Raw genomic sequence first — 56093 nt, forward strand, 5'->3', positions numbered from 1 at the left:
GAGGTTCGCAACCAATATAATGCGCAGCAACTGCGCACACTATCATGGGAATTCGCCGGTTACGCCGCGCTCCTCCGCATTACCGCTTCCTCGCGATAACAGGTCATCCACAACAATCTCGACGCCGCGATGGAGGCGGCCGGGGTCACCAGCTCGCTCCATGGGACGCTCAACCCACAGGCCAAGTCCGCCGCGCGCTCGGCCTTCGAGAGCACGAAGCAGCGCTTCTTCAATCACCTCATCACCGCGATGCAGACGCCGAGCACGATCGCGAGCATCGCGCGCGATCTCGAAGACGGTCATGCAGCGGTCGTGCAAATCGTCTCGACTGGCGAGGCGCTGCAGGAGCGTCGGCTCGCGGAAATTCCGACCGAGGAGTGGGACGATGTGTCGGTCGACATAACGCCGCGCGAATATGTCCTCGACTATCTGCAGCACAGCTTCCCGGTCCAGCTCTACGAGCCATGCGAAGACAGCGAGGGCAATCTTTCGTCGCGCCCGGTGTTCGACGACAATGGCAACCCGGTGATGAACCGCGAAGCGGCCCGCTACCGCGACGCCATGATCGAGAAGCTCGCCGCGCTGCCGCCGGTCCCGGGTGCGCTCGACCAGATCGTCCAGCATTTCGGGCCCGACGCGGTTGCCGAGGTCACGGGCCGGTCGCGTCGGATCGTCCCGAAGGCCGATGGCGAGGGCATCGTGCGCTTCGCGGTCCAGAACCGTCCCGGCAGCGCCAACCTAGGCGAGACCCACGCCTTCATGGACGATGCCAAGCGCATCCTGGTCTTCTCGGAGGCCGGCGGCACCGGGCGCTCCTATCATGCCGACCTCGGGGTCAGGAACCAGCGCCGCAGGGTCCACTATCTGCTCGAAGCGGGCTGGAAGGCCGACACCGCGATCCAGGGCTTCGGCCGGACGAACCGCACCAATCAGAAGCAGCCGCCGCTGTTCCGTCCGGTCTCGACCGACGTGAAGGCGCAAAAGCGCTTCATCTCGACGATCGCGCGTCGTCTCGACACGCTGGGCGCGATCACCCGCGGCCAGCGTCAGACGGGCGGCCAGAATATGTTTCGGCCCGAGGACAATCTCGAGAGCGCCTACGCCCGCGATGCGCTTCGCCGCCTCTACCAGCTGCTCGTCGACGGCAAGGTCGAGGGATGCTCGCTGCTGACCTTCGAGGCGGCGACCGGTCTGTCACTTCTCGACGAGGGCGGCGGGCTCAAGGAGGAACTGCCGCCGATCACCACCTTCCTCAACCGCATGCTCGCGCTCACCATCGATCTTCAGAACATCCTGTTCGAGGCCTTCGAGGGTCTGCTCGTTGCGCGGATCGAGGGGGCGATGGCATCCGGCACTTACGAGGTCGGGCTCGAAACCCTGCGGGCGATGAGCTTCATCGTCTCGTCGCGCCAGACCATCTACACGCATCCCGGGACGGGCGCGGCGACCGAGCTTTTGACCGTCGAGAGCAAGGACCGGATCATACCGTTCGATCTCGACGAGGCGATCGAGTTTGCGGCCGGTGGGCATGGCGAACTCGTCGTGAATGCGAGGTCCGGCCGGGCGGCGCTGCGCCAGCGTGCCCGCAGCGTCATAGACGACGACGGCAATGTGCATCGCCGCATCGGGCTGCAGCGACCGGTCGAGCGCACGCTCATGCATCTCGAGGATTATGAGGCGAGCCATTGGAAGCCTTCGTCTGCCAGCGAGTTCCGATCAGTTTGGGCGGCCGAACTCGAAGGGATCCCCGAGTATGAGACATCGACGCTCTACATGGTGTCGGGGCTCCTACTGCCGATCTGGAAGCGACTCCCGAAGGAGTCCTCGCGCGTGTACCGGCTTCAGACCGACGAGGGCGAGCGGCTGATCGGGCGCAAGGTATCGGCAGGCTGGGTGGCGTCGGTGGTCCGCGACGGGCCGTGCGACCTGCCCAAGGCCGAGGCATGGCGCTTACTCGGGGCGGGCGAGGTGGCGTTCCAGCTTACCGAAGGCCAGACGCTGCGGCGCGTCCGGTCGATGAACGATTGGCGCATCGAGCTCAGCGGGTTCAACGACCTCGGCGTCGAGCGGCTCAAAGCCATGGGCTTGATCTCCGAGATCGTTTCGTGGAAGCTCAAGCTCTACGTGCCGGCAGGGGCTGCTGGCGCCGATGTGTTCGATGCGCTCGTCGATCGGTTTCCGATCCAGCGGGTCATCGACCGCAAGGCCGCCTGAAGGAGCCCCGCATGAGCAGTCCAGCTTCCGACATATCGCGACGCCTCGGGGAGAATGCCGAGGCTGTGTGCCGCCGCTATCTCTCCAACGGCCGCCGAGAAGGCCATTACTGGATGGTTGGCGACATTCGAAACGCGCCCGGGCGAAGTCTTTATGTGCGGCTCGGCGCGAGCGGAGACGGTGGGTCTCCGGGAAAATGGACCGATGCCGCGACCGGCGATCATGGCGATCTCCTCGACATCATCGCCGCGAGCTGCGGCCATGCGGGGTTTCGCGAGACGCTGGATGAGGCGCGTCGATTCCTGAGCCTGCCTCCGCCTCCCGAGATGCCCCGAAATCCTCGACCGCCAAAGGCGCCGACCGGATCGCCGGAGTCGGCTCGGCGTTTGCTGGCAGCGACAAAGCCTCTCCTCGGCACGCTTGGAGCCGAATATCTGCGCGGACGGTCGATCACCGAGCTTTGTCCCGATGCTCCTCTCCGCTTTCACCCCCACTGCTATTACCGCTCTTCCACCCACGATGATCCGGTCGGGCGGCCGGCGTGGCCGGCGATGATCGCAGCGGTGACCAATCTCGCGGGTTCGGTCACGGGCGTCCACCGAACCTGGCTCGACCCGGAGACCAAAGACAAGGCACCGGTTGCCGATCCGCGCCGCGCAATGGGCCACCTTCTCGGAAATGGCGTCCGCTTCGGAATTGCGGGGGCCGTCATGGCAGCGGGTGAAGGGATCGAGACGATGCTCTCGATCCGCCAGGTCATGCCGACCCTGCCCATGATCGCGGGACTGTCAGGCGCGCATCTTGCCGCCATCGCGTTCCCCGATGCGCTGCGGCGGCTCTATGTCGCGCTTGACGACGATCCCGCCGGCATGGTCGCACTGTCCACGCTTCGCGAACGCGCAGGAGTGGCCGGCATCGAGCTCATTCCCCTTGAGCCGCTCAATGACGACTTTAACGCTGACCTCAGGAAGCTGGGTCGAAGCGCAATGGCGGCCTCGCTCCGCCGGCAATTGGCAACCGCGGATCGCCTGCAGCTTCTTTGATTGGTGGCGGATTGCCGGGAGGGTTAGCGAGCGGCGTGGGAGCCTTGCGGCTTCTCTGTTGCGGTGCGCGCCCGGCCTTCGCGAGAGGGCGACTGCGGCAGGCGGGGCGGGGCAACAATGGCGTGCGTGCGGCTATTTTCCGCCGGGGCCTCGCGGCCCCTTTGCATCGCGAAACAAAATAGCCGCGCGCTCGCCATCCTTCGCTGCGCTTCGGTCGCGGCGCGCCGCGATGCAGCCCCGCTCCGCATGCCGCCTTCCGTCGCCACGAAGGCCGCACGAGGCGCGGCTTGGACAGACGGAGACCCATGATGCAAGGCGACGCCACCCCGCACGACTGTCCCGCCGAACCCGGCACCACGGCCTATTTGCTACAGGAGATGCAGCTCTTCGGCCACCGTCCGTTCGAAGACGAACCTGACCCGAGACCGCTTCCCGACGCGCATCTTGCCGGCGGCGCGATCGCGGACATGTTCGATGCGCTGGCCGGATGTCTCGTCGAAACCCGGATCGAGCCCGATCTCGACGACCTCCTCTGGAACCTGGTCAACATCTTCCACCGGGCCGGCGAACGTGTCGAGCGCGCGCTCGACGACAATGAGCAGCTCCAGCGCCGCCTCCAGCGCGAGCAGGACGGCAGCGAGATCCGGTCGGTCGAACTCGAGCGGGCAACCCGAGAGGGCATCTCGCTCCTCGAACGGCGCGATACCATGGAGTTCTTCCGCGAGGCAGCCGCCGAGCAGTTCCGCATCCTGCTGCGCAAGGCCTGGGCGCCGCGAACCGGGTCGCGCGCGCATCGCCGCGCGATGACGGCATCGCTGATCGACAGCCGCGATTTCCTCGACGCAAGACTTCGCGAGAAAGCCGCGGCCCTGCTACCCGAAGGAACGCGGATCGCTTTCACCGGCGGAAGCGATACCGGCGATCACAACGCCGTCTGGACTGCGCTGGACAAGGTTCGGGCGCGGCATGTCGACATGATCCTGCTTCACGGGGCGGCGCCTACGGGGGCCGAACGTGCGGCTGCCTGCTGGGCCGATAGTCGGGGCGTGGCGCAGGTCGCCTTTCGGCCCGACTGGAACCGCCATGGCAAAGCGGCCCCATTCAAGCGCAACGACCGGATGCTCGAGGCGCTGCCCGTCGGCCTCATCGTCTTTCCGGGAAGCGGCATACAGGACAATCTCGCCGACAAGGCGGCGCGGATGGGTATCCCGCTCTGGGATTTCCGGCGCGCAACGCGCTGAGCCGCAGATTGCCCGTCGCGGCGTACCGCCCGTCGTTCATCGCCGGCATCCGATGCCGCATCGATCCGCCTGCACGCTATAACGCGGCACCGCTCGGGCCGGGGAGGCGCCGTGCTTCCGCAGGCAGAAGGGCCCGTCGGGGACATCCGAGGCTTCCAGCCTGCCGGCGCCCTCCTACCGATCGGCCCCGCTCGGATATCGGTGTGCAGCCTCTCGGCGCGGCCGCGCCGCAGCTAAAGGCCCTCGGTCAATATTGCTGCTCCGGGACGCGAAGCACAAGCCCGTCGAGCCGATCATCGAGCTTGATCTGGCAGGCAAGCCGACTTTCCGTCGTGGTTCCCTCAGCAAATTGGAGCAAGTCGGCCTCCATACTGTCATCCGCCAGGCGGCCGACCCGGTCGATCCACGCAGGATCGACATGGACGTGGCAAGTTGCACAGGCGCATTGGCCTCCGCAATCGCCGTCGATGCCCGGAACCTCGTTGAACAGAGCCGCCTCGCGCGCCGTCATGCCAGGTTCGATTTCAACCGGAAACCGCCGACCGTCATGGGCGACGAAGGTGACCTTCACCATAAGATTGTGACCTTCCCTTGGTGCATCGATCAATGCGCGTGAAGTTTGACCGGCAGGCGGGTGATGCCGCGAACGAGATTGGAGAGCAGGCGTTCGGGCTCACCCACCATCTCGACAAGGCGGAAGCGCTTGTGGATCTCTTCCCAGATGATCCGCAGCTGCAGTTCGGCAAGACGGTTGCCCATGCAGCGATGGATCCCGTAGCCGAATGACAGATGCTGGCGCGGGTTCTTTCGGTCGATGATGAATTCTTCGGGCCTCTCGATCACCGTTTCGTCCCGGTTGCCCGAGAGATACCACATGACGACCTTGTCGCCCTTGGCGATGCGCTTTCCGCCGATCTCGCTATCCGCCAGCGCGGTCCGGCGCATATGGGTCAACGGGGTCTGCCAGCGGATGATCTCGGGGACCATACTGCCGATCAGCGAGGGGTGCTGGCGCAGCTTCTCATATTGATCGGGGTTCTGGTTGAGCGCGATCACACCCCCGCTGATCGAGTTGCGCGTGGTGTCGTTCCCGCCGACGATCAGCAAGAGCAGGTTGCCCAGAAATTCGAGGAAGGGCATTTCACGCGTGGCCGGCGAATTCGCCATCATCGTGATCAGGTCGCTACCCTCGGAGCGGTCGATGCGTTGATCCCAAAGGCCCTTGAAATACATGGCGCACTCGATCAGCTCCTGGCGGCGCTGCTCGTTGCTCTCGACGATGCCGGATCCCGGAATCGCGGTGGTTACGTCCGACCAGCGCGTCAGCTTGGCCCGCTCGTCCCAAGGAAAATCGAACAGCGTCGCAAGCGTCATCGTCGTCAGTTCGACCGAAACGCTCTTCACCCAGTCGATTTCTTCGCCCACCGGCAGGGAATCGAGAATGGCCCCGGCCCGTTCGCGGATCACCGGTTCGAGCAACAGCAGGTTGGATGGTGCCACTGCCGGCGTAACCGCCTTGCGCTGCGCGTCATGCTTGGGCTGGTCCATCGCGATGAACATTTCGAGCTCGAGATTGGTCGCGTCGTTGTGCATGTCCTGGATGGCGATGCCGCCCAACTTGGCTTCGGACGAAAACAGCTTGTGATTGGTATCGACCGCCATGATGTCGTTGTACCTGGTGATCGACCAATAGGGTCCGAAGGCGCTCTCCGAACAATAATGCACCGGATCCTCGCGCCGCAACCGCTCGAAGAAGGCTCCGACCTTGTCGCTCTGGAACAGGCTCGGACGAGAGACGTCGATTTCCGCAAGCGGGATTTCGGCAATTGGGCGGTCCGGTTCTTCGCGATCCGGACCGGACTGCATCGATCGCGTAGCCATGACCGCGCCACTCCCTTTCCTGTGTCGGGTGCGGCATAGGAGAAACATGCCGATTCGTCAATAATAGTATAAGCTTTTACGGGTCACTCCCCCAAGTAACCCGGCATATGACCCATGTGTTGACAATATCTCGTCGAAATCTTATCAGAATTATATGCAATCAAGCCGCAATCCCGCCCGCACCGTGGCACTCGGCAGTGGCCAGGCTCCGGCCAAGGCCAAGCGTGCGCTGGTGCTGGCTCGCGAAATAGTCGATGATATCGAGAGCAGGGCGCAAGGACCCGGAGACCGGCTGCCCCCCGAAGACGTCATGCTGGCGCGCTACGATGTGGCGCGGGCAACGCTTCGCGAGGCGCTGCGCTTTCTTGAATTGCAGGGTGTCATCCACCTCGCCCAGGGCCGGGGGGGCGGGCCGGTCATCACGCGACCCCAGACCGCCGATTTCGCCAGTTCGATGGCGTTGATCCTCCAATTCATGGACACCGATCTTCGGGCGCTGCTCGAGTTGCGCGAGGCGGTCGCCCCGACGGTTGCGGCGCGGGCGGCCGAAATGGCAACCGTCGCGGATCTCGCCGCGCTCGAGGATTGCCTGGGACGACTCGAGCGCGAGCGAGACGGAGCGGAATTCGAGGAAACCAATCGCCGGTTTCACGATCTGCTGGGCTGGGCCAGCGGCAACCCCACATTTGGCCTGCTTGTCTCCGCACTGCACTTGTTGACCCGCAACATGTCGATAAGCCTGGGCTATTCGGCCCAGGAACGCGACACCCAGCTGCGGTGCCTTGGCCGCGTGCTGCACGCCGTCCGGATGCGCGATGCGGCGGGCGCGCGCCGCCAGATGGAGCGGCTGATCGCTGGTTCGACAACCTACCTGGCCGAGCGCAGTCCCGATCTGCTCGCGCAAAAGGTGCGCTGGGGGAACGCAAGCAGGCTAGCTTGAAGGGAGAGAGGCAATGGCCTTGAACAGCCGCATTTGTGAGTTGCTGAAGATCGATTACCCGATCGTGCTTGCGGGAATGGGCGGGGCAAGCGTTCCGGCGCTGGCGGCTGCGGTTTCCAATGCCGGCGGGCTGGGCGTGCTTGGCGCCGCGGCCTGCGCGCCCGAGCGGCTGCGGGCATGGATTCGCCAGATCCGCGAACTGACAGACAAACCGTTCGGGGTCGATACGCTGCTCCCTGCCTCGGTACGCCGCGGCAAGCCCGCCCCAGATGGCGCGGCGCCCGTCGATCCGATGGAGCTTGCTGCCGAATATCGCCAGTTCGCTGAGGAATTCATGGCCCGCGAGGGGTTGGCCAAGGCCGATAGCGAGGCGGCGCGACGCGCGATCGGCGGACGGGATGCAGAAGGCGGCCCGCCGCTCTTCTCGAAGGAGTTCTTCGAGGCGCAGATGGAAGTCGTGATCGAGGAAAAGGTGCCGGTCTACGCCGCCGGGCTCGGTAACCCCGGCCCGTGGATGGACCGGCTCCACGCAAACGGGACCATCGTCATGGCGGTTGTCGGCAAGGTCCAGCACGCGCGCCAGGTGGTCGAGAGCGGTATCGACGTGATCGTCGCCCAGGGCCATGACGGCGGGGGGCATAATTCGCCGATCGGGACGATCTCGCTGATCCCGCAGGTGGTCGATGCCGTCGGCGACAGGGTGCCGGTGCTCGGCGCGGGCGGCATATCCGATGGCCGGGGGGTCGCCGCTGCCTTCATGCTGGGTGCCGAAGGGGCCTGGGTTGGCACGGCATTCCTTGCCACGGAAGAGGCGGGGATCGAGGACTTCCAGAAGGAGGCGATCGTCGAAGGCGGCGATTCCGATACCGTGGTCAGTCGTTCGATCACCGGCAAGCCGGCACGAATGATCCGGAACAAATGGGCTGACGCGTGGGTCGCGGCAGGCAAGGAACCTTTGCCGATGCCATATCAGTCGATGATCGCCGGCCCGGTCATGGCCGCCGGTATCGAGGCAAGGCGCAAAGATATTCTCCCCGGGTTCGCCGGGCAGGGCATCGGCCTGATCCACGCGGTGCGCCCCGCGGCTTCGGTCATGGCCGATCTGGTTTCCGAGGCCGAGAAGGCCCTCGCGCTGGCCAGCCGTTTTCGCTGACCCGGTGGCGAGGCGCGTGAACGGTTTTTCCGACAAGGCCGCGATTACCGGAATTGGCGAGACCGATTTCGTCAAGGGCAGCGAACGCAGCGCGGTCGACATGATGCTGGAGGCCTCGCGTCGCGCGATCGCCGACGCGGGGCTCAAACCGGGAGACATCGACGGCATGGTCCCGCCGCCGATCTATACGACCTCGGAGGAAATGGCCGCCAATTTGGGGATCCACGTGCTGCGTTACGCAGCCACCGTCCACATGGGCGGAGCCAGTCCCACGACCGCACTGCAAAATGCGGCCATGGCTATCGCGTCTGGTCTGTGCGACCATGTTCTTGTCACGCTTGGCTGGAACGGTTTTTCCGCGCTGCGACCAAAAGCCGGCGCACCGCCGACCCGGTCGATGAACATGACCACGCTCACCAACACGATCCAGGGCTATTACATCCCCTATGGTGTGTTTCTGCCGGTGCAGATGTACGCCTGGCTGGCGACCCGCCACTCGCGGCTGTTCGGAGTAGGGCCGGAGGCAATGGGCGCCGTGGCGCTGGCCTGCCGAAAACATGCCCAGCTGAATCCCAGGGCCTATACCTACGGGCGGCCATTGGACTGGGATACCTACGCGACCTCCCGCTGGATCTCCGAACCCTTTCGGCTTTATGATTGCTGCCTCGAAACCGACGGAGCCTGCGCGGTGGTGGTCTCGCGGATCGACCGCGCGCGCGACATGCCGCACGTGCCCGTGACGATCGCCGGAGCGGCCGAAGGGCACCCCTATCCCGCCGACGACATTCCCTCCCGCCCGGATCCGTTCAAGATCGGACTCTCCTACGCCGCTCCGAAAGCGTTCGCGATGGCCGGCATGACCCGCGAGGACATGGATTTCCTGCAAATCTACGACTGTTTCACTTATGTCGTGCTGCTGCAGCTCGAAGCGCTGGGGTACTGCGAGCCGGGCGGGCAGCTCGATTTCGTCCGGGACGGGCAGATCGAGCTGGGCGGGCGCTATCCACTCAATACCCATGGCGGACTGCTCAGCGAGGCCCATGTCTGGGGCCTCAACCATGTGGTCGAGGCGGTCCGCCAGCTGCGCCATGACTGCGGAGATCGGCAGGTCGAGAACGCCCAGACCGGCCTCGTCACCGGCTGGGGCGATCTGGGCGACGGCAGCATCGCCATCTTGCGGAGGTTCTCATGAGCGGGGATAGCGAACTTCCTCCCAAGCTGCGCCCCGATGCGCAGGCCGTTCCGGCGAAGCCGCGTCCGCGTCCGCAGGACCCCGTCGAACAGGAATTCTGGAGATTGTGCCAGGACGGCCGGCTGCATTTCCAGCGTTGCGCCTCCTGCGGCACCTGGCGGCACCTTCCCCGCTATATGTGTGCACGCTGCGGCTCCCCCGATTTCGCCTGGCAGCCCAGCAGCGGCAAAGGCACCTTATTCTCTTGGACCGTTACGCATCAGGCCCTGCACCCGGCTTTCGCCGACGAAATCCCGCTCGTTGCCGCGGTCGTCGAGCTCGAGGAAGGGGTGCGGATGGCCTCGAGACTGATCGAATGCTCTCCCGACGCGCTCGAACTCGACATGCCGGTCGAACTGACCTTCGAGACGCTGGGCGACGATTTCCGGTTGCCGGTGTTCCAGCCGGCCGCGCCTGGAGACATTGCGCCATGAACCTCGAATATGGGCCCGAATATGAGCGCTTCCGCGACGAAGTGCGCGATTTTCTCGCCGGCAACAGGCACCGCGCACCGCACGCGTCGCAGCGCGCCGCCCGGCCCGATGCCGCTGCGGTTGCCTGGCAGAAGCTGCTGATCGAGCATGGCTACACCGCCAGGACCATCCCGGGAGAATATGGCGGCTACGGGGCCGAACCCGATATATTGAAGGCCCGGATCATCGCGGAGGAGTTCGCCCGCGCGGGCGTCCCGGCCGGGCTTTCCAACCAGGGCATTTCGATGCTTGTTCCCACGCTGCTCGAGCTGGGCACCGAAGAGCAGAAGCGCCGCTGGATCGAGCCGACCTTGCGGGGCGAAATCGTCTGGTGCCAAGGCTATTCGGAACCCGGCGCAGGGTCGGATCTTGCCAGCCTGCGCACCAGCGCCCGCGAGGAAGATGGTCACTTCGTGATCAACGGGCAGAAGATCTGGACCAGTACCGCGCGGCAGGCCGACATGATCTTCTGTCTGGTGCGGACCGAGGCCGAGGCGCCCAAGCACGCGGGTATTTCCTATCTGATCTTCCCGATGGATCTGCCGGGGATCGAGGTTCGTCCGCTCAAGACGATGACCGGACGCGCCGAATTCAACGAGACCTTCTTCACCGACGTCCGGGTACCGGTCGATCAGATCGTGGGCCAGCGCGGCCAGGGCTGGTTTGTCGCCAATGCCACGCTTGGCCATGAACGCGGGATGCTGGGCGATCCCGATGCCCTTGAAAACAGGTTGCTGGCCCTGATCCGGCTGATGCGGGACGAACGGGTCGGATCGGCCCGGGCGATAGACGATCCCGTGCTGCGCGACCGCCTCGTCGCCCTGCAGGCGGAGGTCGCGGCGATGAAGTACAACGGGATGCGCGTGCTTTCGAACCAGCTCAAGGGCGACGCGGGGGGCATGGCGAAGCTGATCGTCAAGCTGCAGAGTTGCGAGCTGGCGCATCAGATCTCGGCCCTGGCGATCGACGCGATGGGCGAAATGGGCATCCTCTACAGCGACAGTCCGCGCGTGCGCGAGGGCGGGACATGGCAGTGGAACTACATGTTCCAGCTGGGTCTCATCATCGGCGGCGGCACGGCCCAGATTCAGAAGAACATCATCGCCGAACGTGGCCTCGACATGCCGCGCGAGCCGCGACTTGCGCTGGCCTCTGCCGAGGGCCGGAAGGACGTGGCCTGATGGATTTCGGTCTTTCCTCCGAACAGGAGATGCTCGGCGAAACGGTCCGGCGCTGCCTCGCGGAAACCTGCCCCCTCGATCATGTGCGCTTCTGTGTGGATGCGGGCAGCGCGGTCAGCGATCGTGTCATGGCTGCTTTCCATGAAATCGGGCTGACCGGCCTGATGGTTCCCGAAGCGCATGGCGGACTGGGAATGACGATGCTCGATGCGGCGGTGGTCGCCGAACAGCTCGGTCGGGCCGTGGCGCCCGTACCGTTTCTGGGGCGCAGCGTGCTCGCCCCGCTCGCGCTGATGCTGGCAGGCTCGCCCGCGCAGCAGGCCGACTGGCTACCCCGGATTGCCTCCGGCGCGGCGCGCTTCGGCGTCGCGATCGCAGGCATCGTCGAAGAGCGTGATGGTGCTTCGGTCCGGATCGAAGACGGCGGGCTGACCGGCACCGCGCTGTTCGCGCTCGACTTCGAGGGGGCGGACCATTTCATTGTCGCCGATGCGTCGGGGCGCCTTCACCTGCTTGCTGCCGCGACGACCGGGGTCGAACCGATCGCCTTGCAGACGATCGATGCGACGCGAAGCGTAGGAGAATTGCGGTTGACCGGCGCGGCGGCCGAGCCCCTTGCCGACGACGGCGGACTTGCGACGCGGCGGCTGCGCGACGCCGGCCGGATATTGCTAGCGGCAGATAGCCTTGGCGCGGGCGAAGCGATGATCGAGCAGGCGGTTGCCTATGCCGCAGAGCGTGAGCAGTTCGGGCGGGTCATCGGCAGTTTTCAGGCGGTCAAGCACATGTGCGCCGAGATGGCGGCGCGGCACGAACCATGCCGTGCGTTGGTGTGGTACGCCGCGCATGCCTTCGACGTCCTTCCCGACGAGGCGGCACTCACGGCCTGTTTCGCGAAATCGCATACAGGCGAGGTCCACCGCTTCGTGGCGAGGACGGCTACGGAGGTGCACGGCGGCATGGGCTTTACCGACCTGCTTGGTCTGCACTTCTGGTTCAAGCGGATCGGCTTCGACCGCCAGCTTCTGGGCGGACCGGAGCGGGTCAGGGCTGAAGCGGCGCAGCTTCAAGGATTGAACGCGGCGACACGATAAGGCGGGAGAGAGGAAGAGAATGACTGCTTGGAACTTTGGCGACATTCTCGATGCGATCGAACCCGTGCTCCCGCACGACGCCCCCGCGCTGATCCATGGGGACCGGCTGATCACCTGGCCGGAAATGTCCGCCCGGTCCAACAATCTTGGGCGCGCGCTGCGCAATGAGGGGATCGAAGCCGGGGCCAAGGTCGCCTTCTACATGCGGAACCGCCCGGAATATGGCGAAACGATGGCGGCCTGCTTCAAGGCTCGGCTGACCCACGTCAATATCAACTATCGTTACAAGCCCGACGAGGTGCTTTACATCTTCGACGATTCCGATGCCGAGGTGATCGTCTACAGCAGCGAATTCCGCGATTGCATCGTCGAACTGAAGGACCGCCTCGGCAAGGTCCGGATCTTTGTCGAAATCGGCGATCCGGCGGAAATCGCCTCTTTTGCCGAACCCTATGAAGCACTGGCGACGCAAGGAGACGGATCGCGGCTGGACGTGGTCCGTTCTCCCGACGACATGCTGTTCATCTACACGGGCGGCACCACGGGCATGCCCAAAGGTGTGATGTGGCGGCACGACGACCTTCGGAGGGCGCAACTCGATACCGCCGGTTTGCTCGGCCCGGCGCCCCTGGACCTGGATGATACGGTCGATATGATCCGCGCCGACGGCCCTGGCCGGATCTTTCTCCCTGCCTGCCCGATGATGCATGGAACCGGCCTTCTATCTGCCCTCGGCGCGATGATGGGAGGTGGCTGCATCGTCACGCTCGACAGTCCGTCGTTCGATGCAGCCGAGCTATGGCGCGGAGTCGAGAAGCACGCCGTGCAGTCCATCGCGATCGTCGGCGATGCCTTCGCCAAGCCAATGCTGGCCGCTCTGGACGACGCGCCGGAGCAATTCGATACCTCAAGCCTGGGCTCGATCATCTCATCGGGCGTCATGTGGAGCCGCGAGGTCAAGGAAGGGTTGATCCGGCACATCCGGCAAGTGGCGTTGATGGACGCCTTCGGTGCATCCGAAGGGCTGGGTTACGGACTGTCGGTGACCACCGCTCAGGGGTCCGTCCAGACCGCGAGGTTCGTGATCGGCGAGCATTGCGACATATTCGACGAAAATGACGCCAGGGTCGAAGCGGGGAGCGGGATTCCCGGCTTCATTGCCCGCAAGGGCGCCATACCGGCAGGCTATTACAAGGACCCGGAAAAGTCTGCGAAGACGTTTCGGACCATTGACGGTGTGCGCTACTCGATCCCCGGCGACTGGTGCCGGGTGGAGGCCGATGGCAGCCTCACTCTGCTTGGACGGGGAAGCGTCTGCATCAACACGGCCGGCGAAAAAGTCTATCCCGAGGAAGTCGAGGAGGTGCTCAAGACCCATAAGTCCGTGTCCGATGCGCTCGTCGTTGGCGTACCGGACGAGAAATGGGGCCAGGCGGTGACCGCGGTGGTTCGCCTCGAGGAGAGCGCCGAGTTCGACGAGACCGAGATCAAGGCGCACGTCCGCAAGCGTCTGGCGGGCTACAAGACCCCGAAGTCGGTTTACCGTGCCACCATCCCGCTGCGCGCGTCGAACGGAAAGGCCGACTATGCCGCGGTAAGAGACTTCGCGATATCGCAAGGCGCGACGACGTGAACAACGGACCGGTTGGCGACTGTGAGGCGTTGATCGTCGGCGCCGGCTTCAGCGGGGTCTACCTGCTCCACCGGTTGCGCGAGGCGGGCTTCGATGCGAGGCTGATCGATGCAGCCGACGAGCCGGGCGGCATCTGGTACTGGAATTGCTATCCCGGCGCGCGCGTCGATTCGCAGGTGCCGATCTACGAATATTCGATCCCCGAGCTGTGGCGCGACTGGACCTGGCGCGAACGCTATCCCGGATGGCGTGAGCTGCGCGCCTATTTCCGCCATGTCTGCGACCGCCTGTCGCTCTGGTCGCACATCACCATGGGGACCCGGGTGGCAAGCGCCCACTGGGACGAGAGCGAGCGCATCTGGCGCGTGACGACGGACGGCGGCGATATGTTGCGGGCGCGCTACCTGCTGCCATGCCTTGGCTTTGCGGCACAGGCCCATGTGCCCGAGATCGCGGGATTGGAAAGCTTCGCGGGGGAATGGCACCACACGGCGCACTGGCCGCAGCAGGGGCTGTCCATGGCCGGCCGGAAGGTGGCGATCATCGGCACCGGAGCCAGCGGAGTCCAGGTGGCGCAGGAAGCGGCCGCCGAAGCGGCGCAGGTCACCCTGCTGCAGCGCACGCCAATCCTCGCGCTGCCGATGCGACAGGAAACTCTGACGATCGCGCAACAGGAGCGGGAGAAGCTTGGCTATCCGGCGATCTTTGCAGCTCGCCTTCAGACCTCTGGCGGTTTCGATACGGGCAGCGTCGACACTTCGGCGCTCGATGTCGATGCGGAGGCAAGGCGATGCTTGTTCGAAAAGCAATGGCAGGCTGGGGGTTTGCGTTTCTGGTACGCCAATTTCGCCGATCTGCTGACCAGCGAACAAGCCAACCGCCACGCCTATGATTTCTGGCGCGACAAGGTGAGGGCGCGAATTGCCGATCCGGCCTTGCACGAAACCCTGGCACCAAGCGAACCGCCGCACCCGTTCGGAACCAAGCGTCCCTCGCTCGAGCGAAACTATTACGAGATATTCGCTCAGGAAAATGTCGCGCTGGTGGACCTCGCGCGGACACCGGTGCAGCGGATCATAGCCGAGGGGATCGAAACCGACGACGGGTTGATCGAATGCGACCTGATCGTTTTCGCTACCGGCTTCGATGCCGGACGCGGCGGCCTGATGCAGATCGATATTCGGGGCCGGAATGATCTCAGACTTGCCGACACCTGGCGCGAACAGGTGACTGCCTATCTCGGCTATGCCGTGCACGGCTTCCCCAACCTGGCCTATCTCTACGGGCCGCTGAGCCCGTCGGGTTTCGCCAACGGCCCGACGGCAGCGGAAATCCAGGGGGACTGGGTCCGGGATTTTCTGGTGACGCTGCGCGACCGCGGCTTCACGCGGTTTGAAGCGGAAGAGGATGCCGAGCGTGAATGGACCGAGGGGGTCGCCGCGATCGGGTCCATGACGCTCTTTCCCCGGGCAATGTCCTGGTACATGGGCGACAATATTCCTGGTAAACCTCGACAATTGCTCAACTATCCCAGCGTGATCGGTTTCGCCAAGATTTCCGAAGACGTGGCAGCGGACGGGTATCGCGGCTTCGCGCTGGCATGAACGAAAGCAACGACCGATGACCGAGACTGTCCCCGATATCGTGCAAGAATGGGTATCTGACCCGTCGGTCCTGCCGGACTGGTTTGTCGCGGCGCTGGCGGTTCCGCGCGAGGAAGGCTTCGTGACAGTCGATGGCGTGCGCATTCACTATTTCCGATGGGGTAATCCCGCGGCGCCGCCGGTCCTGATGACCCACGGCTTCCTGTCGCACGCCCGCTGCTTTGCCTTCATCGCGCCATTCCTGTCCCGCGATTACCACATAGTCGCCTACGATCTTTCCGGCATGGGCGACAGCGACGTGCGCCCCGACTGCGACATGGCGGCGCGCGGGCGCGAGATGATCGGGGTCGCCAATGCCCTTGGCCTGTTCGGCCACGCTCGCAAACCCATCCTGGTAGCGCACAGCTTCGGGTCGGCCGTAGCCCTGCAGGCTCTCGAACTCGCGCCGGCCGCATTTGCGGGAGTGATAATCTGTGACATGATGATTCTACGCCCGTCGGAACTGGAAAAATATTGGAGCAACGGCCGCAGCAGTCCCGGCTCGGGCGATCCCGACAAGCCTCATCGGCGCTATCCCGATTACGCGAGTGCGCGGTCCAGGTTCGTGCTGGCCCCGCCACAGCCGGTGGGCGAACCTTTTCTGATGGATTACATGGCCTATCATGCGCTCCGCCGCCAACGGGCCGAGTGGGTGTGGAAATTCTCCCCGGCAGTCTTCCGGCGCGACAATTCTCGCCGCCTGTGGCTCGAAATCGGTCCCCGGCTGATCGCCGCACCTGGTCGAAAGGCGATTGTCCACGGCGAGCAGAGCCAGCTCTTCACGCCCGATTCCCACCTCTACGTGCGCGAACTGGGAGGGGAAGATATCCCCATCATCGCGATTCCGGACGCACAACATCACTTGATGCTCGACCAACCTCTCGCCTTTGCCGCTGCCTTGCGGGCACTGATCGAAGAGTGGTCCAAGGGTGACGGTTCGATGCGCGCGGCAGCAGCAGATGTTCGGCAGGACCCGATGGGCACGGCGGGAAGCAACTGAATTGCGCGCGCACCAAAGTGTTTCGATGCAGCTCGACCCAAGGAGACACATATGACCAATGCACCCCAGGTTCCCGAACCGAAGCCCGCCGCGACGTTGCTCCTGGTCCGCGACCAGCCCGAGTTTCAGGTCCTGATGGTCAAGCGCCATCACCAGATCGATTTTGCATCCGGAGCCTTGGTCTTTCCAGGCGGCAAGACGCATGATGGCGACAAGGACGAGCGTTGGTCCGAGCATGCGATCGGGTGGAACAATCTGGATGCGGTCCAGCGAACCCTGCGCATCGGGGCGATCCGCGAGGCATTCGAGGAAACGGGGATTCTGCTGGCGCAGACCGCCCAAGGCGCGCCGTTTGAGGGCGCTTGCGACGCATCGGCGCGCAGCGCGGTCGAGACGGGCGAAATCGCTTTCATCGATGTGGTTCGCGAATTGGGCGTGCGCCTCGATCTCGATGCACTTGCCACCTTCGCCCGGTGGATTACCCCGATTATCATGCCCAAGCGGTTCGATACCTGGTTCTACACCATAAGCGCGCCGCCGAGACAGGTGGCGGCCTGTGACGGACGCGAGACCGTCGATGTGGAATGGATCTCGCCGCGGGAGGCGATCCGATTGGCGGCGGCGGGCGAGCGGACCATCATCTTTCCGACCTTGATGAACCTGCAGCTGCTCGCCGAGGCAGAAAGTGCGGAGGATTGCATTTCGCGCGCAAGGCAACGCAGGCTCGTGACCGTGCTGCCCGAGGTCTCGGAAGAGAATGGAGAACCCGTTCTGGTGCTGCCGCCCGACGCTGGATACGGTCCCGTTTCGATGCCCCTGAAGAATCTGGGCGCCTGATTCCAGGGGACCTGCCGCTAGCGGGCGAAGGTTGAAATCGGTCGAACGCCGGCCGATCTCTCGAAATAATGGCCTCAATCTGGTTATATCTTCCGAATATATTTGAATAATATGGACTTGTCCCGCATTTTCAGATTCTCCCAAGATCGCCTTGACCAGCGGCGATCGACCGTTGCGGGCCGGCCAGCCTTGTGAGAGGGCAGGGGTCGCCTGCACTGACGAGGAGCACGCGGACCGGGCAGGTCGGAAACGCCGGTCGGCGCGCTATAGGTCATAATGCCGACGATGGACGCCGCGCATGCATTTGCGCTCGACGTCAGTCATGTAAAGGACGGGGCGGCGCTCGCCGACCTCCTGTCAGAGGCCTGCCGCGCCATGGGCTGCTCCTGGTTCGCGCTGAGCCATCACGTCGATTTTCTCGCTGCGCCCGATCGCGGCATTCGCATCCATAACTATCCCGAGGAATGGGCGCATTGGTTCGACGAGCGGAAACTCGGCGTGACCGATCCGGTCCATCGTGCGAGCCAGCGGAGTTCGGCGGGGTTCCTGTGGCACGATATGAAGCCGTTGGCAGGCGAACGGCGCGAGGACGAGATGATCCTCGGCGAGGCGCTACGGCACGGCATTGGCGACGGGCTCACGGTCCCCGCTCATATTCCCGGCGATGCGCATGGATCGGTATCGTTCGCCTGGAAGCCGGGGATCGCGGCGAACGCCGATGCGCTGCAGTTCGCTCGCATGATCGGAGGCGCGGCCTTCGATGCTGCGCGGCAAATCGGCAATCCGGCCCTCGCGCGCATCGCGCCGCGGCTCACCGATCGGCAGCGCGAATGCCTGATATGGGCCGCCAAGGGGGAACCGGTCTGGAAGATCGGGCTTATTCTCGGTCTCAGTCCCGATACGGTCCGCGAGCATCTGCGCAATGCGCGCCAGCGTTATGAGGCGAATGGCGGGATCACGCTGACCGTGCGGGCGCTGTACGATGGCGACATCAGCTTCGAGGACATCGCGAAGCGCTGAGAAAAATCGTGGACACCCCCCTATCATGCTATGGTGCGGGTCCGAAAAGCCGTTCAATTGGAACGCCTCTTTCAGAAGGAGGCTTATCCATGCTGCTAATCGTCGACCAACAAAACCGGACCCGCGAGCACCTGGTGCTGAGATCCATGTTCGAGGCGCGCAAGCGCGTCTTCATCGATCTCCTGAAATGGGACCTGCCCGCGCTCGCCGGCCGCTACGAGCTCGACCAGTTCGACAATGAGGACGCGATCTACCTGATCGTCGCGACCGAGGAGGGCGATCATCTCGCCTCGGCCCGCCTGCTGCTGACGACCCGGCCCGCGCTGCTCGACACGCTGTTTCCGGGTCTCGTCGAGGGTGAGGTGCCGCAAGGTCCCGATGTGCTCGAGATCACGCGCTTCTGCCTGTCGCCGGGCATCGGGGCGCGCGAGCGCAGGATCGCACGCGACGCGCTCCTGGTAGGCCTCGCCGAGTTCGCCCTCGCCAATGGCGTACGCACCTACACCGGCGTCGCCGAGCTCCCTTGGTTCCGCCAGATCCAGACTTTCGGCTGGGACTGCCGCGCCCTTGGCGAACCCGTGCTCCATCGGGGACAAGCGCTCGCGGCGCTGCGGATCGAGATCGACGCCTCGACGATTGCCAAGCTCGCTGCGGCCGGCATCGCCAGCGACGCCGCGGCGACCGACGCCGCCTGCGCCGCGTGAGGAGAGAACGATGCTGATCAATCATGCTGCGCTCGACGCACGTTCGCCTCGATCCCCGGCAGCCCGCGACCTCATGGGAAGGGGCTATACGGTTCTCCGCGACGCCGTTCCGGCTTCGCTAATCGGCGCGATCGCCGAGGATCTCGGGCCACGCTACGAGGCGACGCCTTTTTGTGAAGGCGGCTTCTACGGGACAAGGACCAAGCGGTTCGGCCGCCTTCTGATCCGCTCGCCACATATGGCCGATCTGGTCATGAACTCTGCCGTCCTCGAGCTCGCCGAGATCGTACTCGGGAACTGGTGCGACCGGATCCAGCTCAATCTCACCCAGGCGATCGAGCTTCATCCCGGCGCTCTCGCGCAATTCCCGCACCGTGACCAGAATATGTGGCAGGGTGCGCTTGGCGAGGTCGAATATCTCGTCAATGTCATGTGGCCGCTTACCCCCTTCACCGAGGAGAATGGCGCGACGATCATCTGGCCGGACAGCCATGGCGTCGAAGCGTTGGTGGAGGAATCGAAGGAAACCCCGATCGTTGCGGAGGCCCAGCCCGGCGACGCGATCGTCTTCCTCGGCTCGACACTGCACGGCGCCGGCGGAAATCGGAGCGGCAGCGTCCGCCGCGGAATCATCGTCAGCTACTGCCTCGGCTGGCTCAAGCCCTACGAGAACCAGTGGCTGGCCTATCCGCCGGAGATTGCACGGACATTCGCGCCAGGCCTCGCGGCGCTTGCCGGCTATGCGCAGCATCGTCCCAATCTCGGCAATTTCGAGGGGCAATGTCCGTCGGTGCTGTTCAATGGCTACCCCGCCGACCCAATCGCCGCGGTCGATGCGCTCCGGCCCGATCAGCAGGCCCTTCTCGCCGACTATGTCGCCGGGCAGCCGCCGGAAGGAGAAGGCGAGCGCGGGGCGTTGGCGGCATGAGCCCTGGTGCCACGATGGAGCGGGTCTATCTGGATTTGAAGGCACGCATATTGTCTGGCGCCTATCCGCCAGGCACTCGCCTCGAGGCCGCGCAGCTTTCGAGAACGCTTGCCTCGAGCGCCACTCCGGTCCGCGATGCCCTCTACCGCCTCTCGGGGGAGCGGATCATCGAGAGCTGGCACCAGGAGGGGTTCCGGCAGCCCCTCCTTGGCGAGGCCGATCTCGTCGACCTCTATGGCTGGGCCGGGGCGCTCCTGTCGATGGCGCTCAAGGGGCGGTCCCCGCGGCCTGACTTGCCCGGCGGCCTGATCGAACTTGCGGCTCACGACTCCTATCCGGAGGCGATCGAAAGTCTCTTCCGGACCATCGCGACCGGCAGCTCGAATGGCGAACTTCGCGCCGCGATCGTCAATATGGTGGAGAGGAGCATGACAATTCGCTCGCTGGAGGTCCGCGTTGATGCCGACGCGCACGATGCTTTGAAGGCAATGGCGGAGGATTATCGCTTCGGGCGCTGGAGCGCTTTGCGCAGCAAAATCACGCGCTTCCATCGCCGGCGAGCCGGGTTCGCCGGGCGCGTTGCTGCCGAGATCCGCAAGCGCTCGGAACCCTTGCGATAATATTCGGACGATATGAGTCGTATAAAATTCCTATACGGCGCCGCCGCCCTAGCTTCGATCGAGCCGCAATTCCGCGGCATCTTGGAAGGAAACGATCATGGATCGCGAAACCAATGAACTGATCGAACTCGGCACCGTCACGACGGACACCGCCGGCGACGATCCGCTGGGCATCGAAGGTGCCGGCAAGTTCAAGGTCACCGGGCTCACCCAGGACTGACCACGGCGCCGGGGGCCGGGCAGCCGGCTCCCGGCATCGCCCTTCGATGATCGAGGAAAGGAAATGACCATGGAACGCGAACCCCAGGAGCTCGTCGAGCTCGGCACTGTCACGACCGATACCGCCGGCGACGAAGGCCTGCCGATCGAATCCGGCGGGCGCATGCTGCGCCCCGGTCTCGTCCAGGACTGACGGCACCCCGGGGGCCCGGCGGTGCCGGGTCTCCGGAAGCCCCAGGCATCATGGCAATGGGTTGGCAACTGGCGACCGGCACGGGCTATTGCGAGGTGGGCGGCGAGCTTGTCTTCCTCGATCTCGCCCGCGACAAATATTTCTTGCTGCGCGGGGCCGACCGCGCGGCGTTCGATCGCCTCCGGGCCGGAGAACCCAACGATAGCGAAGCCATCACGCGGCTCGAGCGAGCCGGGCTCATCATGCAGTCGGGGAAATCCACCAGCATCGGACCGACCGAGATCGAAGTGCCCGAGGATGATCTCATGGCGACGGAGGGCCGAACGGGCCTGCGGATGATTGCTTCGGCGGCGTTCGCGCTTCGCTGGGCTCGGCGGGCGATGAGGCCTGAGCATATTGCCGCGACTGTCGTCCGGTTTACCGAGCGAAAGCGTGCCATCGGCGTCCCGGGAACGGAGGATGCAGCCGCTTCCGTTGCCGCCGCTTATGCCGCGAGCCGCTGGCTCAATCCCATTCCGCCGCGCTGTCTGATCGATGCGCTCGCGCTCGACCATATCCTTCTTGCGCGCGGTATCGTCGCGAGCCTCGTCTTCGGCGTGCGGATGTCGCCCTTCAACGCTCATTGCTGGCTCCAGACCCCGGAGACCATCCTTACCGGTTCGGCTGCCGAGGCCCGTAACTTCACGCCGATCCTGGCCGTCCGGTGAAGCGGGGACTGCTCGCCTTTCTGGGAGCACCCGACCGCGCGGCGGACGTCGCCGCCGCCGCCGAGCAGCATGGCCTTGGCGCGGTCGCGATCGAGCATGACCATATCCTGTTCGCAGGCACGGACCTGCCGTCGCGGCGCCTCGCGGACGGCGCGGTCATCCTCGGGGATATCTTCACGCGAACCGGGGTGAGCGTTCACGCTCCCGCGGATGGCTGGGGTAATTTCATCGCGGTAGCACGGCGGGGTGATACGCTGATCGTTGAGCGGGCGGCGCTGACCGGCATGCCGCTATATTGGATCCGGAACGCGGACGGGATCCTCTGCTTCTCGCATCTCGAACTCGTCCGTGACTTGCTCTCGGACGTTTCGATCGACTGGGAGTTCGTCGGCCAGTCCCTCGCGTACAGTAATCTCAGGACCGAGCGCACGGGCATTGCGGGCCTGCTCGAGCTGCTCCCCGGCTCCAGCCTCGCGTTCGACGGTCATGGGACCGAGGTCCGGGCGGACTGGTCGCCGTGGGAGCATGTGGCAAAGCCGGCGGCGAGCGGCGTTGCCGAACTTGCCGCGGCGCTCGAGCGGCGCATCGACAGCAGCGTGAAGGCCTGGAGTTCGGGTCGCAGCGAAATTCTTCTCGAACTGTCGGGTGGGCTCGACAGTTCGATCGTCGCGGCCTCGCTCTCGGGGGCGGGCGCGGACTTTTCGGCGATCAATTTCGCGACGCCGGGCGCCGATGGCGACGAACGCCATTTCGCGCGCGCGGTTGCCGAGCGCGTTGGCGCTGCGATGATCGAAGCCCGGAACGACGACACGCGGATCGATCTTCTGTCGCCGCCTGCCCATTTGCATCCGCGCCCGGGTGCCTATGGCGTTCTCGGCGGCCTTGACCAGGCCTTCGAGGAGGCTGGCGGGGGAAAGGCAAGGGCGATTATCGGCGGCATCGGCGGCGATAATGTCTTCGCCTTCGACAGCTCTATCGGCCCCGCGGTCGATGCGTTCGAGCAGTTCGGCTTCTCGCGGCGGACCTTTGCCGTACTTCGCGACGTTGCGCGCGCGGGTGGCGCGACGATCTGGGAGGCGGTCCGCCTGCTGGTACGTGCTCGGCGCGTCGGGCCGCGCCGAGGCTGGCCGCGCGAGACGAGCTTCTGCAATCAGGCGGCGCTGCCTGCGGCACCCTTCACTCATCCCTGGGACGAGGGGGCGGCTGGCGCGTCGAGAGGCAAGCGCAAGCATGTCGAGGCCATCCGCCGGATCCTCGATTTCGCCGACCGTCCCGATCGCTGGTACGATCGCGATGTCGGCCTGCCACTGCTGTCGCAGCCGGTCGTCGAGCTCTGCCTGTCGATCCCGAGCTGGGTCTGGTTCACCGGTGGCCGGGACCGGGCGGTTGCTCGCGCCGCCTTTGCGAACCGCCTGCCGGCATCGGTCGTGTGGCGGCGCGACAAGGGGCGACTGGAATCGCTCTGCACCGCCGCCTTCCTGCGGCAGCGGCATGACCTCGGCGAGCTGCTGCTGGACGGCCGTCTCGCCACGCGCGGGCTGCTCGATGCGGCGAGCATATCGGCCTATATCGAGGCTGCCGACGTCGTCGGCAATTTCGACTATTTCCGATTGCTTGAGATCGCCGATGTCGAGCGTTGGATCCGCGCGGTCGAGGCTTCGCCCTTCTTCGGTCCGAGCAGCGACCAGCGCTGATACTGCCCGGCCTTGGCGGGATCGGGGTCGATCGCGCCTTGCAGCCAGTAACGAAACCAGTCGAGATTGCGCTGATAGGCGGCGAGCTTCTGCCGGGGCTCGGCCTTGATGTGTGCAGCGAACGGGAAGATGTGCATCTCGGCGAGCCGGGCGGTCGCGAGCTTGCTGAACAGTTCGAGCGAGAGCCGCGCTTCATGTTCGGGCAGCTGCATGAGGAGGGGCGCGTGAATGTTGGAGGTGTCGAGCGCCGCTGAAAGGCGCTTCCAGCCGTCCGGCGATTCATCGGGTGATCCGACCTTCCAGACTTCGCGCACATTTTTGATGAAGGTCTCGCGCCCGGGCCGCGCGTTGAACCAGTAATAGCTTGGTTCGAGCTGAACCGAGGCGATCGAGGCGGCCTTGAGCAAATCACTGTGCCGGAGCGTCCACGTCGTGACCTCGCTCCCGAAGCTGAGGCCCCCCATGCCGACGCGCGCCGGATCGACGATCCCGCGCTTTGCGAGGAGATCGACCGCGGCACGAACAGCCTCCATGCCCTGTTCGTAGCGTGCTTCTCCGACCGCGCCGCTTGGCACCGAATTGATGCAGAGTGCGGCGATCCCGTTCGCGGCAAGCGCGCGCAGCGGCCATTCGTCGCCGACACCGCCGCGCAGATATCCCGCGCAGCGATAGTAAGTGACGAAGAGCGGCAGCCGCCCGGGGATCTTCGGGCGGATCAATACGCCCGACGCACGGCTGCCGCTCACCTGCCACGCGATGGTTTCGGCAAGGAGCCCTTCGCTGTCAGGATCTGGATTGGGGGAGGAGACGACGGTCTTGTTGCCGCCCTCGCCGATACGGACGAGGCGCGGCGCGATATCGGGGGCGGCTTCGACGCAGAAGATGGCAGCCTGCGCTGCGGCGCAGGGCAGATAATGGGTACGGCCGCCCGAGAGTTGTCCGTCCGCAGCGGCGAGGCGGGTCAGCCTTGCTGTTCGTGCCGACCAAGCGAACAGGGTCTGGTGGAAGTCCGCGTCATGGAGCGCGACGACCGCGCTTCCGTCGCTTCGGGGCGCCCACCAGGAGAGGCGCAGCTCACCCGGGGGACATTGGCTTTTTGCCGCGCACATACCGCGGGCTCCGAGCGCGGTGCGCAGCGCGACGGGCAAATCGGCTGGCGAAACGAGAGCGGGATGCGGCTGTGGTTCGAGCAGCGCCTGATCGGCGGCATCTGCGGCGACGGGCGCGAGGGCACCGGCATCGTAGCGTAGGAAGTGGCGCGGCGCGGCAGCGAGCAGCGGCGCCCTGTCGAACCAGTCGCCCGAGAAGCGCTGCGTGGCCGGGCGCCCGTTGATCAGGGCGCCATGATAGAGCGGCTGGGCAAGGTCGGTGGCGCCGTCGACGAGGATGCCGGTTTCGCGCTCGGCTTCCTCGGCGCGTGCAATAGTGGCCCGCGACGGCCCCTCGCGCGTGACGAGCGCACCGTCGGCCCGAAACGCGAATGCCTCGATGTCGCTGTCGCCGTCCGCGATGGCACGAAAGCCCGAGCCGTCGGTTGCGCTGGCCCAGAGGCCGACCCGTCCGTCGACGAGCGCGCGAACGACAAGGCGATGGCTGTCCGGACCCCATTTGGCCTCACCGGCTACGATCACGCCAGCATCGTCCCACATCGCCGTTCCGAGACGACCAAGCGAGCGCGGGGGTGACCGGCCGTCGGCCGCAACCAGATACCAGTCGACGTCGATGCGGTTCGTGGCGGTCGATGGCCTCTCAATCCTGTAGGCGATCCAGCGACCGTCGGGAGACGCCGCAAGCCCCGAAATATCGGCGGTCTCGACGATCTCCCTCGGCGTCGTCTGGCTGGCCGCGGGCGATGCCGCGGCCAGCAGGGCAAGGATCAGCGTCAGCCGTCCTACCATTTGATCGTCGCCTGGACCGAGATCATCCGCCCGACCGGGCTCGCCTTCTCGGGGTCATAACCCATTGCCGAGGTCTGGCTGCGGTTCATGACATAGGGCGGGTCCTTGTCGAACAGGTTCAGGACGGAAAGGCCAAGCTGAAGCCCCCGGCCATCTTCACCGCCGCTTCCACCGATCCGCTGCGAGATCGTGAGATCGACGGTGGTCCATGACGAGACGGGCTCGGCAGGCACGACGATCTGGTTGATATAGCTGTCGGTGAAATTGACGAAGGCATTGGCCGAGAAGCCGCCCTTCGACCAGCCCGCGCGCCCGCGCAGGCGCCACTTCACGGGGCTGGCGTAGAAGCCGACGACGTCGGTGCTCGGTGCACCGGGCGTCAATTGCCGCTTGATCGAGAAGATATGCGTGCCGCTGATCCCGAGGTCGAGCGTTCCGCCGGCCAGCTGCGGTGCGTAGCCGAGGTCGAAGTCGATCCCCCGCTGTCGTTCTGCCGAGAGATTGCGCGTTTGGCCGTCGAGGATCGCGACGATGTCGGTCGGCGCGAAGCCCGAGGGATTGAAGAAGGTCGGCTGGTTGAAGTAGAAATTGACGAGGTCGAGCGGCGGGTTGTCGATGATCACCCCGCCGAACACGTCGCGGTTCGACAGGAAGCGGAGATAATCCTCGGTCACCGTTCCGATACGATCGCGATAATCGACATAATAATAGGTGAGCGATGCGCGGAGGCCCGGCAGCGAGGGCGGCGCGATATCGAAGCCCGCAGTCCAGGTCGTCGCCTTCTCGGGCTGGATGTTCGGCGCATAGCCGAACAGCGCGAGGACGGTCGATTGCCCCGTCGGCGACGCTGGATCCGGCACATTCTCGACCGAGTAGAGCGAGAGCGCCGGGCCGATCAGTTCGTCGAACAGGGGGGCGCGGAACGACGTGCCGTAGGAACTGCGGAGCGCGATGCCTTCAGCGGGTTCCCAGCGCAGGCTGAACTTCGGATTCTCGGTGCGACCGAACTGGTTATAGTCCTCGATGCGACCTGCAGCAGAAAGTTCGAGGCGCCGGAAGCCGGGCACTTCATTGTCGGGGCCGAAGATCGGCACCAGCAATTCCGCATAGAGTGACTTCACATGCCGCGGACCGGGCAGGCCGGGATAGGGCGCATTGTTCGGGGTCGCGGCGCTGATGTCGTTCTTGACGAAATAGTCATAGGCCTCGCGCCGATATTCCGCGCCCGCAGCGAGGCGGATATCGCCCGCCGGGAGACGGAACAACGGGCCGTCGGCGCGAAGCGCCGCCGACCAGTTCGAATAATCGTCGATCGTCCCGTAGCTGCCCCGGATGCGGTCGAGCGTCGCGGGATTGTTCGCCGTTCCGTCGCCGAACACGTTGAGCGCGGTCGCCGGGTTGGTGTCGGCGAGCGCCGCAGTCAGACGGGCATTGTTGACGAGATTGGTATAGTCGGCCTTGCCCTTCTGACGGCCATAGGCACCGCCGAGCTGGATGCTCCACGGCCCGAGACGCTGTTCGAGCCCACCTGACAGGTTAATGGCCCGCACGCGGCCCGAACGGTTCTCACGTCCGAGGTCGTTCGCAAAGCTGTAGGTGACCTGCACCGGCTGGTTCGTACCGATCGGATCGGTATAGAAGGGATTGGTGACCGGCACGCGCGACACGCGGAGGAAGTCGCCCTTCGCGATCCTGCGGAAATCGCGCTGCGCGGCGAGCGCGTTGACCTTGAGGATCAGGTCGCTCGTGATCTCCAGTTCGCCTCCGGCATAGAGGCTGTGAACGCGCTGGCGCGGCAGGATGTCGCTCTCGGCACGGCCGTCGCGCCGGTTCTGGATGCCGGGAAGGAGCTGCGCAGCGGTGAGCGCCGTTCCGTTCTGCCCGGCGGGTATGCCGAAGATCTGCCCGTTCGCGGCCCGGATCGTGCCCGGCACAGCGGTTGTCGACCGGAAGTCGGGTCCGCCGAAGGGGCGAAGATCCTCGCGGGCAAAATCGCGTTTCGCGCCCGCGAGCGCGCCGCGGTTCGAGAACTGGTAGGCGAGCATGACATGGCCGCCGCTCCACCGCTTGCCGAGAAGCTGGCTGAATTGCACCTCGCTGAAGTCGCCGTCGGCGGTTCCCGCGCGCAGCGTCGTTTCCGCGCCTTCGAAGCGATTGCGAATTCGGACGTTGACCACGCCCGCGACGGCGTCGGCCCCATAGATAGCCGACGCGCCATCGGTCAGCACTTCGATCCGCTCGACCGCGCCCATCGGGATCAGCGAGATGTCCGCGAAAAGGCCGCCGACGCCGCCGAGGGCGGGGCGCGAGCCGTCGATCAGGACCAAAGTCGACGAGGTGCCGAGCCCGCGAAGGTTGATACTCGATCCGAGCGTCGCGTCATTGCCAGTGCCGTTGCGCGTGGTCGCGCCCGTTGTGGCCTCGTTCGAACCGCCGCCGAATGCCTGTGGGAGCGATTGGAGCAACTGCTGGACACTGCTGTAGCCGCTCTTCTCGATGGCCTCCCGGTCGATGGACACGACGGGCGACCCGGTGGGACCGGCCCCGCGAATACGCGAGCCGGTAACGACGATCGATTCCCCGCCGGATTCAGTCGATCCAACTTCCTCGGCATGGTCGTTTCCCGAGCGCAGCACCCAGGCCCCTTCGACCAGTTCGACGTTGAGGCCGGTGCCGGCAAGCAGACGCGAGAGGGCAGTATCGGCTGTCAGGCGACCTTGGACGCGGGCGCTGCGCTTGCCTTCGACGAGACCTGTCGAGGCGATCACTTCCCGGCCTGAAATCTGCGAATAGCGTTGCAGGGCCGCGCCGAGATCCTGCGCGGCAATATTATAGGTCTGCTGTGCTGGTTGTGCCTGTGCGTGCGCGGCAGGAACCTGAATCGCGATTGCCGCGGTGCTCACCGAGAGCATCGCCGCCAGAAACTTGTACTTCATCTTACCTCCCCAAGCGGCCACCGATGGCCGTCTGGGGGTGCAAAACACCGGAAAGGGAACTCCCCCCCTCTCCGATCGGAATTATTTTTTACTGAGGGTGATCGCGTCCGGCCCCTCTGCCGCCTCCAGGTCCAGAGCTGCCGCGAGTTTGCGGGCAAGGGCTGCGCCGTTGTCGACGTCGAAACGGCCCGTCACAGGGAGTGATGCGAGGGCCGGGTCGGCGAGGCGGATCGGCTTCGCGTTGGCCTTGTTGGCCGCATCGATGACCGCGCCGAGCGGGAGTCCGTCGGCCGCCAGCATTGTGGTCGGCTCTGCCGTTTGGACCGGGCTGGTCATGGCAGGAATGAGACGCGGGCCGCTTTGCGCGACTTCGGCGCTTTCCCCGGGGGCGAGGCGCACGGTCTTTGTCGTCCCGCCGAGCCGGACCTCGACCAAGCCGCGCACGAGTTTGACCTTCGGGACATCCGACCGGGCGTCGACCTCGAACACCGTACCAAGAGCTTTCGTCTCCGAGATGCCGGCGACGACGATGAAGGGGCGGGCGCTGTCGTGTGCAACATCGAAGCGTGCGCGGCCGCCGTGCAGGCGGACACGGCGCTCGGTGTCGGAGAATTGCGGTTCGGCCCACGCGCCGTCCATCAACGTCACGGTCGAGCCGTCGGCGAGGCGAAGCTGGCCGGGAAGCATGGGGCCTGCAGCTATCTGGGGCGTGTCGCCCTGCCGGCCGAGATGCCAGGCGAAGCCGACAGCTATCACGAGCCCGGCGACGGCGGCGAAGGCCCACCGGAATCCGCCCGACGGCTTTTGTCCCTCTCGCGCGATCGCCTCGATGCGGGTTCGGGAGGCAGAGCCGGTCATCACGAAATCGTCCTCGGCCACCGCGAATGCTTCGGCGTTACCGGGTTTCGCATACCAGATTTTGAAGGCCTCACGGTCGGCCTCTGTGGGGGCACCTCGCATGCGCACGCCCCATTCGATCGCTTCGCGCTCGCTGGATTTCACGACTGCGGGTCTCGTGCCTTGCGAACCGCGACCAAAGCTTTGACGATATGTTTTTCCACGGCTTTATTGCTCATGCCTTTGATTCGTCCGATCTCGGAATAGCTGAGATCTTCGAACCTGTGCATCAGGAATACATCCCTTGTGACTGGATTCAGTCTGGCGATGGCTTCCTCGGCGCGGCGAAGCATGTCGCGGTGCTCCAGCGTCGCATGCGGGTCGGGGCCCGCAACGTCATGATCCTCGAAGCTGTGGTGAGCTTGCAACTGGCTGCGCATCCCCGACCGCTTCCGGTTTTTCAGGATCGTTCGGGCTGTCGACGCGAGATAGGCTGCAGGGGCTTCGAGGAAGGTTGCGCTCACGCCCTTCGCGGAAAAGAGGCGGCGAAACGTCTCCTGCACGAGGTCGCCGACTTCATGCGGCGGAACGTTGCGGCGGAAGATGCCTGCTACGCGGGCCTGATGTGCGACGTACAGCGCCTCGGCGCGATCGGCATGGTTGAACCCCGCCCAGTCGTTTGGAGGCAGGGGGTCGCCCGGTGCGGCACCTCGCCGGTCCGTCGGGTCGTCATCATAGTCCATTCCATATCGCCTACCGGTCGGACGGTGAGGCGATGAAGCCGGGAGGTAAGAACATATTCGGAAATATGCGCCGCCGCCTTTAGCCCGAAGGCCTGGACATACGCGTCGGCCACCCGGCAACGGATGGGAATGTCATAAGGCTTCCGAACGAGATTCTTACGTCCCGGCACCGCGCGCCTTGCTGCCCGATGCCCTGTCAGCATAGCGCTGCGCTGCGAAGGGGCAAGTTGACGTACGGGTTAATGGTCCAAATTGAATCTATCTGTCAGCTTCCGGCCGAGGTCGTCATTTCAACTGATCCATCGGTCCGACCCGCCGCAACAGCGCTTTGGACGGCGGCGCAGCCGATGCAACAGGAGCGATGCTCCTGTCCTTCGCTGCGCTGCGGCCCTGCGGGTGCATCCGCTGCTCATGCCACCGTCCCGACGCTTCCGCCGCGGCGGGATCGGCCCGCGCGTGACGCAGGAGCAGCACCATGGCAGCAATCGGAATCGTCAATGGAAGTATCGAGAAGGGCTTCATTGGCCAGCTGACGACCCTATCGATAAGGGCCCCGATCGAAATCCGCCTCAATCGGGCGAAGGGCTCGCAGATTCAGCCTGACTATCGCCTTTGGTCGGACGGCGTCGAGATCGGCGCGGGATGGATCCGTGTCGGCGCGGGCTCGGGAAAGCCCTACGTATCCATCACGCTTGAAGCGCCCGAATTCGGCCCACGGCGCCTCTATGCGAACCTTGGCAGGGCTGCGGCGGCCGAAGATGAGAACCGCTTTGCGATCATCTGGAACGCGGCGGATTGAGATGGCAAATAACTTTCACCCTCGCGACGAAGCTGGGCTTGCCACGCTCATGCAATCGCTTGTTTCCCTTACGGTAACGGTCGCTCTAACCGGCCTGCATCGGCGCCGTCGGGGGGCCGCGCCGATGGGGGTAAATCTCTCAGCAACAACCCGTCGGCCGAGCATGCGACCCGCTCGGCCGTCACTCGGCGGCATCCTTGCGTTCCGGATCAATATCGGGGTGCAAGGGTGTCGCCACCTTGTTAGGGTGACCGCGCATGCGTAGCGGTATCGATCATCTCCCACCTCAGAAGCAGCGCGAGCTCGAACGGATCGTCGAGATCATTTTCGAGGAGTTCGGCGACGCATTGGCTCTCGCGACGCAGGACTGGAAGCGCAAGGGGCGCATTTCCAAGATCATCCTGTACGGCAGCTACGCCCGCGGCGGTTGGGTCGACGAGCCGCATACGGCCAAGGGATATCAGTCCGATTATGATCTGCTGATCATCGTCAACGATGATCGGCTGACCGACCGGGTCGAATATTGGTCGAAGCTTGATGATCGGCTGATCCGGGAACTGTCGGTTACGAAGACGCTTCGCACGCCAGTGAACTTCATCGTGCATAGCGCTGGCGAGGTAAACGCGGGACTGTCGCAGGGTCGCTATTTCTTCATGGACGTCGCGCGCGACGGGATCGCGATTTATCAGGCGGTCGACGACGAACTACCCGAACCGCAACCGAAGACGCCGCACGCTGCGCTGGAGATGGCGCGGGAGTATTTCGACGAGTGGTATCCGAGTGCTTTGAAGCGGAGGGATATAGCGAAGTTCGCTGTCGAGCAGAATTATCTGAAGGACGCCGCGTTCGACTACCATCAGACGGCCGAGCGCCTCTACAATTGCGCACTGCTTGTTTGTTCGTTCTACAGCCCGCACGTGCACAATCTCGCATTTCTGCGCACCCAAGCAGAACGGATGGACGAGCGCTTGGCTGAAGCTTGGCCTCGCGAGACGAAGGCCGATCGATCACGTTTCGAGAAGTTGAAGGAGGCTTACATTAAAGCCCGCTATTCGAAGCACTATCGGATCTCTGTGGAGGAGCTAGCTTGGCTCGGTAGCCGAGTTGACGCTCTAGCGGCGATTGTCCGCGAAGTCTGCACATCGCGTATCTCCGAGCTTGAGGAAACTGCACGGGCAGCCAGCTAGTTTGCGCCTCGCTCGAAGCGGTGATCTTTGGCATTCCATCCTGAATGAAATTCGGTAACTCGATCTGACCAGATGGCCAGGTGGATGCTTTAAAGGGGGGATACTTTCAGGGTGAAGCATCACTCCAACCTGAAGCTTCAAGTGCCGCCGAAAGTCGCAATTGCATTGAATCTCCATAAGTTTGATCTACGGCTCTGGAGTGTGCAATCAGTCCGCCGACGTGTCTCACCATGCCCCAGACCGACGTAAAGTGGCGCGAGGCTGCGTGCTCCGCTAAGCCAAATTTCTCGATGCCGCGGACATGAGATTCGACCCTAGCCCGATATTCGCGAGACAGCCGCACCTCATCGCCGTCAACAAGCAATCCCAAGACGAGTTTGCGCGCGCCTGGCGGCGCAATGACGACTTTCTTGCGATGTAACAGGTGCCCGAACGAATTGAACACACGCTTCACATCATGGACCAGATTGCGCACTTCACGCCGAGTAATCGTCGTCCCGGTCGAAAAGACAACATCGTCGGAGTAGCGTGTATAAACAAGTCCACGCTCCCGAGCGATCTTTGCCAAGAGGTCGTCCATTGGCTCGCTTACCAGGTTGGACAGCATGGGGCTGGTTGGGGCCCCCTGAGCCAGGTGACCGAGGCGGTCGTCGCTGTAGGCCGTGATCTCTGCTGGACCATGAGTCCGACCCGAACGCCACCTCGAATCGATCTGCACATACGGTGAGTGTACTCTCGTGCATATCCTTGCGAGCTCGAAAGCGATTAGAGGTTGATATCCACACGACCGGAAGGCCCAATATACCCTGTCTTCCGAGATGCTTTCGAAAAAGTCGTGAATATCGAACTTTAATAGCCATCTCGCGCCGACATGGCGAGCAGCGCACTTTAGAGGGGAGGCGCCGGGTGCGTAGGCCATGCTGCTCGAGTGTACTGGGCGATTTGCGAGTACGTTTCGCGAGATCCACCGTTGCACACTGAGAAGTTGAGGCTCTGGAGCGGCGATGAGACGACCGCCGCCCGACTTTTTGCGAATGGTGAATGGCTTGTAGCCATCCTCAGACCGTGAGACGATCAATCTCAGGTATTTATAGTCGGCCCCGGTAACGTGGGCGAGATGGCGCAATGTCAAAATTGCGGGAGCCCCGCGTTTCTCGGCTTGCTCTGCTTGATCAAGCGCGTGCTGTACTGTCTGTTGTGTTATTCCCCTGGCTAGTGCGGAAGCACGATATTGGTGGGGCGAGGCGCTGATCATCTACTTTGGTCACCCCCGTGACGACGAGAAGCGAGACGGCTTGAGACCCCGAGAGAGGAAGTCTTGCTTCTCGCCGGCGCGAATGGCGGCTGATTTTACCAGCCGAATGCGAAGCACTCGGCCGCCGGCTTACCGGATGGACACCGACGGTTACCCGTCGGCAACGCTAGCTGTTAACGCCCCGCCCGCAGTTGCCGAGGATAGTAGGGCTCATCACTACCATTCAATAGGAAATCGTCACCGAGCAGCATTACTTTTTTTGCGTGCTGGAGTTCGGCACGCCCTTGGTCCGTCAGATGAAAACTTCGATCGATCAACCTGAGCGTGGTGCAAAGATCTGCGGCGCGGCGCACGGCAGGCAACGGAAGGCCTGTCACTTGCGCCACGTAATGTCGATCCCGAGGTCGACGCGCGATTGCAGCAAGGACTAACATCGCGTTTTGCGAGTCTCGGGATGGCAGCTGGCTCCAGTCTATTAAGGACAGCCGCGGCTGTCGCAGCTGCCGTACAGCGGACAAGCGCTGCCGGTCGACGTCGGTCATGCTAAACAGCGTTCTGATGTCGTCAGGTATCCCCTTGTCCAAAAAAAATGGCGACCACGCTGCACCGCCTGCGCGAAACATTTGCCAGAGCACTACTGGGAGATTGTTCGGCGCGCTGTGCGAGAAGGCTAATAGGCTGCCAGTGTTCCCATAACCAAATGGCGGGCATTGGATTGCTGACGAAGCATATTTCTCGCAAATGTTCTTGACACTCTTGAGCCGATCATCGTCCCAACTTCGCGTTGAAATCGTGGGGCAGACCGTGTGCAGATGGACTTTGTCTTTTCCGAAGGTTTTCTGCAGGACGCGAAGCGCGTGAGGCGTGGCTGCATAGCACGCCACGTGATATTCTATCCGGTGATAAGAGGCCCAACTACGCAATGTGGGATGGGATCTGAAACTTCGATAAAAGCCCTTAATACGATCTCCCGAGCCCGAGTAGTCATCAACTAGCAGAATGGTTCGGCATCGCGCCCCCCGCATGTTCTTCAAGCTCGGAGCACCGACGAACGGTTGTCGGGTGCCTGCAGCGCGGCGCACGCCGTTGAGCATTGCGGCAACAATAGCCTCGCTCCCGGGGAAGGACTGCGGAAGCAGAAGTCGGGCTGGTGCGTCGCGACCAGTTTGAAAGTATCGCTGCCCGGGCGCGAGTTCCCGAACTGGCACGAGAGCGATTGGGTTGGGTAACTCGTCGGCGAGAGTCTCAATAAGCTTTGATAGGCCGATTTGTAGCGAGTCCTGTCCGACAAGCTCGATGCTGTCGAGCAAAATTGCCGCGCTCTCGCGTTCAGAGAGATCGAAATTGGTCAGCCAGTTCTGACCGCGGGGCGTGTCACTTAATAGCAACCAGTTCTCTCGCGTTCATGAGGCACGATAATGAGGCGGATAATTGATAGTATTGCGTGCTTCCGAAATGATCAATTGTAGGGAGGCAATAACGGTTGTCGCCCCTTTAGCCCAAAATTGACGAAGGCGAACGAGCTGAATGAGTCGGAGATCGGGTTCGGCCGTGCATGGCGACGTTTGAAGCCCCTGATCGGACTGACAGTGACGGCTACGGAGTCAAGCGCCGCGCCGCGGGCCTGAACACTTCGTTGGGGACGACCGACGTCGCCTGCTTGTCCTTCGCCCCTTTCGGGACAAGGACGCCGTCCCGGCTCTCGAACGCGCCGCTGCCGGCCACCAGACGTTCGCAGTAGAGCGCGCAGACCTCCTCGTCGCTCAGCGTTGTTGCCTCGTTGTCCGGCAGTTTCAGGCGGCCGAGCAGATTGTCCCGCGGCCAGTCCGAATGGATGCGCATTAGCGCACAGAAGAATTCATACGGTGTCTTCGACACGGTCGGGACGTGGCGCACCTCACCGAAATAGGCGTCGGGGTGATTGCGATAGTCGGCAAACTGGGTGTCGCTCATCTTCTCCTTGAGAATGCAGGCCCTGTCGTTAGCCTTGTCGTAGACCGAGATCATGACGGTCTGATCGGACTCCATAACGATAGCGTCGGTGACGGTCGCGATCATGTCACTGCCATCCTCGCCAGCGCCCTCGAAATTATAAGTATGCCCGATCATCACTGGCGGCCTTTCGCCGTGCAGCGTCACCCCGGGCAGCGAACCGTCGAAGGTCGAGGGGATCGAGAGCAGGGAGGACAGTCCTTCGGCGACCCGGTTCGCATCGGCGTGTTTCTTCTCCCTCTTGTAGGCCTCGTAGAGCGTCATATAGCCCGGGCGATTGAAATCCGGGATGCCGACGCCGATGGGCAACGCGACCATCTGGGCCGGCCCCTCGAGTTCGCGATGGAAGGTCATATTGGTGATGAACAGATAGGCGGATTGGCCTTCTGCCAGCTCGTCGCGCTCGTAGCGGTGAACGCGCTCTGTCGCTTTCGCGAGGAACGGCGGACGGTCATCCTCCGTGACGTCGCTGCGCATCTCCGTATTGAGGTCGATGAAGATCATGCGCCTGTCCGCCGCCGGCTTTTTGAAGGCGCCGTTGAGCTGCGGGATCAGGCTGGAAATTGCACTCGGGTTCGTGGTGCCATCGGCATCGGTCCGGCCGAGCATTCCCGTGACGCCGCGCATCTTCGCTTCGATCCAGAATTTCTCGCCGCTCGCTTTGGACACCGCTGCAAATTCGCAGTGCTTTTCTCGCTTGTCGGTCTCATCTTCGAGCGTCAGCTCAAAACCTGCCGAAATGAGGGCGCGGGCAACGAGGATCTCGTAGTAGGCTCCCTGGAAATTGCCGGGATCCTTCAGACGCGCGATCAGACGATCCTGCAACTCGACATTATGGTCGAGCAGATAAAGCCCGTAGGCAAGACCAAGATAGCAGGCGAGGACGCCGACAACATCGGTGCTCGTCGGGACGCCGGGCTTCATCACCCATTTGCGCTGAAAATGGCATAGCGCTTCATACCATTGCATGATCGGGTGTCGCTGCTCGAGCGGCTTTGCGATCTCGGCATTACCCCACGCCGGATCGAGCTTGGTCTTGAGATAGTCCTGCAGGAAATCAGGGAATGTCTTCCAGTTCCGGGATGAAAGGAGCTTGTTGCCGATTGCGACGATCTGCTCATTACCAACCTTCGCAGAGATGATCGGGCGTCCTAGGCCCTGCTGCTTCTCGCGCACCCTCTCGCGCGCTCGCCACTGCGTCCGGGCTTGCTCGATGTCCTTTGGAAAAACGCCAACTGCGGGGAGGTTCGATCCGACTGTACCATGACAGTGCTTGAACTTGCGTCCGCTTCTGCAGGGACAGCGCTCATTTCGGCCGATCTTGCGGCTACGTCGTGGCGGGCTCGTGGACATTTGTTCTCTTTTTGTCCGAAATCTCCCGATTGGTCAAATTGAGCGCTTTCGATCGGTCTCTCACTTCGCAGACTCGACATGAGCGCATTCGTCCAAGGCCTTCGGGCCATTGCCCTCAGTTCTCGGGGAGTTCATGCGGTAAGCCCCGCTACATCTCTGCAGCGGGGCTTCCCTAGATTGCATCCGAAGATGCGATCAAATTCTGCCATTCTTTCGTCTGGACAGGTAATTGAAACGTCCGGGATCGATCGATGGTTCCCGCGGTCTGGTCAGCCTTCGAAATTTCTCTTCTCATAGACGGTGCCGATCGTCGCGCCGTCCCAGACATAGCAAAGGTGTCGTTCCTGCCGGCAGTTCGCGAGCAGACGAGGCCGGAAGGCGGCGGCGCATTCTCCGCCGGGGTCGCGGACGCTTAGGTAGCGAATGCCATCCGATCCTGCCTCGCGCAGCTCGGTCGCGAGACCCTGCGAATGGGCATAGGTGTCGGGATCGTAGAGATGGGCATGGCTTTCCGCGTGGCCGCGAATGTCGTGAAGATTTGCGGTGAGGTCGGCGGCATAAACGCGCATGTCGATCTCCTGCGCGGGCTCGTCGGTCGCGCCGAGAAAGCGGACGCGGTGGTGCTTGGTCTCGGCAATCGCGGTGTCGATGGTGAGGCCGGCGTAGAAGACGCCGAAGCTCCCGTCGGAGAAACGGCTACCCTCGGTATTGAGATGCGTGAAGGCGGCCATGATCGGCGTCGTGCCGGGGCCGGCGATGCGGTCCTCGGGCGGGACGAGCGCGAGGTCGCCGACCTCGTCGCGGAGCCGGTCATTTGTCATCGCCTCGATGATGAAGACTGCGTCGAGGTCGGCCGGGTCTGCCACCTTGTCGAACAGGCCGACTGGCGGGAAGCGGCTCGGGATGATGCGATAGCAAGGCGCCCAGCTCGTGGCGGTAACGGGAATGTCCAAGGGATCAGCCGCGCTGGCCGTCGATATACTGGCGCACGACGTAGAGGTCGGAGACATTGCCCGACGCCATGCGATCGATGGCAGGCTTGCCGCCGAACATGGCCGCCTTGTTGGGCTTGCGCACCCACGCGTCGGCGGTTTGCGGGACGAGGATCTGCAAACCCTTGTAGATGCCCATCACATAGGAGATGCGTTCGAGCGCATCCTTGCTGAGCGCAGCGACATCGCCGCGTTTCCAGTTGTGGAAGGTCGAACGGCTGTCGAGGCCGAGGATCTTCATCTGTTCGACCTCGCTGAGGTCCCAGGCCTCTGCGATGTTGAAGAAGGTCCGGAGCGCGGGGCCGGTGAGTTCCTTGCGGTCGATAGCTTTTGCAGCGGTAGCCATATAGTCTCCAGTGAGACCTATATGTTCCTTATAGGAACAATTGTCAATAATTGTTCCATATCCGGTATTGTTGATAGTGGAGAAGGGCGCATTATGGACGCTGATACGATCGGTGCTATCGTCGTTGAGGCGATCGAGCAGCTTTACGCCGAAGAGGGCAAGATCATTTCCTTCGATATCGGCGAGAGGACGATCAGCTCCTCTCTGGCCTGGCTGCTCATCCCTCATTTTCCCGAGCACAAGGTCCATGTCGAATATAATCGGCATGACATCTATCCCAAGGAGATCGGGCTGCCGGATGCAGAAGGCGAGCTGACCGAGAGCAAGGTCTTTCCCGACATCATCGTCCATGTGCCGGGATCCGACGACGACAATCTGCTGGTTATCGAGATCAAGAAGTCCACGAGCAACAGGAGCAATGAGCGCGACCTGATGAAGCTTGAGCAGATCAAGCGGAGCTTCCGCTACCGGCACGCGTTGTTTGTCCGCCTCTCGATGGGCGAGGAGGCTTCGATCGAAGACTGTGCCCTCCAATGGGTCTGAACTATCCGATTTGAGCAAGAGGGAGGGGGCGACGACCGAATTTTCCGATCTCAACGTCTTTCAGATGTACGAAGCCAACGCGCGGCAGCCGGGCTTCTGGATCCGCCGAACGACCTGGGCGAACAGCTGCGCGCGCATCGTCGAGGTAGGGCCGCTCAACGGTCCCCCGCCATATTATGGCAATCCCAAAGTCTTTGCGGACATCCATGATCTGACGACCGGCGCCCTGATCGAGGCTCGCGCGAAGATACCGGTGCCCGGCACATACAAGACCTGGCGCAGGATCGACACGCCGGACTGGTTTCTCGACGACTGAGTGGGGCGTGTCGCCGTTCAGTTCGCGATCGTCACCGCAATCGGGCAATGATCGGAGTAATGTTTCTCGCCGGGAGCATAGAACGTCTCGGCGAAGCCTCTGAGGTCCGCGGCTGCGCGCCTGTCGAGAACGATATGGTCGATGAAGCTGGTATAGCGGGGATCGCAGGCCGGTCCCTTGCCGGCGTCGGCGAGATGGAGGTCGGCGTTCGCCGGCTCGCCATCGTCTATCTCGGTCCACACAATATCGCCGCTCTGCGCGAGCCGGCGGTTCCAGTCGCCGAGAACGGCGAAGCGGTCAGGGCCGCTCGCGGCTGCATCGATCCATGCCTCGAGCGCGGGGAGCTGCTGCATGAGCGTCGGGCATGCCTTGGCCTCGTTGCCCGCGAAACAACCCGATTTCAGGTGAATGCCGAGCAGGCGAATCGGCGCGCGGTCAGCCGGCCGCAATGTGATGTCGATCCCCGATCGCAGCTGCGCGTTGCCGATCATCAGCGAAGAAACATCCGCATTGCGCTCGAAGGCGATGCCCTTGCGGACCGCGAAACCCACCGCCTGGCGAATGACCTTCTGATCCGGATGCTCGCCGCCGCATGTACTGCTCGGCGCGCCCGGGCGCGCCTCCATGACGATCGTGTAGCTCGCCGTGTCGAAGATGCGTGCGGCAGCGGCAATGCTCTCGGCTTCCTGGAACGCGATCACATCGGCATCGAGGCTGCCGACTATGCGGCGCATCGCGGCATAATCAGCATCATCGCGCGGGTTGCAGCCGGCGCCGTTTTGCTCGGCGAGGAATTCTAGGTTCCAGCTAGCGACTTTTAGCGGTTTGGTCTGCGCGGGCGGGGTTATGTCCGCAGGCGAGCTCGCCGCGGCGGAGCAGGCGGTGGCGCTGAGGATCAGGGCGGATGCGATGAGGCGGATGGAGAGCATTGGTGCGCTAGTGCCGCAGGGAGTATTCGAGTTCAACAGCTTCTCCCCACATGCTGCGCCGTACATGGCGTCTCGCATCAGCTGGCGCTATATGGCCCGCCCGGCCGGGATTCTCCGGCCGCACAAGGAGACATCAATTGAACCATGCCGAACTGGCAGACAGCGTCGCCGCATCGCTCGGAGTGAGCAAGGCCGAGGGCAAGAAGGCCGTCGATGCCGTTTTCTCGGCGATCACGGACGCGGCCGCAAAGGGCGAAGAAGTCTCGGTCAGTGGCTTCGGCAAGTTCAAGGTCTCGACGTCGGCTGCTCGTGAGGGCCGCAACCCGGCGACCGGAGAGACCATGCAGATCGCTGCCAAGAAGAAGCTTGGCTTCGGAGCCGCCAAGGCGGTCAAGGATCGCCTCAACGGCTGACCGGTGCGTCCCGCCGGCTTGGCCGGCGGGACGGCCGCGTGGCGGCATGTCGAGCGCGGCAGTTGATGAGCGCGCTCTGGCCTCGCTGAGCTCCGGCCAGGGGTCGCGACATTGTTCTGGCCGCGCGAGCGCACTTGGGCTCGCTCTCCTTGCGGCGCGGGCGCACGCACCCGGAGCGGGTGGACAGCGCTGACGCGCTGCCACGGTCCTGGCTACGCCAAGACCTACCCTTCCGTCTGCGCACACGCCGTGCCGCTGCGGGCTCGCCAAGAGCGCGATTGCTCGGGCCCTTCGGGCCGGCACTGCTCCGCAGCGCTGCCGCTTTGGCGTGACGCACCGACTTGAATGGTCGGGAATGAAACGACACATGAGTGTAAGAACAGGAGGGAGCTACTGCGGTGCCGAGCCTCGCTCAGCGCGTTGAAAACTTCAAGGAGCGGCTACGGTTCCGTTTTATGCCGCCTATCGCCGATTGGCTGGCGTGGGCGTCCACATATCAGGCACGACAGACGCTTGGGGGGATGCAGCCAATGCGGCTGCTCGTCGACAACACGGTGCTCTATCACGCGGTGACACACGAGACCGCGTGGATATCGACTGGCAAGAGCAAGTGGGGGCCGCACGAGATCGACACGGGTTATTCGGCGCGCGTTCCTGTTCACGATGACGATACGGATGGTCGTGAGCATCGGAATGTTCGCTTTCTTGCTGGGATCGCGCAGTTGTGCCGTAACGGTTTCGTCGAGCTTCTGACTTCTGCCGAGCTGCAGGACGAGCAGTTTCGGCAGCCTGCCGGCCGCTATCGGGGCTATGGCTATTTCGATCATAGCCTTTTCGCCCGGCTTCAGATCGAGAGCGTCGATGGGCATGTCTTTCCGCATCTCGGCCCGAGTTGGATGCGGCTGCCGTCGGCCGAAGAGCAGCAGCGAGCCCGCATTGATCGCCATCGCCAGGACGAAGCCTTCGACGAGTTGGTAAGGACGTTGGGTCAGGCCAACAGTCAGGATGCGTGGCACCTTTACACCGCCGACAAATTCGGAATCCATGCTTTCTTGACGATGGATTTCAAGTTCATCCGGACCGTCGAGGCTCAGGCGCGCAGCGCCGCCGTCAGCCGTCTGAAGGCTCGTGTAATGTCGCCGGAGATGCTCGGGAAGGAACTTGGCCTATTTCCCTTGTCCCCCCGGTTGTTCAGCTATCATGACGCGAGTTTCTTCGTCCGAACGGATCTCAGCATGCCGTCCGAAAAGAGGCGGCCTCTCAACGGCTACCGACGGACCGACCGTTAGGCAGAAGCTTAACGGCCAGCGCCCTTGGACATCACAGCGGCAATTCAGTCTGAGCGCGCAGCGGCTCGACGATGAATGTGTGGCGCGGGGGCTCCTCGAACAGCACCTCGTTGGGGAGTGTAGCATCAAGCCAATGTATCACGTCGCGGCGATGGATGATGACGCCGTGGCGCTGCTGATAGGGGATGACATCGGCGCCGGCCGGGATCGTGAGGATACGGTAGGAGAGGGGCCAGTCGGCGAGCGGGGGATCCCATACGCCCGCAAGGTAGAAGAAATTGCCGCTGTCGAGCGTTACCCGGTAGCGGCGGTCGCCGGTGCCCATGCGGAACTCGGACGCGGGGATCAGGCAGCGGCGCTTCGGGAAGGCGCGGCCCTCGGAGCGCGCAAAGCGGTAGTTGATGCCGTCGGAAAAGCGCGGGTCGCTTCCCCAGACAGCCTCGACCATTTCGATCTCGCTTTCGTCGTCGGGATTGCGTCTTATGAGCGCACGGCGACCGCCGTCCGGGGCATCGGGATCGAAAGGGGTTGGCGCCGTGCTCATGGTTGGAACATAATGGGAACGACCGTGAGTCGCAAGCATCAGGGGCTGCAGGGCAATGTGTAACGATTACAAGCTTGAAGTCGACGTTGCTTCGATCATGGAAGACTTCGACGATCTCCAGATCAAGATCAAGATGCCCGAGGGCGCGCCGAACGTGCCGGCGCGCGAGGATGTGCGAATCACCGATATGGCGCCGATCGTGAAGGCGAGCGATGGCGACGCCGTCGGCGAGCTGGTCAACCGGCGGTGGAGCTGGCCGGGGCAAGGCGGGAAGCCGGTCTATAATGTCCGTTCGGAGGGCCGCGATCTCGGGACGCAGCGTTGCCTTGTACTTTGCGATGGCTTCTACGAGTTCACCGACCCCACCGATCCGTCGCAGAAGCGCCTCGATAAATGGCTCTTCACGTTGAAGGATCATCGCTGGTTCTGCATGGCGGGCATCTGGCGCGATGCGCATGTCGGAGAGGCCTTCAGCCTGCTGACCATGGACGCTGGGCCGGACATCGCGCCCTATCATCACCGCCAGATCATTCCGCTGCCGCGCGACAAATGGGTGGCCTGGCTGGACCCGCGGGCCCCCGCCGAGGATATTCTGCAATGGCTGCCGGCCAGCATGCTCGAGGTCACCCAGGTCTACGGCAAGCCGCCGGCCCAAGGAGCGCTGGCGCTATGACCATGACCGACGCCGAAGGGCTCGACATCTTCGTCAAGGCGCAAGAGCAAGTCTATCCGCGCGCACTCGATGAAATCCGGCGCGGGCGCAAGCGCACGCACTGGATGTGGTTCGTCTTTCCCCAGCTTGCCGGCCTCGGGCGCAGCGCGGTGGCGCAGCTCTACGGCCTCGGAGGCATAGAGGAAGCGCGTGCCTATCTCGCCCATCCGCTTCTCGGCGCGCGCTATCTCGAATGCGTCGAGGCGTTGCAGGATCTTACCGGCAGTGACCCGGTGGCGGTGTTTGGAGAAGTCGACAGCATCAAGCTCCGCTCGTCGCTTACTCTGTTCGAGGCAGCCTCTGACAATTCGCTCTTGGCGGCCGCGCTGAACCGATGGTTCGCGGGCGAACGTGATGATCGTAGCCTCGCCTTGCTCCGCTCCGCGGGCAAAGACTGACGCGAAAGAAGATTGGCCGGCGCGATGGAATTGAACAATCGCGAAATCGCAACGCTGATCTGGCTGGCGATCCTCGCAGTCGCCGTCTTCCGCCATGCCTCGGTTAGGATCGCCTTTCGGGGACTGCTAAGAGCTTTTGTTCAGCGCCAAATTCTCCTGATCTACGGCGTGGCAGCCCTATATGTAGGCGCATGTATCGCGTTTCTCTCTTGGTGGGGCATATGGACTGCCGACAATCTGAAATCGACGATCTTCTGGTCGATCACGTTCGTCTTCGTAACACTCATCGATGCCAACAGGATCGATGAGGATAAGACCTACTTTGGGCGGACGATCGGCGATACACTCGGACTGACGGGCCTCCTCGTTTTCATCGGCGGCCTCGAAAGCTTCAGCCTGCCAGCCGAGATGCTCTTCGTCCCGGTCATGTCCTTCGTGTCCCTCATGCATCAGGTCGGTCTTCGTGATCCCGCGCACAAGCCCGCCTCGAGCTGCCTCGGCGCACTCCTCGTGGTCGCAGGCATCGCCATTCTCGCGTACAGCATTCACGCAACCTGGCTCGAATGGGCGAAGTTTGACCTGCGCAAGAATCTGAGCGAACTGCTCGTTCCGATCCTTCTGTCACTGCTTTTCCTGCCCTTTCTGTATGCCCTCTCGATTTTCCTCGTCTATGACCGCAACTTCACGAACATCGCATATGCCCTGCCCGACAAGGGGCTTGCGCGCTTTGCTCGGGGTCGCGCGCTTTTCGCCTTTCGTACCGACCTCGATCTCCTGAAACGCTGGCGCCATATCGTCGCCCAGCGGCGTCCTTCCGATCGGCTGGGTGTCGTGCAGGCGATCGCCCAGGCTATGCGGGAGCGGGACAATGCGTTGCGACGACCAGCCGTCGACCTGACAGACGGCTGGTCGCCATACGTTGCCTTGGAATTCCTCGTGTCAGAAGGATTTCCGCCGACGCCCTATCTCTGGTATTCCGACCGGTACCGCGCGAGCGTCACGCACAAGTTCGGCGATGGTCCGCTGGCCAATTACGCCACCTATTATGTCGAGGGCGACGAGGCGCGAGCGACGCTGCTCACCCTAGAACTCTGGATATGGGGGAATGACAATCGCGAAAGGGACGAGGAGCGCTTTGCAGAACTTGTCACCATTTTGATGGATCGTGCGGTCGGCGCGGAGGCCCGTTCTGCGTTCCGCGATGAGCTTGATCCGGAGGCCGATGGCGCCTCGCTCGATTGGAACGGGTATCGCTTTCGGATCGAAGCCGAGGAACCGAATCCTACAGGACGATATTCGCTCGAGTTTTCGATCGCGCACCCCTGCGAACCCGGAAATACCTCATCCTGATCGGGTCAATTATCCCCGAATCTCAATGCAGTGACAAACGATCAACACGACCGTGCGGGAGCTGCCTTGACGAATGTTTCTCGCAAGTAGAACATATAGGGAACATTTGAGTCGGTATCATCATGAGCGCTACGCCCATTTCTTCGCTCCGGCCGAGTGCCGACCAGCTCGCGACGCTTCGTGAGGCGGTCGCGCGCGTCGCGGCCGCACGCGGGCCGGTGCTGCCGTTCGGGATCGGCCCGCTCGATCATCTGCTGAGCGGCGGCGGGCTCGACGGCGCGGGCTTGCACGAGTTTGCGGGCGCATCGGCAAGCTGGAGCGATGACGCAGCGGCGACACTGTTTACCGCGGGGATCGCCGCGCGCTTCGCCGCCGCGCCCGGTGTCGCCGCCCTCTGGGCGCTGACGCGTTTCGATCTCTATGCCCCCGGTCTCGAACAGGCGGGGTTGGGGCCGGACCGCATTCTCTATGCGCAGGGCCGGACCGACAAGGAATTGCTCGCTATGTGCGAGGATGCGCTGCGCGACGGCTCGCTCGCCTGTGTCGTCGCCGAGGTGAAAGCGGCCGACCAGACGGCGACGCGCCGGCTTCAGCTTGCCGCTTCCGAAGGGCATACGCCGATGCTGCTCTACCGGCGATATCGGCGATACGGCCAATGCCCGCTTGCCGATCCCTCGCTCGCCATGACCCGCTGGCGCATCGGTACTTTGTCGTCGGGGCGTATAGCGTCGCCGGGCGTCGGACGCGGGCGATGGAGCGTCGAGCTTGTCCGCCAGCGCGGCGGGCCGCCTTTCTCCCTCGAACTGGAGGCGTGCGATGACCAGGGTCGCCTCGCTCTTCCTGCCGCAACTGCCGATAGAGCGATTGCGACGGGCGGGGCGGCAAGACACGCCGCCTGAACCGGCGCGAGCTGCTCCACGCTTTCCCGAGCCGATCGACGACAATCCCGGTACCTGCTCGGTGCCGCGCGGCGGTGGCTGGCGCCCCGGCGCGCGCTGGGCACAGGATGCATCGGCGCGGGCGCGACCCGATCAGTCGGCGGTCGATGCGTTGCCCGCACACCAGCGACCGACGATGCGCGAGCTGGGACGGCGCAGCGAAGCAGCCGCCCCGGTGTTTCGCACGCTTCGTGCCGACGATGGCGGAGGCGCGGGCGCGGGTGTCGCTGTCGATATGGCCCCATGGGCAGCGAAGCCGACGATTCTTGTCGCGCGGACCGGCCAGCGCGACATTGTCACGGCCACCTGTCCGCATGCGCTCGATCTCGGGCTCGCACCCGGTATGGCCGCGGCCCATGCGCGGGCGCTCGTGTCCGATCTTGAGGTGCTCGATGCCGATCCCGTCGGCGATCGCGGCTGGCTGGATCGCCTTGCGCTCCACGCCGCCCGCTATTGGACGCCGACCGCAGCGGTATCGGGCAGCGACGGGCTATGGCTCGACCTGTCGGGGACGACGCATCTCTTCGGTGGCGAGGAGCGCTTCGCGGCGCGGCTGCTCTGCTTTCTGAAGCGGCTCGGCTTTACCGCGCGTGTCGCGATCGCCGGGACGCCCGGCTCCGCTTACGCACTCGCGCGCTACGGGCCCGCGACGTCTCTCATCTTGCCGGAAGGCAGAGAGGGTGAGGCGCTGGCGCCTTTGCCGCTCGCGGCGCTCCGGCTGGCGCCGGAGGCGCTCGCCGCGGCCGCGCGGTTCGGGATCGAGCGGATCGCCGATCTCTACCCGATGCCGCGCGGGCCCCTGGCCCGGCGGCTCGGGCGCGCGGCGGTCGAGCGTCTCGACCAGGCGCGCGGGTTCGTGCCCGAGCCGATCATCCCCGTCGTCCCGTTCGAGATGCCCGAAGCGCGGCGCTCGCTGCTTGAGCCGATCGGGACGGCCGAGGCGATCGAACAGGTGATTTCCGACCTTCTGGACGACCTGGTGCCTGCGCTTCGCGAGCGCGGACTTGGCGCGCGCAGCCTCGTGCTCCGCTGCGACCGGCTCGATATGGGCGAGCAGCTCGTCACCGTGGGGACGGCGCGCGCGACGCGCGATGCGAAGCATCTGCTGCGCCTGTTCAAGCTCCGGGTCGACCGGATCGAGCCGGGGCTCGGGATCGAGGCTATGGTCCTGACCGCGCCGCAGGTCGAAAGTCTGGCGCCCGAGACGATCGGCACCGCGCTCGACACGTCACGCCAAGCGCCCGACCTCGCTCCGCTCGTCGATGCGCTGGCGGGCCGTGGCGGAGAAGGCGCGCTGTTCCGCTTGGGCGCGCTTGAAAGCGATGTGCCTGAGCGCGCGATCACGCGCGCCGGCCCCCTGACCAAGCCTGACGGCTGGCCGGCGTGGGCGCGGCCCATTCGCATGCTTGCGCGGCCCGAAGCCCTGTCGGGCGTCGTCGCGCTGCTGCCCGACCATCCGCCGCGCCGCTTCGCGTGGCGCGGGCGGAGCTATGCGGTGGTCGCGGGCGACGGACCCGAGCGCATCCATGGCGAATGGTGGCGCCGCCCCGGCGAGATGTGGGCGGTGCGCGACTATTTCCGGGTCGAGGCGGAAAGCGGCGAGCGCTTCTGGCTCTTCCGCCGCGGCGACGCGATCACCGGCAACACGGGCGATCTGAGCTGGTACATGCACGGCGTCTTCGGATGAGCGCGTCCGCGACGACATATGTCGAACTCTATGCCACGAGCCATTTTTCCTTCCTGCGGGGGGCCTCTTCGCCGGAAGAGCTGTTCGCGGCCGCCGCGCACCTCGGCCATTCGGCCCTCGGGCTTTGCGACCGGGGCAGCGTCGCCGGCATGGTCCGCGGCCTGTCGGGGCAGGAGACGACCGGCGTCCGGCTGATCGCCGGGACGCGCGTCGATCTTCGCGATGGCCGCTCGATCCTTCTCTATCCGACCAATCGCGCGGCCTGGTCGCGGCTGACGCGGCTGCTCTCGCTGGGCAAGGCGCGCGGCGGCAAGGGCCAATGCTGGCTCGACTGGCCGGATATCGCGGCCTCGGCCGACGGCCTCGTCGCGATCCTCCTGCCCGATGCGGCCGACGAACGGACGCGGCTCGATCTCGCGGAATTGCGCGACGCCTTCAGCTCGCGCGCATTTCTGGCGCTCACGCTGCGGCGCCGTCCCGGCGATTTCGCGCGGCTTTCCGCCCTCGACGCGCTGGCGCGCGGTCTCGGCGCACGCAGCGTCGCGCTCGGCGACATTCTTTATCACGCGCCCGACCGCCGCCCGCTGCAGGACGTACTGACCGCAATCCGCGAGAAGACCACCATCGACGCGCTGGGGTTCAAGCGCGAGCGGTTCATGGACCGGGCGCTGAAGAGCCCGGCCGAGATGGAAAGGCGCTTCGCGCTCTTTCCCGATGCGATTGCGGCGACCGCGGATATCGCGGCGCTATGCCGCTTCGATCTCGGCGAGATCCGCTACCAATATCCCTATGAGCAGGTGATGGCGGGACGAACGGCGCAGGAGGCGCTGGCCGCGCTGACGGAGGAAGGCGCGTCGCGCATGTTTCCCGGCGGCGTTCCGCCTGCCTACCGGCAGCAGATCGATCACGAGCTGCGATTGATCGGAGAACTCGATTACGCGCCCTATTTTCTGACGGTAAACTCGATCGTCGCCGAGAGCCGGCGCCGCGGCATCCTGTGCCAAGGCCGCGGGTCGGCGGCGAATAGCTGCGTGTGCTTTCTGCTCGGCGTCACGTCGATCGACCCGATCCGCCACGAGCTGCTCTTCGAGCGCTTCGTGTCGGGCGAGCGCAAGGAGCCGCCCGACATCGACGTCGACTTCGAGCATGAGCGGCGCGAGGAAATCATCCAGTGGATCTACGAGACCTACGGCCGCCATCGCTCCGCGCTCACTGCCGTGGTCACGCGTTACCGCACACGAGGCGCGGTCGCCGAGGTCGGAAAGGCGCTGGGCTTGCCGCGCGATCTCACCAAGATGCTCACGGGGCTTGTCTGGGGCTGGTCGATGGACGGCATCCCCGAGGAGCGGATCGCCGAGCTCAATCTCAATGCCGATGATTATCGGCTGAGACTCTGTCTCGATCTTGCGCGCCAACTCATTGGAACCCCGCGGCACTTGTCGCAGCATCCCGGCGGCTTCGTGCTGACCGAGGAGCGGCTCGACGATCTCGTGCCGATCGAGCCGGCGCGCATGGAAGACCGGCAGATCATCGAATGGGACAAGGACGATATCGACGTCCTCAAGTTCATGAAGGTCGATGTCCTCGGCCTCGGGATGCTCGGCTGCATGAACCGGGCGTTCAACCTGCTTCGTGACCTTAAGGGGATCGATGTCGGCATGGCCGATCTGCAGGACGACGATCCCGCCGTCTATGGCATGATCCAGAAGGCCGATACGCTCGGGGTTTTCCAGATCGAGAGCCGCGCGCAGATGTCGATGCTGCCGCGGATCAAGCCGAAATGTTTCTACGACCTCGTGATCGAGGTCGCGATCGTCCGGCCTGGTCCGATCCAGGGCGACATGGTGCATCCCTATCTTCGCCGGCGCGAAGGCAAGGAAAAGCCCGAATATCCCAAGCCCGAGCTGCGCACCGTGCTTGAGAAGACCTTGGGCGTGCCTTTGTTTCAGGAGCAGGCGATGAAGGTTGCGATCGTCGGCGCCGGCTTCACGCCGGCCGAGGCCGACCAGCTTCGCCGCGCGATGGCGACCTTCAAGCTGACGGGAGGCGTGTCGCATTTCTACGACAAGCTCGTCGGCGGCATGGTCGAGCGCGGCTATCCCAAGGATTTTGCGGAGCGCACCTTCAAGCAGATCGAGGGCTTCGGCTCCTATGGCTTTCCCGAAAGCCATGCGGCCTCGTTCGCGAAGATCGCTTACGCCTCCTGCTGGATGAAGCATCATCATCCCGATGTCTTCTGCGCCGCTTTGCTCAATGCGCAGCCGATGGGCTTCTATGCGCCCGCGCAAATCGTGCGCGATGCGCGGAATCACGGCGTCGAGGTGCGCCCGGTCTCGATCAACGACAGCCATTGGGATTGCACGCTGGAGGAAAGCGGTGGGCGCTATCTCGCGGTCCGCCTCGGTTTTCGCCAAGTCCGCTCGCTCGCCAATGTTCATGGCGCCGCGATCGTGGGGGCGCGGGGCGATGTGCCCTATGATTGCGTCGAGGATGTGTGGCGCCGCGCGGGGGTGCCGCGCGCCGCGATCGAAAGGATCGCCGAAGCCGACGGCTTTGCCTGCCTCGCCGAGGACAGGCGGCAGGGGCTCTGGAAGGTGCGGGGGCTGGGGGAGGCGCCGCTGCCGCTGTTTGCTGCGGCGGACGCCCGCGAGGCGGGCTTCTCGCCCGAGGGGCTCGAACCCGCCACCGCACTCCGGCCGATGACCGAGGGACGTGAGGTGGTGGAGGATTATCGCACGCTCCAGCTGTCGCTGCGCGCGCATCCTTTGAGTTTCCTGCGAGACGAGCTCGACGCGATGGGCGTGGTCCGCTGCGCGGACCTCGCCTATATCCGCGATGGCCGGAATATCGAGGTGGCTGGGGTGATCCTCGTACGGCAGCGGCCCGGCTCCGCAAAGGGCGTGCTCTTCGTCACGATCGAGGACGAGACCGGGATCGCCAACGGTATCCTCTGGCCTGACCGGTTCGACATCTACAGGCGCCAGGTCATGTCGGCCTCGATGATCGCGATGCGAGGACGGCTCCAGAAAGAAGGCGAGGTCATTCACATCATCTGCGACCGGATCACCGATCATGATGCGCTGCTCCGCAGCGTAGGGCGCAGCGCACTTCCCATTGCGCCGGGACGCGGGGACGGGGCGCGGAGCGGGGGAGGGCCGGACAGCCGCGAGCCTGGCCTGCGCATCCGGAGCCACGATTTCCACTGAGGCCCATGGGTCTCCTCGCTCGGCGGACCTCTCCCTCATTGGCTGCCTGATTGCGGGTCTCGGCTCGCCTAATGCCGTCAACCCCCGTTGGGGGTTCGCCCTCGCGCGGGCGCTCGGTGACGGCGGCTCACGGCCCCTCCTTTTGGCGCCATCGGGAACAGGTCCCGAGCAACCAAGGAGACTTGAAATGGGTACCACCATCGGAAATCTGACCCTCAAGGACGACGGCAGCCTCGAGGGCACGCTTGCGACCCTCATGGTCACCGTGCCGATCGCGATCGTTCCGAACGGCCGCAAGACGAAGGAAAGCGAGCCCGACTTCCGCGTCGTCAGCCGGCGGAACGGCTTCGAACTCGGCGGCGGCTGGACGAAGACCGCGCGCTCGACCGGCGCCGAATATATCTCGGTGTCGCTGTCGGCGCCCGAACTCGGCGAGATCTTCTGCAATGTCGCGAACGCGCCGGGCGAGGATCCGATGAAGAAGGTGCTGATCTGGAACGCCCCCGGCACCTGATCGGTTGACCGGCTCCGCCGTCAGGCGGAGCCGGTTTCGCTCACGGCGGCATATTCCTCCGGGGAAAGATGCACGCGCATCAGTTCATCGCGTTCTTTCTCGCTGAATTCAGACGCTCGATCGGGATCCGTCCCGCTTTCGAGCTTTTTCCGCATGATCTCGTGCATCGCGATCGTCAGCGCGGGAAAGCGGCGAATGCCGAGGCCGATGATTTGTCCGTTTCGCTTTGCTGCCAATTGCCCCTGATGCTCGACCCATGCGATCTGGGGGTCTGGAATGAAGACGATCTCGGCTTCTCCGAGCGAAGAGGGCGTAATGCACATATATTCGGCGCCATTAGTCAGGACGCTGTGCAACACCAGGTCGGACCCCTGAGGCCACCAGCCGACAGCGGCCTTCGATTGTTTGGTATAGTCGTTGGCGACATACCAGCGGACATTTGCGTGACAATGATTGGCCGGCATGCCCATCCACGCGAGGTCCTTAGCGGGCATCCGCCGAGCACGATAGGCGGGCAGGGCCATGACGTCCTGGACGAGCGCGCGTTCCCAGTCCGTTGGCGGAAATGTCCAGCCCTCGACCTGGTCGAGGAGCCTTGTCCGTAATGCGGACTTACGCTGCTTTGCTTCACCCATTCGCGTCCGCCCCACGCCACCTAGACGCGTTGGCTTTCGCACCGGAAAGGCAGGACAGCAAGGCCGATGCTCCCGCAGCCCGCGGATCCATCCCGCTCTCGAATGCCGCTAATCCCTTGGCCGAGGACCGGCCTCCTACAGTCAACCCCGATGGGGTCCCTGCGCAAGCTTGGGCCGCGGCTGCGCCGCGGTGACAGCGGCCTGTCCCCGTCCGGCGGGGCGACTGTCGAGCGGGAATGGTCCCGCTCCCGGACAGGAGCCTCGAAATGCCGCTTTCCACCGCACAATCCTTCGCCTGGAGCATGGCCCGCACGATGATGACCATCATCGTCCTGATCGAAACGGGCAGCGGCTTCTCGGTCATGCCGCTCGACGAGTTCGACGGCGATCCCGCCTGCATCGTGTGCGAATATGATCCGTTCAATCGCTGAAATCTCGAGAAAACTCGCCCCACGGTGGTTCCAGTTTCGGTTCCACCCTCGGGGCGATTTTGCTATGTCGGGCAAGCAGATTGCGCTGTGGTGGTGGTGGAGAGCGCGTCCGATGGGAGGACGCTTATGACTTTTATGATCATTCTCGGCGCCGTGGCTGCCATCTATATTGCCATCCTGATGTTCCGGCTGGCCTCGGTTGCACTGCCGCTCTACGCGGGCATCGGCACGACGCTCTACCTGATCGATCGCGACTTGGGATATCTGGTCCCGATCATCGCCGGACTGGCCGTCGGCGCCCTGGTCATCGGATGTGGACGAGCCCTCTGCGCCTTCCTCCCGCCGCTTTATCGCTTCGTCGTCATGCTTGTCTTCGCCATCCCGGCGGGATTCGCAGGCTACCAGGCGGCGAGGGGGTTTGCCGGTCTCGGGCTCGCGGAAGGCGCCATGCTCGAGACGCTCGGAATCGCCGGCGCGTTAGCCGCGGCCGCAGCCGCCATGCGCGGCCTCGGTGCGAGGCAGGACGGCTCTCCGCGTGAAGCGACGATAGGCGCCGTGTGAGTACAGCCCGCCGCCAGTGAAGGTTGGATGACCGCCCATCTCCGGTCTGCGCTACGCTGCAACGCCGAACCGGCGCGGCCTCCTCGATCTGCGCCATCTGCCGGCAAGACGCTGACGCTGGATCGCTGACCGCAACGGCGGGCATGCGACTTTCTTCCCCCGGCGTTCCGCCGTTCCTCGCGAATCAAGAAAGCCTTTGCCCTCCGTCCTCCGCTTTGCTGCGGGCCTGGCGGCTGCGGCGCGATCCCTTGCCGGACGTCGATGCGCATCGAGGCCGCGATGGTGCGGCTCGACATGCAGCAAAGGACATCATCATGAGCAAGATCGGCAGCTTCCAACTCGTCTCGGGCGAATATCAGGGCGAGATCGTCACGCTTTCGGTGCAGGCCAAATCGGTCCGCATCGTCCCGGAGAAGAACGCAAGCGGCAACGCCCCGAGCCATCGCGTCTTCGTCGGCGACGCCGAAGTCGGCGCCGCCTGGTCGAAGACCAGCCAGGACAAACGCCCCTATCTTTCGGTCAAGCTCGACGACCCGAGCTTCGTCGCCCCGATCTTCGCGCAGCTATTCGCGGGCGACGAGGGCGAATATGACCTCGTCTGGAGCCGCCAGAACCGCCGCAACGACAATTGATGCGGCGCCCATCGCCCGGCCTCGGCCGGGCGATGTTATATCCAATTTGAGGGCTTTAGCGTGCGTAGCTCGGATATTTTTGCGCTAAGTCCATGATGTATGCGCCGGTAACCACGCCGCTGTTGGCGGGCCAAGGTCGGCCGAAAGCGGCGGTTTATTCTCCTCAAACGGGTCGGAGGTGCGAATGGATCAGGCAGTCGGATGGCAGTCGCCATATTTTCCGAAAATATTCGAACGATATGATCGCGCGGACTTCGCGCAGGAATTCCTGCGGCGAAGCCCCGCCTATCGCGGCGGCTATGCCGCCGCCGCGGCGGCGCCGGGCGCCGACCGCGTGCGGCTCTTTCGGCGGCTCGCCAGCCGCTGGGGGTTGGTCTTTCGCCTTCGATCCTGATCTTCCGGCCGCGGCCGCGCCCGCCCTGTGGCGGCCGCAGGCCTGCGCCTTCGTCACGATCGCACGCCCGGCGCCCAAGGGCTTTGCCGCGCTGCGCCTCGCCGAGATTGTCGACGGACCAGAGATTGCCGCAGAGCTGCTCTCGTACCGCGACTGGCATATCGTCCTGCTTGCCGGGGGACGGCACTATCGTCTGCTGGTCCGGCGCTGCTGCGCGAACGAGCGACTGGCATTTCTCACGCCCGCAGATGCAAAGGCCGGTCTCCGCGCCTCGATGATCATGGCGCTTCACCGCGAACTCCTCGATACGGGCGGCGCTCGTCCGGCACCTGACAGCGCCCCGGGGGCGACGGAGCGCTGGCGCCTGGTCCAATGGCTCCGCATTCTCGACGCCATGACCGAGGGAGCATCGGCCCGCGACATGGCGGCAGCGCTACTGCTCGCCGAGGCGCGCAACTATTCCGCCGCCGAGTGGGACGCGTCGAGCGAGCGCCGCCGTATCGCGCGCTGGCAGCGCGCCGCCGTTGCCATGCGCGACGGTGGATTCAACGCGCTTCTCGGCGCGGCCTGATCGGGACATTCCGACGACCTTCGTTTTGTCCGTTCCGAATCCTTCGGGTGATTTTCCAAGAACGCCTCCTCGTTCCTGAACCCTGATCCGGGTTCCGGTCCTTGGCAGGAGGCCCCATTGTCCGATCGTCACACGCCCGTCGTCGCCCGCTATCTCCGGACGCCGGAAGCGGCTGTCCACTTGAGCCTGTCGGCGGCGACGCTCGAGAAGCATCGCTGCTACGGGACGGGGCCACGCTATCACAAGCTCGGCGGCCGCGTCGTTTATGCGATCGCCGACCTCGACGCCTGGGCGGCGATCGGACGCAAGACATCGACCTCGGATCCCGGCGTCGGCCACATTTCGCCGCTGCGCCCGGTGCGCCGCTGATGCGCCGGCGAATGGCATCGGCTTTGCCGTCGCTCATGCCGGCGGCGGCGTCTCCGCCTGCCGGCGTTCGGCTCCCCGCAAGCGGCCTGACCGACGTCGAGATGACCTGGATCGAGGGCCGGCTCGAACAGCAGCTCCGCTTCGGGCGGGTCGCCGCCGAGCGGTCCGGCGGACCGCACAAGCGCATCGCGTCCTTCCGTCCGGGTGCGACCTTCGGGCTGATCGGTTGCACAGTGAACGATCTCGGATCTCTGTTCTGGAGCCTAGCCATCGTCAGGGCGGTCGCACCCGGTGCGCCCTATGCGACCCATCCCGCTGTTCACCCGGGAGGCGACATTCTCCTCGAGCTTTCCGATCTCGAACCCATCCGCGCAGTGTGCCGCGAGATCGACATGATCGAGGTCACGGGCGTCGATGCGTGCGACGTGTCTCCCGATCACTGGCGCCATATCGGGCGGCGGCTCGCAGAGACGCTGCCGTTCCGCTCCTACTCAGCCGAACGCCATGCCGCGTGGCTCCGCCGCGGCGAGGCCCGTCCATGAACCGGCGGTGGCTCCGCACGACCGCCGCCTGCGGCGCGCTCTTTTGCGGGCTGTTCGGCGCGGCCGCGATCCTCGCGCCGCAGCCGCGGCTCATCTGGAACGCGAGCGCGAGCGTGCCGGTCGGGCTTTACGCCATCGACGTCGGCGCAAAGCCTGCGCGCGGCGACCTTGTCGCCATTGCGCCGCCCGCGCCGCTCTCCGCCTGGCTTTCGGAGCGCGGCTATCTGCCGCGCGGCGTGCCGCTCCTGAAGCGGGTCGCAGCAACGAGCGGCGCGCTCGTGTGCCGCAGCGGCGTCTTCGTCACGATCGACGGCGCGCCTGCGGCGCGCACGCGATCGGCGGACCGCATGGGACGAACACTGCCGCTCTGGCTCGGCTGCCGCCGGCTGGAGCGCGGCGAGCTATTCGTCCTCGGCCTGTCTCCCGACAGCCTCGACGGCCGATATTTCGGGCCGCTTCCGGCATCCGCCGTCATCGGCACCGCGCATCCCATTCTCACCCGCGACGCCTCCGGCGCGCCGCTTCGCTGGCGCCGGAACGGCGCGCGGCATTTCACCAACTAGCCGGACGAGGAACAGACATCATGATGATCGGAAGCTTTCAGACCGCAGGCGAGGGCTATGCGGGATCGATCCGGACCCTCCTGCTCGACGCGATGATCGCGATCGTTCCGGCTGCGCCGTCCGACGCCGAAAACGCGCCGGGCTGGCGGGTGCTGCTGGTCGAGGCCGACGATGGCGTCGAGATCGGAGCGGGCTGGGACCGCACCGGCGAACGCGCCGGTTCCTTTATCGCGCTGCAGATCGACGACCCGGCCTTGCCGTCGCCGCTGCGCGCCAACCTCATTCGCTCCACGCGACACGAGGACGAATATCATCTGCTCTGGTCGCGCCCGGCACCGCAGGCGAAAGGCTGAGTGATGCGGCCTTTGGCTCGCTCGGCGCGCTTCCGCGCGATGCGCATCGCCGGTGCCGCTTTGCTGGCGCTCGCGGCGCTGCCTGCCGTTCCGGCGGCAGCGCGCGAGCGGCCTGTCGCTGCGCCTGCCGCTCATCCTTATGCGCCCCATGTCAGCGAGGCTTCGCAGCGGTTCGCCATACCCGAGGCATGGATATGGCGCGTCATGCATGTCGAA

The 56093-nt window shown here is 64.3% G+C and carries 59 protein-coding genes and 1 pseudogene (1 of these 60 running past the window's edge); 44 read left to right on the forward strand and 16 right to left on the reverse strand.

Annotation, left to right across the window (positions count from 1 at the left end):
• Window positions 1-249 precede the first annotated feature (249 nt).
• The 3 genes from ATE62_RS12555 to ATE62_RS12565 all read left to right on the forward strand — a co-directional run bounded on the left by ATE62_RS12555 (window position 250) and on the right by ATE62_RS12565 (window position 4498).
• Window positions 250-2214 (forward strand): strawberry notch C-terminal domain-containing protein, encoded by a 1965-nt coding sequence (locus ATE62_RS12555; RefSeq protein WP_231736262.1) that lies wholly within the window; start codon window positions 250-252, stop codon window positions 2212-2214.
• Between the two features lie 11 nt (window positions 2215-2225).
• Window positions 2226-3257 carry a DUF7146 domain-containing protein gene (locus ATE62_RS12560; RefSeq protein WP_058807750.1) on the forward strand — a complete coding sequence of 344 codons (1032 nt, stop codon included), beginning with the start codon at window positions 2226-2228 and terminating at the stop codon, window positions 3255-3257.
• Between the two features lie 308 nt (window positions 3258-3565).
• The gene (locus tag ATE62_RS12565; RefSeq protein WP_058807811.1) at window positions 3566-4498 is read left to right on the forward strand and encodes a DUF2493 domain-containing protein; all 933 of its coding nucleotides are present in this window, start codon (window positions 3566-3568) and stop codon (window positions 4496-4498) included.
• A 247-nt stretch (window positions 4499-4745) separates the two neighbouring features.
• Here the strand turns inward: ATE62_RS12565 and ATE62_RS12570 are convergent, their stop codons facing one another.
• Together ATE62_RS12570 and ATE62_RS12575 are read right to left on the reverse strand one after the other, a co-directional pair.
• Window positions 4746-5072: a 2Fe-2S iron-sulfur cluster-binding protein gene (locus tag ATE62_RS12570; protein ID WP_058807751.1), complete on the reverse strand. Its 327-nt coding sequence runs from the start codon at window positions 5070-5072 to the stop codon at window positions 4746-4748.
• Window positions 5073-5101: 29 nt separating this feature from the next.
• Window positions 5102-6160, reverse strand: a complete 1059-nt coding sequence (locus ATE62_RS12575; protein ID WP_231736261.1) for a cytochrome P450 — start codon at window positions 6158-6160, stop codon at window positions 5102-5104.
• Between the two features lie 373 nt (window positions 6161-6533).
• Between ATE62_RS12575 and ATE62_RS12580 the strand changes: the two genes are divergently transcribed.
• From ATE62_RS12580 to ATE62_RS12655, 18 genes are all read left to right on the forward strand, one after another.
• Window positions 6534-7319: a FadR/GntR family transcriptional regulator gene (locus ATE62_RS12580; RefSeq protein ID WP_058807753.1), complete on the forward strand. Its 786-nt coding sequence runs from the start codon at window positions 6534-6536 to the stop codon at window positions 7317-7319.
• Between the two features lie 13 nt (window positions 7320-7332).
• Window positions 7333-8472: an NAD(P)H-dependent flavin oxidoreductase gene (locus ATE62_RS12585; RefSeq protein WP_058807754.1), complete on the forward strand. Its 1140-nt coding sequence runs from the start codon at window positions 7333-7335 to the stop codon at window positions 8470-8472.
• 16 nt (window positions 8473-8488) lie between these two features.
• Window positions 8489-9664: a thiolase C-terminal domain-containing protein gene (locus ATE62_RS12590; RefSeq protein WP_058807755.1), complete on the forward strand. Its 1176-nt coding sequence runs from the start codon at window positions 8489-8491 to the stop codon at window positions 9662-9664.
• Entirely contained in the window at window positions 9661-10137 is a 477-nt protein-coding gene (locus ATE62_RS12595) for a Zn-ribbon domain-containing OB-fold protein (RefSeq protein ID WP_058807756.1), read from the forward strand. Before ATE62_RS12590 ends, ATE62_RS12595 begins: the two co-directional genes overlap by 4 nt.
• On the forward strand, window positions 10134-11357 hold the full coding sequence (locus ATE62_RS12600) for an acyl-CoA dehydrogenase family protein (RefSeq protein WP_058807757.1): 1224 nt from the start codon (window positions 10134-10136) through the stop codon (window positions 11355-11357). The genes ATE62_RS12595 and ATE62_RS12600 overlap by 4 nt, the downstream gene beginning before the upstream one ends.
• Window positions 11357-12451: an acyl-CoA dehydrogenase family protein gene (locus tag ATE62_RS12605; protein ID WP_058807758.1), complete on the forward strand. Its 1095-nt coding sequence runs from the start codon at window positions 11357-11359 to the stop codon at window positions 12449-12451. Before ATE62_RS12600 ends, ATE62_RS12605 begins: the two co-directional genes overlap by 1 nt.
• A 19-nt stretch (window positions 12452-12470) precedes the next feature.
• Window positions 12471-14084, forward strand: coding sequence for an acyl-CoA synthetase (locus ATE62_RS12610; RefSeq protein ID WP_058807759.1), 1614 nt, complete (start codon window positions 12471-12473; stop codon window positions 14082-14084).
• Complete coding sequence (locus ATE62_RS12615; protein ID WP_058807760.1) at window positions 14081-15688, forward strand: flavin-containing monooxygenase; 1608 nt, start codon at window positions 14081-14083, stop codon at window positions 15686-15688. Before ATE62_RS12610 ends, ATE62_RS12615 begins: the two co-directional genes overlap by 4 nt.
• Before the next feature lie 16 nt (window positions 15689-15704).
• A complete protein-coding gene (locus ATE62_RS12620) occupies window positions 15705-16727 on the forward strand; it encodes an alpha/beta hydrolase (RefSeq protein ID WP_082662786.1) in 1023 nt (340 codons plus the stop codon).
• 51 nt (window positions 16728-16778) lie between these two features.
• Window positions 16779-17564, forward strand: a complete 786-nt coding sequence (locus ATE62_RS12625) for an NUDIX hydrolase (RefSeq protein WP_058807761.1) — start codon at window positions 16779-16781, stop codon at window positions 17562-17564.
• Window positions 17565-17849: 285 nt separating this feature from the next.
• Entirely contained in the window at window positions 17850-18584 is a 735-nt protein-coding gene (locus ATE62_RS12630) for a helix-turn-helix transcriptional regulator (protein WP_058807762.1), read from the forward strand.
• An 89-nt stretch (window positions 18585-18673) separates the two neighbouring features.
• Window positions 18674-19288: an acyl-homoserine-lactone synthase gene (locus tag ATE62_RS12635; RefSeq protein ID WP_058807763.1), complete on the forward strand. Its 615-nt coding sequence runs from the start codon at window positions 18674-18676 to the stop codon at window positions 19286-19288.
• A 10-nt stretch (window positions 19289-19298) separates the two neighbouring features.
• Window positions 19299-20216, forward strand: a complete 918-nt coding sequence (locus ATE62_RS12640) for a phytanoyl-CoA dioxygenase family protein (protein WP_058807764.1) — start codon at window positions 19299-19301, stop codon at window positions 20214-20216.
• Complete coding sequence (locus tag ATE62_RS12645; protein WP_058818522.1) at window positions 20213-20836, forward strand: GntR family transcriptional regulator; 624 nt, start codon at window positions 20213-20215, stop codon at window positions 20834-20836. The genes ATE62_RS12640 and ATE62_RS12645 overlap by 4 nt, the downstream gene beginning before the upstream one ends.
• Before the next feature lie 97 nt (window positions 20837-20933).
• A complete protein-coding gene (locus ATE62_RS24030) occupies window positions 20934-21056 on the forward strand; it encodes a hypothetical protein (protein ID WP_267463757.1) in 123 nt (40 codons plus the stop codon).
• Window positions 21057-21125: 69 nt separating this feature from the next.
• Window positions 21126-21248: a hypothetical protein gene (locus tag ATE62_RS24035; RefSeq protein ID WP_267463756.1), complete on the forward strand. Its 123-nt coding sequence runs from the start codon at window positions 21126-21128 to the stop codon at window positions 21246-21248.
• Window positions 21249-21304: 56 nt separating this feature from the next.
• The gene (locus ATE62_RS12650) at window positions 21305-21955 is read left to right on the forward strand and encodes a lasso peptide biosynthesis B2 protein (protein ID WP_058807766.1); all 651 of its coding nucleotides are present in this window, start codon (window positions 21305-21307) and stop codon (window positions 21953-21955) included.
• Window positions 21952-23649: an asparagine synthase-related protein gene (locus tag ATE62_RS12655; RefSeq protein WP_058807767.1), complete on the forward strand. Its 1698-nt coding sequence runs from the start codon at window positions 21952-21954 to the stop codon at window positions 23647-23649. The genes ATE62_RS12650 and ATE62_RS12655 overlap by 4 nt, the downstream gene beginning before the upstream one ends.
• Here ATE62_RS12655 and ATE62_RS12660 read toward each other — a convergent pair.
• The 5 genes from ATE62_RS12660 to ATE62_RS23290 form a co-directional block, all read right to left on the reverse strand.
• Window positions 23556-25547 carry an Atxe2 family lasso peptide isopeptidase gene (locus ATE62_RS12660; protein WP_058807768.1) on the reverse strand — a complete coding sequence of 664 codons (1992 nt, stop codon included), beginning with the start codon at window positions 25545-25547 and terminating at the stop codon, window positions 23556-23558. The two genes, ATE62_RS12655 and ATE62_RS12660, sit on opposite strands and share 94 nt — an antisense overlap.
• On the reverse strand, window positions 25541-28483 hold the full coding sequence (locus tag ATE62_RS12665; RefSeq protein ID WP_058807769.1) for a TonB-dependent receptor: 2943 nt from the start codon (window positions 28481-28483) through the stop codon (window positions 25541-25543). Before ATE62_RS12665 ends, ATE62_RS12660 begins: the two co-directional genes overlap by 7 nt.
• A gap of 81 nt (window positions 28484-28564) precedes the next feature.
• On the reverse strand, window positions 28565-29485 hold the full coding sequence (locus tag ATE62_RS12670; protein WP_058807770.1) for a FecR family protein: 921 nt from the start codon (window positions 29483-29485) through the stop codon (window positions 28565-28567).
• Complete coding sequence (locus ATE62_RS12675) at window positions 29482-30063, reverse strand: RNA polymerase sigma factor (RefSeq protein ID WP_058807771.1); 582 nt, start codon at window positions 30061-30063, stop codon at window positions 29482-29484. The genes ATE62_RS12670 and ATE62_RS12675 overlap by 4 nt, the downstream gene beginning before the upstream one ends.
• 285 nt (window positions 30064-30348) lie before the next feature.
• Complete coding sequence (locus ATE62_RS23290) at window positions 30349-30540, reverse strand: hypothetical protein (protein WP_156420506.1); 192 nt, start codon at window positions 30538-30540, stop codon at window positions 30349-30351.
• Between ATE62_RS23290 and ATE62_RS12680 the strand changes: the two genes are divergently transcribed.
• Together ATE62_RS12680 and ATE62_RS12685 are read left to right on the forward strand one after the other, a co-directional pair.
• On the forward strand, window positions 30539-30862 hold the full coding sequence (locus tag ATE62_RS12680) for a DUF736 domain-containing protein (protein WP_058807772.1): 324 nt from the start codon (window positions 30539-30541) through the stop codon (window positions 30860-30862). The genes ATE62_RS23290 and ATE62_RS12680 overlap by 2 nt on opposite strands.
• A 257-nt stretch (window positions 30863-31119) precedes the next feature.
• Window positions 31120-32049, forward strand: coding sequence for a HEPN domain-containing protein (locus tag ATE62_RS12685; RefSeq protein WP_058807773.1), 930 nt, complete (start codon window positions 31120-31122; stop codon window positions 32047-32049).
• 106 nt (window positions 32050-32155) lie between these two features.
• On the opposite strand, the gene ATE62_RS22920 is transcribed toward ATE62_RS12685, so the two are convergent.
• The 6 genes and pseudogenes from ATE62_RS22920 to ATE62_RS12700 form a co-directional block, all read right to left on the reverse strand.
• On the reverse strand, window positions 32156-33304 hold the full coding sequence (locus ATE62_RS22920; protein ID WP_082662788.1) for a reverse transcriptase family protein: 1149 nt from the start codon (window positions 33302-33304) through the stop codon (window positions 32156-32158).
• A gap of 173 nt (window positions 33305-33477) precedes the next feature.
• On the reverse strand, window positions 33478-34692 hold the full coding sequence (locus ATE62_RS23295; protein ID WP_156420507.1) for a phosphoribosyltransferase-like protein: 1215 nt from the start codon (window positions 34690-34692) through the stop codon (window positions 33478-33480).
• A gap of 208 nt (window positions 34693-34900) precedes the next feature.
• The gene (locus ATE62_RS12690; RefSeq protein ID WP_058807774.1) at window positions 34901-36472 is read right to left on the reverse strand and encodes a hypothetical protein; all 1572 of its coding nucleotides are present in this window, start codon (window positions 36470-36472) and stop codon (window positions 34901-34903) included.
• A gap of 84 nt (window positions 36473-36556) precedes the next feature.
• Window positions 36557-36649: pseudogene (locus tag ATE62_RS24115) on the reverse strand (SEC-C metal-binding domain-containing protein); the annotation flags it as partial.
• Window positions 36650-36918: 269 nt separating this feature from the next.
• Window positions 36919-37602: an RES family NAD+ phosphorylase gene (locus ATE62_RS12695; RefSeq protein WP_058807775.1), complete on the reverse strand. Its 684-nt coding sequence runs from the start codon at window positions 37600-37602 to the stop codon at window positions 36919-36921.
• 4 nt (window positions 37603-37606) lie between these two features.
• Window positions 37607-37987: an antitoxin Xre-like helix-turn-helix domain-containing protein gene (locus ATE62_RS12700; protein ID WP_058807776.1), complete on the reverse strand. Its 381-nt coding sequence runs from the start codon at window positions 37985-37987 to the stop codon at window positions 37607-37609.
• Window positions 37988-38080: 93 nt separating this feature from the next.
• Between ATE62_RS12700 and ATE62_RS12705 the strand changes: the two genes are divergently transcribed.
• Both ATE62_RS12705 and ATE62_RS12710 read left to right on the forward strand, forming a co-directional pair.
• Window positions 38081-38530 carry a hypothetical protein gene (locus ATE62_RS12705; RefSeq protein ID WP_058807777.1) on the forward strand — a complete coding sequence of 150 codons (450 nt, stop codon included), beginning with the start codon at window positions 38081-38083 and terminating at the stop codon, window positions 38528-38530.
• Between the two features lie 64 nt (window positions 38531-38594).
• On the forward strand, window positions 38595-38846 hold the full coding sequence (locus tag ATE62_RS12710; RefSeq protein ID WP_156420509.1) for a hypothetical protein: 252 nt from the start codon (window positions 38595-38597) through the stop codon (window positions 38844-38846).
• Window positions 38847-38863: 17 nt separating this feature from the next.
• On the opposite strand, the gene ATE62_RS12715 is transcribed toward ATE62_RS12710, so the two are convergent.
• Window positions 38864-39775, reverse strand: coding sequence for an endonuclease/exonuclease/phosphatase family protein (locus tag ATE62_RS12715; RefSeq protein ID WP_058807779.1), 912 nt, complete (start codon window positions 39773-39775; stop codon window positions 38864-38866).
• Between the two features lie 137 nt (window positions 39776-39912).
• On the opposite strand from ATE62_RS12715, the gene ATE62_RS12720 reads away from it, so the two are divergent.
• Together ATE62_RS12720 and ATE62_RS12725 are read left to right on the forward strand one after the other, a co-directional pair.
• Entirely contained in the window at window positions 39913-40188 is a 276-nt protein-coding gene (locus ATE62_RS12720) for an HU family DNA-binding protein (protein WP_058807780.1), read from the forward strand.
• Window positions 40189-40586: 398 nt separating this feature from the next.
• Complete coding sequence (locus tag ATE62_RS12725; protein WP_058818523.1) at window positions 40587-41477, forward strand: hypothetical protein; 891 nt, start codon at window positions 40587-40589, stop codon at window positions 41475-41477.
• Window positions 41478-41508: 31 nt separating this feature from the next.
• Here ATE62_RS12725 and ATE62_RS12730 read toward each other — a convergent pair whose 3' ends face one another.
• Entirely contained in the window at window positions 41509-42021 is a 513-nt protein-coding gene (locus ATE62_RS12730; RefSeq protein WP_082662789.1) for an SOS response-associated peptidase family protein, read from the reverse strand.
• A gap of 55 nt (window positions 42022-42076) precedes the next feature.
• On the opposite strand from ATE62_RS12730, the gene ATE62_RS12735 reads away from it, so the two are divergent.
• From ATE62_RS12735 to ATE62_RS12765, 7 genes are all read left to right on the forward strand, one after another.
• Window positions 42077-42694: an SOS response-associated peptidase family protein gene (locus ATE62_RS12735; RefSeq protein WP_058807782.1), complete on the forward strand. Its 618-nt coding sequence runs from the start codon at window positions 42077-42079 to the stop codon at window positions 42692-42694.
• Window positions 42695-42696: 2 nt separating this feature from the next.
• Entirely contained in the window at window positions 42697-43131 is a 435-nt protein-coding gene (locus tag ATE62_RS12740) for a DUF1810 domain-containing protein (RefSeq protein ID WP_058807783.1), read from the forward strand.
• Window positions 43132-43143: 12 nt separating this feature from the next.
• Window positions 43144-44481, forward strand: coding sequence for a hypothetical protein (locus ATE62_RS12745; protein WP_156420510.1), 1338 nt, complete (start codon window positions 43144-43146; stop codon window positions 44479-44481).
• 122 nt (window positions 44482-44603) lie between these two features.
• The gene (locus ATE62_RS12750; RefSeq protein ID WP_194955018.1) at window positions 44604-45380 is read left to right on the forward strand and encodes an ImuA family protein; all 777 of its coding nucleotides are present in this window, start codon (window positions 44604-44606) and stop codon (window positions 45378-45380) included.
• Window positions 45298-47106, forward strand: a complete 1809-nt coding sequence (locus ATE62_RS12755; RefSeq protein WP_082662790.1) for a DUF6504 family protein — start codon at window positions 45298-45300, stop codon at window positions 47104-47106. The genes ATE62_RS12750 and ATE62_RS12755 overlap by 83 nt, the downstream gene beginning before the upstream one ends.
• Window positions 47103-50312 carry an error-prone DNA polymerase gene (locus tag ATE62_RS12760; RefSeq protein ID WP_058807785.1) on the forward strand — a complete coding sequence of 1070 codons (3210 nt, stop codon included), beginning with the start codon at window positions 47103-47105 and terminating at the stop codon, window positions 50310-50312. Before ATE62_RS12755 ends, ATE62_RS12760 begins: the two co-directional genes overlap by 4 nt.
• 187 nt (window positions 50313-50499) lie before the next feature.
• Window positions 50500-50826: a DUF736 domain-containing protein gene (locus tag ATE62_RS12765; protein ID WP_058807786.1), complete on the forward strand. Its 327-nt coding sequence runs from the start codon at window positions 50500-50502 to the stop codon at window positions 50824-50826.
• Window positions 50827-50846: 20 nt separating this feature from the next.
• Here the strand turns inward: ATE62_RS12765 and ATE62_RS12770 are convergent, their stop codons facing one another.
• Window positions 50847-51461 (reverse strand): hypothetical protein, encoded by a 615-nt coding sequence (locus ATE62_RS12770; protein WP_156420511.1) that lies wholly within the window; start codon window positions 51459-51461, stop codon window positions 50847-50849.
• Window positions 51462-51727: 266 nt separating this feature from the next.
• Here ATE62_RS12770 and ATE62_RS23640 point away from each other — a divergent pair, with 266 nt between their 5' ends.
• From ATE62_RS23640 to ATE62_RS12815, 10 genes are all read left to right on the forward strand, one after another.
• Complete coding sequence (locus ATE62_RS23640; RefSeq protein ID WP_194955017.1) at window positions 51728-51892, forward strand: hypothetical protein; 165 nt, start codon at window positions 51728-51730, stop codon at window positions 51890-51892.
• Between the two features lie 126 nt (window positions 51893-52018).
• On the forward strand, window positions 52019-52453 hold the full coding sequence (locus tag ATE62_RS12780; protein ID WP_156420512.1) for a hypothetical protein: 435 nt from the start codon (window positions 52019-52021) through the stop codon (window positions 52451-52453).
• A 314-nt stretch (window positions 52454-52767) separates the two neighbouring features.
• Window positions 52768-53085 carry a DUF736 domain-containing protein gene (locus tag ATE62_RS12785; protein ID WP_058807789.1) on the forward strand — a complete coding sequence of 106 codons (318 nt, stop codon included), beginning with the start codon at window positions 52768-52770 and terminating at the stop codon, window positions 53083-53085.
• A gap of 184 nt (window positions 53086-53269) precedes the next feature.
• The gene (locus tag ATE62_RS23900) at window positions 53270-53479 is read left to right on the forward strand and encodes a transcriptional regulator domain-containing protein (protein WP_082662791.1); all 210 of its coding nucleotides are present in this window, start codon (window positions 53270-53272) and stop codon (window positions 53477-53479) included.
• Complete coding sequence (locus ATE62_RS24040) at window positions 53385-54050, forward strand: DNA -binding domain-containing protein (RefSeq protein ID WP_082662792.1); 666 nt, start codon at window positions 53385-53387, stop codon at window positions 54048-54050. Before ATE62_RS23900 ends, ATE62_RS24040 begins: the two co-directional genes overlap by 95 nt.
• A 117-nt stretch (window positions 54051-54167) precedes the next feature.
• Window positions 54168-54419, forward strand: a complete 252-nt coding sequence (locus ATE62_RS12795; protein WP_058807790.1) for a helix-turn-helix transcriptional regulator — start codon at window positions 54168-54170, stop codon at window positions 54417-54419.
• A gap of 11 nt (window positions 54420-54430) precedes the next feature.
• Window positions 54431-54961 carry a DUF2840 domain-containing protein gene (locus tag ATE62_RS12800; RefSeq protein WP_228765919.1) on the forward strand — a complete coding sequence of 177 codons (531 nt, stop codon included), beginning with the start codon at window positions 54431-54433 and terminating at the stop codon, window positions 54959-54961.
• Window positions 54958-55524: a S26 family signal peptidase gene (locus tag ATE62_RS12805; protein ID WP_058807792.1), complete on the forward strand. Its 567-nt coding sequence runs from the start codon at window positions 54958-54960 to the stop codon at window positions 55522-55524. Before ATE62_RS12800 ends, ATE62_RS12805 begins: the two co-directional genes overlap by 4 nt.
• Before the next feature lie 20 nt (window positions 55525-55544).
• Window positions 55545-55877 (forward strand): DUF736 domain-containing protein, encoded by a 333-nt coding sequence (locus ATE62_RS12810; RefSeq protein ID WP_058807793.1) that lies wholly within the window; start codon window positions 55545-55547, stop codon window positions 55875-55877.
• A gap of 39 nt (window positions 55878-55916) precedes the next feature.
• A protein-coding gene (locus ATE62_RS12815) for a lytic transglycosylase domain-containing protein (protein WP_082662797.1) crosses the window boundary here: on the forward strand, window positions 55917-56093 show its 5' portion. The gene runs 516 nt beyond the window's last position; the window shows 177 of its 693 coding nt (coding positions 1-177); the start codon lies at window positions 55917-55919; the stop codon falls past the right edge of the window.

This window comes from Sphingopyxis sp. HIX, assembly GCF_001468285.1.
In the GTDB taxonomy this organism is placed as follows: domain Bacteria; phylum Pseudomonadota; class Alphaproteobacteria; order Sphingomonadales; family Sphingomonadaceae; genus Sphingopyxis.

Bases quoted from the DNA above. Each gene is read 5' to 3' on its own strand.
- ATE62_RS12560 (WP_058807750.1), top strand. From the start codon at position 2,226: ATGAGCAGTCCAGCTTCCGACATATCGCGACGCCTCGGGGAGAATGCC.
- ATE62_RS22920 (WP_082662788.1), bottom strand. From the start codon at position 33,304: ATGATCAGCGCCTCGCCCCACCAATATCGTGCTTCCGCACTAGCCAGG.
- ATE62_RS12765 (WP_058807786.1), top strand. From the start codon at position 50,500: ATGGGTACCACCATCGGAAATCTGACCCTCAAGGACGACGGCAGCCTC.
- ATE62_RS12750 (WP_194955018.1), top strand. From the start codon at position 44,604: ATGAGCGCTACGCCCATTTCTTCGCTCCGGCCGAGTGCCGACCAGCTC.
- ATE62_RS12635 (WP_058807763.1), top strand. From the start codon at position 18,674: ATGCTGCTAATCGTCGACCAACAAAACCGGACCCGCGAGCACCTGGTG.
- ATE62_RS12645 (WP_058818522.1), top strand. From the start codon at position 20,213: ATGAGCCCTGGTGCCACGATGGAGCGGGTCTATCTGGATTTGAAGGCA.
- ATE62_RS12580 (WP_058807753.1), top strand. From the start codon at position 6,534: ATGCAATCAAGCCGCAATCCCGCCCGCACCGTGGCACTCGGCAGTGGC.
- ATE62_RS12610 (WP_058807759.1), top strand. From the start codon at position 12,471: ATGACTGCTTGGAACTTTGGCGACATTCTCGATGCGATCGAACCCGTG.
- ATE62_RS12680 (WP_058807772.1), top strand. From the start codon at position 30,539: ATGGCAGCAATCGGAATCGTCAATGGAAGTATCGAGAAGGGCTTCATT.
- ATE62_RS12740 (WP_058807783.1), top strand. From the start codon at position 42,697: ATGACCGACGCCGAAGGGCTCGACATCTTCGTCAAGGCGCAAGAGCAA.
- ATE62_RS12625 (WP_058807761.1), top strand. From the start codon at position 16,779: ATGACCAATGCACCCCAGGTTCCCGAACCGAAGCCCGCCGCGACGTTG.
- ATE62_RS12685 (WP_058807773.1), top strand. From the start codon at position 31,120: ATGCGTAGCGGTATCGATCATCTCCCACCTCAGAAGCAGCGCGAGCTC.
- ATE62_RS12570 (WP_058807751.1), bottom strand. From the start codon at position 5,072: ATGGTGAAGGTCACCTTCGTCGCCCATGACGGTCGGCGGTTTCCGGTT.
- ATE62_RS12810 (WP_058807793.1), top strand. From the start codon at position 55,545: ATGATGATCGGAAGCTTTCAGACCGCAGGCGAGGGCTATGCGGGATCG.
- ATE62_RS12600 (WP_058807757.1), top strand. From the start codon at position 10,134: ATGAACCTCGAATATGGGCCCGAATATGAGCGCTTCCGCGACGAAGTG.
- ATE62_RS12675 (WP_058807771.1), bottom strand. From the start codon at position 30,063: ATGGACTATGATGACGACCCGACGGACCGGCGAGGTGCCGCACCGGGC.
- ATE62_RS12705 (WP_058807777.1), top strand. From the start codon at position 38,081: ATGGACGCTGATACGATCGGTGCTATCGTCGTTGAGGCGATCGAGCAG.
- ATE62_RS12710 (WP_156420509.1), top strand. From the start codon at position 38,595: ATGTACGAAGCCAACGCGCGGCAGCCGGGCTTCTGGATCCGCCGAACG.
- ATE62_RS12800 (WP_228765919.1), top strand. From the start codon at position 54,431: ATGGCATCGGCTTTGCCGTCGCTCATGCCGGCGGCGGCGTCTCCGCCT.
- ATE62_RS12565 (WP_058807811.1), top strand. From the start codon at position 3,566: ATGCAAGGCGACGCCACCCCGCACGACTGTCCCGCCGAACCCGGCACC.
- ATE62_RS12555 (WP_231736262.1), top strand. From the start codon at position 250: ATGCAGACGCCGAGCACGATCGCGAGCATCGCGCGCGATCTCGAAGAC.
- ATE62_RS12735 (WP_058807782.1), top strand. From the start codon at position 42,077: ATGTGTAACGATTACAAGCTTGAAGTCGACGTTGCTTCGATCATGGAA.
- ATE62_RS12715 (WP_058807779.1), bottom strand. From the start codon at position 39,775: ATGCTCTCCATCCGCCTCATCGCATCCGCCCTGATCCTCAGCGCCACC.
- ATE62_RS24040 (WP_082662792.1), top strand. From the start codon at position 53,385: ATGCCGCCGCCGCGGCGGCGCCGGGCGCCGACCGCGTGCGGCTCTTTC.
- ATE62_RS12660 (WP_058807768.1), bottom strand. From the start codon at position 25,547: ATGGTAGGACGGCTGACGCTGATCCTTGCCCTGCTGGCCGCGGCATCG.
- ATE62_RS23900 (WP_082662791.1), top strand. From the start codon at position 53,270: ATGGATCAGGCAGTCGGATGGCAGTCGCCATATTTTCCGAAAATATTC.
- ATE62_RS12620 (WP_082662786.1), top strand. From the start codon at position 15,705: ATGACCGAGACTGTCCCCGATATCGTGCAAGAATGGGTATCTGACCCG.
- ATE62_RS12640 (WP_058807764.1), top strand. From the start codon at position 19,299: ATGCTGATCAATCATGCTGCGCTCGACGCACGTTCGCCTCGATCCCCG.
- ATE62_RS12805 (WP_058807792.1), top strand. From the start codon at position 54,958: ATGAACCGGCGGTGGCTCCGCACGACCGCCGCCTGCGGCGCGCTCTTT.
- ATE62_RS24030 (WP_267463757.1), top strand. From the start codon at position 20,934: ATGGATCGCGAAACCAATGAACTGATCGAACTCGGCACCGTCACGACG.
- ATE62_RS12665 (WP_058807769.1), bottom strand. From the start codon at position 28,483: ATGAAGTACAAGTTTCTGGCGGCGATGCTCTCGGTGAGCACCGCGGCA.
- ATE62_RS12770 (WP_156420511.1), bottom strand. From the start codon at position 51,461: ATGGGTGAAGCAAAGCAGCGTAAGTCCGCATTACGGACAAGGCTCCTC.
- ATE62_RS12605 (WP_058807758.1), top strand. From the start codon at position 11,357: ATGGATTTCGGTCTTTCCTCCGAACAGGAGATGCTCGGCGAAACGGTC.
- ATE62_RS12575 (WP_231736261.1), bottom strand. From the start codon at position 6,160: ATGGCGGTCGATACCAATCACAAGCTGTTTTCGTCCGAAGCCAAGTTG.
- ATE62_RS12780 (WP_156420512.1), top strand. From the start codon at position 52,019: ATGACTTTTATGATCATTCTCGGCGCCGTGGCTGCCATCTATATTGCC.
- ATE62_RS24035 (WP_267463756.1), top strand. From the start codon at position 21,126: ATGGAACGCGAACCCCAGGAGCTCGTCGAGCTCGGCACTGTCACGACC.
- ATE62_RS12785 (WP_058807789.1), top strand. From the start codon at position 52,768: ATGAGCAAGATCGGCAGCTTCCAACTCGTCTCGGGCGAATATCAGGGC.
- ATE62_RS23640 (WP_194955017.1), top strand. From the start codon at position 51,728: ATGCCGCTTTCCACCGCACAATCCTTCGCCTGGAGCATGGCCCGCACG.
- ATE62_RS23290 (WP_156420506.1), bottom strand. From the start codon at position 30,540: ATGGTGCTGCTCCTGCGTCACGCGCGGGCCGATCCCGCCGCGGCGGAA.
- ATE62_RS12595 (WP_058807756.1), top strand. From the start codon at position 9,661: ATGAGCGGGGATAGCGAACTTCCTCCCAAGCTGCGCCCCGATGCGCAG.
- ATE62_RS12760 (WP_058807785.1), top strand. From the start codon at position 47,103: ATGAGCGCGTCCGCGACGACATATGTCGAACTCTATGCCACGAGCCAT.
- ATE62_RS12755 (WP_082662790.1), top strand. From the start codon at position 45,298: ATGACCAGGGTCGCCTCGCTCTTCCTGCCGCAACTGCCGATAGAGCGA.
- ATE62_RS12730 (WP_082662789.1), bottom strand. From the start codon at position 42,021: ATGAGCACGGCGCCAACCCCTTTCGATCCCGATGCCCCGGACGGCGGT.
- ATE62_RS12585 (WP_058807754.1), top strand. From the start codon at position 7,333: ATGGCCTTGAACAGCCGCATTTGTGAGTTGCTGAAGATCGATTACCCG.
- ATE62_RS12700 (WP_058807776.1), bottom strand. From the start codon at position 37,987: ATGGCTACCGCTGCAAAAGCTATCGACCGCAAGGAACTCACCGGCCCC.
- ATE62_RS12630 (WP_058807762.1), top strand. From the start codon at position 17,850: ATGGACGCCGCGCATGCATTTGCGCTCGACGTCAGTCATGTAAAGGAC.
- ATE62_RS12650 (WP_058807766.1), top strand. From the start codon at position 21,305: ATGGGTTGGCAACTGGCGACCGGCACGGGCTATTGCGAGGTGGGCGGC.